Below are 57,671 nucleotides of genomic sequence, written 5' to 3'. Positions count from 1 at the left end.
AAATTGATGGCCAATATATTATTCCAATTCTACGAGAGCGTATAGATAAGATTAATCAAGAATATATAGAAAAAGCTAAAATTCTTGAGTTAAGTACAACAGATAAGTTTTTCTGTATTTAAAATAAATTATTTTTGATAAGAACCGTTTGCTTAGGCAGGCGGTTTTTTTGTCCCTTTATAGGAAAGTGCTCGTTTTGGATGAAAGGGATGAAAATAACCCGCTAAAAAAGTGGGCATAGAAACCAGACGGTTTTGATTTTAGAAAATATAGAAACCTTCTTCACCAAAATCGTCATCATCCATGTCACGGACTTCATCCGAAGTCATTCCTTCTGGAGGATTTTTTATATATTGTTCCCGGAGTTCCTTTGCAAGTTCAGTTTCTGTAATACGTTTGATCGTAACCGCCTCCATTCAAGTTTAGATAGATTGATTGTATCATGAGAACGAGGACTGTAGAAGCGAAGAAATAGAAGCAGGGGAACGACAGCGGTATTTCCGCATAGCCTTTTCGTATAATTCATGCAAAGGAACGGGCTTGTGGTTAAAGTAGAGTTCTAAAAAGAGCATAGTCTTGCCGCAACGAGAGCATTTTAAAGGGTCATATCCAAACGAATGGAGGATAGAATCCCTCCAGCGGTTGAAAGAGAGATAGATTTTATGCCGCCGTATCCTTGCCTTTTTACGCTGTCACTGGCATAATGGCGGCAGAACGAAACGTATCCCAAGGAGGGAAAGAGATATATGCTAACATTTGAAAAGGTGTTTGAGATTTTTGGAGCGTATCTGGAAGAAGATCTGGAGATTGAGGTGCTGCAAAGCAGGCGTGGCTATATCCGCCTGCAGTGGGCGGGGCAAGCGCCATACTGCGATGACACTTCCCTCTACCTGACCCCGGAAAGCCTGTTTGATGCGCTGTTAGAGGACTTTAAAATCCATGAAGGAATCAAGCGAACCAGAGGACGGCGGGAGCTGACAGAGGAAGATGAAAAAGTGGTGTTATCCCTCTGCCAGCCCTATCTGGAGAAACGCCGGAAGGAGAAAAACGTATGAGATTGTTGTTAAAAATTGCAGCTGCGCCGGTCATTGTGGCGCTGGCCATGTTCGTATGGATTTGTAGCAGCCTGCTGTACTGTTCTGCTTTTATTTTTGGTATTGTCAGTACCGTGATTGCCCTGCTGGGGCTGGCAGTGCTTGTGACCTACTCCCCGAAAAACGGACTGATTCTCTGGGGGATTGCTTTCCTGGTAAGTCCGGTGGGACTGCCGATGGCGGCGGCCTGGGTGCTGGGAAAGGTGCAGGACTTGCGGTATTGGATTCAGGACGGGATTTGTGGGTAAGGGATATGCAAAAAAACAGAAGCACGGGAGCGAATGATGCCCTCGTGCTTCTGTTTTACGCTTTCACGTATTTTTGATTTTTACTGTTTGGCTTATCGGGAATGGTTATTTTAAGCTGACCTGATTCTAATAGTGGCTTTAAGATCTTTTTGCGAAAATGTTCTCTGCTGGAAATAGCAAGGTAGGCTTGCATTTCATTTCTTGTCCTTGGTTCGGAACAAAATTCAACCAACTTTTTCATGCGTCCATCTTGCGCTGTAACTTGCCCTCTATCTTGCGCTGTGTCAGAGCGCAAGTTGTAATTCACGTTTTTCAGAACAGCCCGGAAATCCGACGGCGTAGAGAAAAACTCCAGTTTTAATTGTTCTGTGTAACCTGGTAGCTTTGCAGTTTCACTGAGAATCTTTTTCAGTCCGCTTCCCCGGCGTTCCATGTACTTCATACGGTGGAACAGATCGGCAATTACCGGGTTGCGGCGCACGGAGCTTACTGCACTGATGTCACATTCCTGAATCGGTTTTCCCTCAAACATTCCACCGGAAGACTGGATTTCCAGACGGTCATCATTGTATTTCGCTGCCCAGGACGATGTAGTCACGATGGATCAGGGCATTGACCAGGGCTTCGGTTACGGCACGGTCGCTGTAATCCGGCTTGTCTACCCGATAGCGGGCCTCTTTTACGAAGCGGACTTTGGAGTTGTTGCGCACAAAATCACTGCCATTTTGCAGCAGATAAATAAGATTGCCTTCAAACTCTTTATCGTTTAAGGCATCATCAAAAATAGAGCCTTTTTCAAGACCGTTCCAGCGTGTGCAAAACACTCTTGAATTATAAACAATGTGTTGGACAGCCAGCAGCTTTCCAGTATTGGTCAGGAATCCGTCCTTATCAGCCAGTCCAAAGGAAACATAGTCGGCTGGTTCAAAGCGAAGTCCGGTGCGTTCCAGATAGGTAGCTTCCAATAAGGTAAAACTGTAATCGGCCTTTTTTGCGTCTGTTACCAGTGCGCCAAAAGAGCGGTTTGTGCCTTTTAAAATCAGTTCGTTGACTACATGATCCGGGGCGGCGATACTCTCATTTTCAACACGGACATAGGCTTCCCTTAGGCGGTGGATCTTTTCGCCGCGGCGCCGGCGAATCATTTCCTGGCGGTACTGATGGATAACCGTATGCCGGTCATGGACGGACTGGTAGCCACGCAGGCTATTCGCGGGCTGGATCGGCCCGATGCGGCCGATGTACCTATCCTTGCCATGACGGCCAACGCTTTTTTTGAGGAGGATAGACGGCAGGCTTTCGCAGCGGGAATGAATGGATATATTGCGAAGCCCATTGACGTTTCAGTTTTGACTCAGGAGTTAAAGCGACTGGTAAACAGCAAAATTATATGATGTTTATCCGATCAGAGCTTTAGGATTTCTATTTTTGGGGGTTTCAGAACAAAGTGTGCGCTTTGCGCACACTCGCGCCGGAGCGCGGTTGCGTTAGAAGCCATTTTCCTTTGCGCGGGGTGTGCCTCCATAGCGGAGTGTTCTTTTTTACCACATATAACTTGAGTTTCCGCAAACTGTAATTAAAAAATAAATATATCTATCCAAAGTGCCAATCCGTCGATTTTTGAAAGAATCATGAATGACAGTTTCCTGAGTAGAGGTACTCTAATAAGCCCCGCCGGAATCGGACTTTGCGGTACTTGTGACTGGTTCACCGAAAAATGGACTGATTCTCTGGGTGATCGCTTTTCTGGTAAGCCCGGTGGGATTGCCAATGGCGGCAGCATGGATACTTGGGAAAGTGCAGGATTTGCGATATTGAATTCAGAATATGATACATAAATAAAGAAAATTAGGAATTATTTCAAATAATGCTCTGAATTTTCATATTACCTAGTTCCTGTTGCTATAATATACTTTTGGTTTTGGGTATTTGGTTTAGTATATCAACATTTTTGTACGTACTGGTTGTTTTACTTGTGGGGTGACTTGTTGGTTGTCTTGTTGGTGCTTAGCCACAAAGGACGATTTCCTAATATTCGTGTCGAAATGCGACAGTTATGCTGAAATAATCGTGTACTTTAGTGCAAAAATCAAAGCTGATGCCGTTGAAGTATACATGAATATGTGATATGCTATGGTCAGTACCTTTAAGGAGGGCTGATTATGTATAGAAAAATTATGAGCTTCTTAGAAGCGTGGAAAGAAAGCAACCACCGTAAACCACTTATTTTGCAGGGAGCAAGGCAGGTAGGCAAAACCTATTCCATACTGGAATTTGGGCGTACTCATTATGAGAATGTAGCGTACTTCAATTTTGAAACAAATCCAAAGCTGAACGAAACCTTTGATGAGAACATCAGCCCGGATTATCTGATCCCCATTCTTTCGCATATTGCAGGGCAAACAATAGTCAAGGAAAAAACGCTGATTGTGTTTGACGAAGTGCAGCTTTGCGAAAGAGCATTGACAAGTCTGAAATACTTTTGTGAGGACGCACCAGATTACCATATCATCGTGGCAGGCAGTTTACTCGGTGTGGCGGTCAACAGAGCCAAGTTCTCATTTCCTGTAGGCAAGGTGGATATGAAAACACTTTATCCTATGGATATGGAGGAATTTATGCTGGCTTTGGGCGAAGATGCTATGGTAAAGCAGATCAAGGATTGCTTTGCCGACAACTCTCCTATGCCCTCTGCCTTACATGATGCGGCAATGCAGCTTTACCGCCAGTATCTTATCATCGGCGGTATGCCAGAGTGTGTGATGCAGTTTGCCCAAACCAAGGATTATATCCTCGTCCGTCATACGCAGGATACCATTCTTGCAAGCTATCTGAATGATATGAGCAAGTATAACAACCTCAATGAAATCAAGAAAACAAGACTTGCTTATGACAACATTACCGTTCAGCTTTCCAAGAAAAACACTCGTTTTCAATATAAGCTGATTAAAAAAGGCGGCAGAGCTTCCGAGTTTGAAAATGCTATCGAATGGCTTTGTTTGTCTGGCATTGTGTCACAGGTTTACAAGGCAGAGCAAATCAAGAAACCACTTGAAAACTACCGTGATATTGATACGTTCAAAATCTATGTTTCAGACTTGGGTTTGCTCTGTGCCAAAAAGGACTTAGCAGCAAACGATATTCTCTATATGGTTGAAGAACTTAATGATTTCAAGGGTGGTATGACTGAAAACTATGTCAATGTGCAACTCACTATAAACGGATACAACACCTATTATTGGGAGTCCAATCGTGGAGCAGAAATTGATTTTGTCATTCAGCGTGAAGGACAGCTTATCCCTATTGAGGTAAAGAGCGCCGACAACACCAGAGCCAAGAGTTTGAAAGTGTATATGGAAACTTATAAGCCAGCCTATGCGATTAAGCTCTCAGCTAAAAACTTTGGCTTTGAGGATAATAAAAAAATTGTTCCGCTCTATGCCACATTTTGCATCTAAAATTCAATATGGCAACCGTAACGCTCACAGAGATGTGGGCGTTAATTTTTTGCAATTTACTTTCGTATGGACTTATGTCAATACATTGGACAAAAAAAGTTGAAAGATTATGCTGCCCTCCTTAGTTCCTCATCTTCCTTTTGCTGAGGGGTCATGTAATCAATGGCGCTATGAATCCTTTTACGGTTATACCAGGACTCAATATATTCAAAGATTGCCCTCTGGGACTCCTTGATATCCTGATAAGTATGCAGATAGATTTCTTCTTTCTTAATACAGAATGAAATGATTCTATGCAGGCATTATCGTAGGGATTCCCCTTCCTGCTAAAGGAATGGAGCATTTCTTTTTCACTTAAATATCTCTCGAATGCCTGACTGGTATACTGGCTCCCCAAATCACTGTGAAGGATAATACCTTTTGTCTCTTATAGGCATAGCCGATGATTTTCCGGCTGCACAAGTCCATGACGCTTGCCAGATACGTCCACCCCTCCTCCTTGAACTCCTTTAGGGTAACGGTCTCGGTTTCGGATACTTTGACCGGAGTCAGTTGTTTTACCCAACTGCTGAGAGTGCTCCGATTTATGCCATATTCACGTTCCAGTTTTGGATACGAGGTTTCTCCGGTATTATACAGATCCACAATCTGCTGCTTGAATTCCGGAGTGTAAGATTTTTGGTTTTTAGCCATGTTGAACATCTCCTTTGCTCTTTCGCTTGTTATTATAGGTCGTTCAACTTTTCGTGTCCATATTTATATACTAACACCAAGATTTTCATTGGAAGTACTACAAACAGCTTTTGCAGGAGAATCATCTTCCGGATATTCGCTGGCATGATTTGCGAAGCACCTTTTGTACCATACTATTAAAGAATGACTTTAATCCCAAGGCAGTATCGAAACTGATGGGACATGCCAAAGAGCTGATTGCGATGGATGTATACGGCGATAACCGGGGTATCATTGCCGACTGTGTGGATGAGCTTCAGCCGTTTATAAATGAGGTTATACCAGATCCGGAGGAGGAGATGGCGTTTGTCACCGAAAACATTGATGTGATGATTTCGGCGGAAGATTACCTTATATAAAGTGAATAGAAATGGGAAAATATTGCCACAAAAAAAAGAACAAATGTTCCGCATTGCAGCTATACATTTCGAGCAGTCCATGTTATAATTTGACTTGTCAGCAGGAAAGCAAGCGCGACCGTAGGGAGTATTTGCTTTCACCTGACAAGTAGGCGAGGAACAGTATGTTCCGAGTGATGCAAAGGACTGCGAAGCAGTCTTTGTATCGTTTCGTGAACTTTAGGAAGACTATTTTCGCCAGGCATGATCTAGTGTTATGGTGTTTCACATAACCGGGGTTAGTGACTTTTACCAGGTCACCAAGGAGGGAAAAAGACGATATGGAAAATCAAGGACATTCGCAAGCCGCTCCGCTGCTTGCTCATGAAACTGGCATGAAAAGCGATGCTGGTTTCAAACTGCATTCCGAATACCAGCCCACCGGCGATCAGCCCCAGGCGATCGATGCCCTTGTCCAAGGTTTCCGGGAAGGCAACCGATTTGAAACTTTGCTGGGCGTCACCGGCTCCGGCAAGACGTTTACCATGGCCAATGTCATCCAGCAGCTGCAAAAGCCGACCCTGGTGCTGGCCCATAACAAGACCCTGGCCGCTCAGCTCTACGGCGAATTCAAAGAGTTCTTCCCGGAGAATGCGGTGGAGTATTTCGTCTCCTATTACGACTACTACCAGCCGGAGGCCTACGTCCCTTCGACGGATACCTATATAGCAAAAGACTCTGCGGTCAACGATGAGATTGACCGGCTGCGCCACTCGGCTACGGCGGCCCTGTCGGAGCGGAAGGACGTGATCATCGTTTCCTCCGTGTCCTGCATTTACGGATTGGGCAGCCCGATCGACTACCAGAATATGGTGATCTCTCTGCGGCCCGGCATGCAGAAGGACCGGGACGAAGTCCTGCGAAAGCTGATTGATATCCAGTATGCCCGCAACGATATGGATCTGCACCGCGGCACCTTCCGGGTGCGCGGGGATGTGATCGAGATCGTTACGGCCCGTACCGGCGAATCCGCGATCCGGATTGAATTCTTTGGAGATGAGGTGGACCGGATCACAGAGATTGATACGCTGACCGGAGAGATTAAGGCCAGGCTGGGCCATATCTCCATTTTCCCTGCCTCCCACTATGTGGTGTCCAAGGAGCAGATGGCGAAGGCGACGGAAGCTATCGAAGAGGAGCTGAAAGTACAGATCGACAAGTTCCGCGGCGAGGATAAGCTTTTGGAAGCCCAGAGGATTTCAGAGCGCACCAACTTTGACGTGGAGATGATGCGGGAGACCGGTTTTTGCTCCGGCATTGAAAACTATTCGCGCCACCTGGCGGGGCTGCCGGCCGGCGCCACGCCCCATACGCTGCTGGACTATTTTCCGGAAGATTTTCTGCTGATCGTGGACGAGTCCCACATCACGGTGCCCCAGGTGCGCGGCATGTATTCCGGCGACCAGTCCAGAAAGAGAACGCTGGTGGATTTCGGTTTCCGTCTGCCGTCGGCTCTGGACAACCGCCCGCTCAATTTTCAGGAATTTGAAAGCAAGCTGAATCAGGTGATGTTTGTATCGGCCACGCCGAATGTGTACGAGAAAGAGCATGAACAGCTGCGGACGGAACAGATTATCCGGCCCACCGGCCTCTTGGATCCGCGGATCGAGGTTCGTCCGGTGGCGGGACAGGTGGACGACTTGGTCTCCGAGGTCAACAAGGAGGTGGAGGGAGGCCACAAGGTGCTGATTACCACCTTGACCAAGCGGATGGCCGAGGATCTGACCGATTATATGCGGGAGGTGGGAATCCGCGTGCGGTACCTCCACTCGGATATCGATACCTTGGAGCGGAGCGAGATTATCCGGGATATGCGTCTGAACGTATTCGACGTGCTGGTCGGCATCAACCTCCTTCGGGAAGGGTTGGATATCCCGGAGATCACGCTGGTGGCGATTTTGGACGCGGACAAGGAAGGCTTTCTCCGTTCGGAAACTTCGTTGATTCAGACGGTCGGACGGGCGGCCCGGAACTCGGAAGGGCATGTAATCATGTACGCGGATACGATTACCGATTCCATGCGCGTAGCCATTGAGGAGACGAACCGCCGCCGGGCGATCCAGGAGGCATACAATGAAGAGCACGGCATCACGCCGCAGACGATCCAGAAAGCAGTGCGGGATCTGATCCGGATCACCAAAGAGGTGGAGAATACCAAGTCGAAGAAGCTGGATAAAGATCCGGAATCCATGGACGAAAAGGAACTGAAAGCGATGATTGCTCAGATCAGCAAGAAGATGCACCAGGCTGCGGTGGAGCTCAACTTCGAGGAGGCTGCCAATCTCCGGGATCAGATGCTGGAACTGAAACAGTATTTAAAATAATAGAAAGAATGTTCGCTGATAAAGGGACTGGGGGCATGCGGCAAAGCTTGGCGGCAGGCTTCCCGGTTCTTTGAATTATGCGGTAAAACAGATGCTTTTTCTGCTTTACTTTTTCGACGGCATGTGATATTATAACCGCGGGTCAATGGAAACATTTGTTCTCTTTTTGGGCGGCTGGATCAGAGGCGCCGGCGGAGCTCCCGCCGGGAGAAGCGTTGAGGCGCATGGTTTCCGGCAAAAAGAGAATACTGGTAGATAAGGGAAATTTGTCCTTGAAATACGGAGGTCACTATCTCATGAGAGAGAGGCAATTTATTAAAATTCGCGGTGCGAATGAACATAATCTGAAAAATTTATCCGTGGACATTCCGCGGAATGAACTGGTGGTGCTGACCGGGCTTTCCGGGTCGGGGAAGTCTTCCCTGGCTTTTGACACGATTTACGCGGAAGGCCAGAGGCGCTATATGGAATCCCTGTCCTCCTATGCCAGGCAGTTTTTGGGGCAGATGGAAAAGCCGGACGTGGAGAGCATCGAAGGGCTCTCTCCGGCGATCTCGATTGATCAGAAATCCACAAACCGGAACCCGCGTTCCACCGTGGGAACCGTGACAGAGATCTACGATTATCTCAGGCTTCTCTACGCCAGGATCGGCGTGCCCCACTGTCCGAAATGCGGGCGGGAGATCAAAAAGCAGACCGTGGACCAGATGGTGGATCAGGTGATGACTCTGCCGGAGGGCAGCAGGATTCAGGTGCTGGCGCCGGTTGTCCGCGGGCGGAAGGGCGAGCATGTGAAGGTCCTGGAGGCCGCCAGGAAAAGCGGATATGTCCGGGTTCGGATCGACGGAAACCTGTATGAGCTTTCCGAGAGCATCCAGTTGGAAAAGAATATCAAACACAATATTGAAATCGTGATTGACCGTCTGATCGTGCGCCCCGGCATTGAAAACCGGCTGACCGATTCCATGGAGAATGCGCTGCATCTGACCGACGGCATTTTGATGGTGGATGTGTTCGGCGGGGAGGTGCTGCATTTCAGCCAGAATTTTGCCTGCCCGGACTGCGGGATCAGTATTGACGCGGTGGAGCCGAGAAGCTTTTCCTTTAACAATCCGTTTGGCGCGTGCCCGGATTGCTATGGCCTGGGGTACAAGATGGAATTTGACATGGATCTGGTAATCCCGGATCAGAGCCTCAGTATTATGGACGGGGCGATCTCCGTCCACGGCTGGGGATCGGCGGGCAGCGAGGGAAGTTACTCCCACGCGCTGCTGTCCAGCATGGCAAAGCGTTACGGGTTCAGCCTTTCCACCCCCTACCGGGACTATCCGCCGGAGGTGAAAAAGCTGATCGAGCAGGGAACCGGCGGAGAACGGATTCCGGTTCGGTATAAAGGAGAAAAGGGAGAGACCACGTACCAGGTTGCCTTTGAGGGGCTGATCAAAAATCTGGAGCGGCGCTACAGAGAGACCGGCCAGGACGCCCTGAAAGCAGAGTATGAGACCTTTATGCGGATTACACCCTGCAACACCTGCCATGGCCATCGTTTGAAGCAGTCCTCCCTGGCCGTGACGGTCGGAGATAAAAATATTTATGAGCTGACATCCATGCCGCTGACGAAGATCCGGGAGTGCCTGAATGAACTGCAGCTTTCAGACATGGAGCAGGCGATCAGCGGACCAATTTTAAAAGAGGTACACGCCCGCCTCGGCTTTTTGATCGACGTGGGGCTGGATTACCTGACCTTGTCCCGGATGGCAGGGACTCTTTCCGGCGGCGAGGCCCAGAGAATCCGCCTGGCGACCCAGATCGGTTCCGGATTGGTGGGCGTTGCCTATATCCTGGATGAGCCCAGCATCGGCCTGCATCAGCGGGACAACGACAAGCTGCTGAAAACCCTGGTGCACCTGCGGGATCTGGGGAACAGCGTGATTGTGGTGGAGCACGACGAGGATACGATGCGGGCTGCGGATCACATTGTGGATATCGGACCGGGAGCCGGGGAGCACGGCGGCCGGGTGGTGGCCCAGGGAACGGCGGAGGAGATCATGAATACGCCGGGCTCTGTCACCGGGGACTATCTATCCGGGCGGAAAAAAATTCCGGTGCCGGAGGAGAGAAGGAAACCTACGGGGTTCCTAAAGATCCGCGGCGCGGCGGAAAACAACCTGAAAAATATCGACGTGGATATTCCTCTGGGGATTATGACCTGCGTCACCGGCGTGTCTGGATCGGGAAAAAGTTCTCTGATCAATGAAATTCTCTATAAGACGCTGGCGAAAAAAGTGAACCGGGCCAGAACCGTGCCGGGAAAGCACGCCGGAATCGACGGAATCGAGAATATCGACAAGGTCATTGATATCGATCAGTCGCCGATCGGCAGAACGCCCCGGTCCAACCCGGCCACCTATACCGGAGTGTTTGATCTGATCCGCGACCTGTTCGCCAGCACGCCAGACGCAAAGGCCAGGGGTTACCAGAAAGGCCGGTTCAGTTTTAATGTAAAAGGCGGGCGATGCGAGGCGTGCAGCGGAGACGGCATTCTGAAAATTGAGATGCACTTCCTGCCGGATGTCTATGTGCCCTGCGAAGTTTGCGGAGGAAAGCGGTATAACCGGGAGACTCTGGAAGTAAAATATAAAGGAAAAAGTATCTATGATGTGCTGAACATGACGGTGGAAGAAGCGCTGACCTTCTTCGAGCACGTGCCTAGCATCCGCAGAAAGATTGAGATGCTCCACTATGTCGGTCTTTCCTATGTCAAGCTGGGTCAGCCCTCCACGGAACTCTCCGGCGGGGAAGCTCAGCGGGTGAAGCTGGCCACGGAGCTCTGTAAGAGAGGCACCGGGAAGACGCTGTATATTCTGGATGAGCCGACCACCGGCCTTCATTTCGCGGATGTCCACAAGCTGGTGGAAATTCTGCGGCGCTTGTCCGATGGAGGAAACACCGTGGTCGTGATTGAGCACAATCTGGATGTGATTAAAACAGCGGATTACCTGATCGACATGGGACCCGAAGGCGGGGACGGCGGCGGCACCGTCGTGGCCTGCGGGACGCCGGAGGAGCTGGCTCAGGTGGAATCTTCCTATACGGGACAGTACGTAAAAAAATATCTGTAAAAGAGCGGGCGGCGGCTGAAAAACTCTGGGTTTTGGTGAATCAGGAGATTTTTTCAGCCGCCCATCTGACTTTTACCGGAAAAGTCATCGGTTAAGAAAAAATTTATTTGTACCTGCCGGGAATCTGTGATATAAGAGTAAGGTATGACCAATCCTGATCGGGCGCGTTCCGCTTTTGCGGAGCAGTTGAATGCACGCGTCCCCCGGAGGGATAAGATATGCGTGCTGGATTTCAGCCCGAAAGGCGGAATCGGAGGAGAGTAAATGAGCGAAGAAAAAAAAGAAGATCTGGATCTCACCGAGGATCAAGGCGGGGAGACCTTACATAGCGACGAGAAGAAAGAAAATCCGGTTTCCGCTCCCAAGGAGGACCGGCCGGATGAGTATGAGGAAGTGTGCAGTGTCTGCCGCCGTCCGGAGAGCAAGGCAGGGAAGCTGATTCATATGCCTGGGGGCCTGATGATCTGCAACGACTGCATGCAGAAAGCCTTCGACATGTTTAACCAGCAGGGCGGTATGAACGGGTTAAACCTTCAAAATATGCCCTTTGACCTGAAGATGATTGATCTGAACAACCTGGGCGGGGTAGAGATCCCTCAAAAACAGAAGGTGAAAAAGAAAAAGCCCAAGGAAGAAGGCGAAAAACCTTCGTTTACCGTGAAGGATATCCCGGCGCCCCACCGCCTGAAAGCCATGCTGGACGAATACGTCGTCGGACAGGAGAAGGCGAAAAAGACGCTGGCCGTGGCGGTTTACAACCACTATAAACGGATTGCCTCTGATATGGGGGACGGAGTGGAGATTGAAAAATCCAATGTTTTGATGATCGGACCGACCGGAAGCGGAAAAACTTATCTGGTCCGGACCCTGGCGAAACTGCTGAAAGTGCCGTTAGCCATTGCCGACGCGACTTCTCTGACTGAGGCGGGATATATCGGCGACGACATCGAGAGCGTGCTCTCGAAGCTTCTGGCCGCTGCGGAAAACGATGTGGACCGGGCGGAGCACGGGATCGTATTCATCGATGAGATCGATAAGATTGCAAAGAAAAAAAATACCAATACCAGGGACGTCAGCGGAGAATCGGTGCAGCAGGAGCTTTTAAAGATGTTGGAAGGCACCAAGATGGAAGTTCCGGTGGGCTCCGGCAGCAAGAATGCGATGGTTCCGATGACCACCATGGACACCAGGAACATCCTGTTTATCTGCGGCGGCGCGTTTCCCGATCTGGAAGATATCATCAAGGAACGGCTGAACCAGCAGTCCGCCATTGGTTTCCGGGCGTTGCTTAAGGATCAGTACGATCAGGATAAGAATATTTTGTCCAAGGTTCAGATGGAGGATCTGCGGAAATTCGGCATGATCCCGGAATTTTTAGGGCGGCTTCCGATCGTGGTGACCCTGGAGACCTTGACGAAGGAATTTTTGGTGAAGATTCTCAGGGAGCCGAAGAACGCGATTTTAAAGCAGTATGAGAAGCTGCTGGCTATGGACGAAGTGCAGCTGATTTTCGACGACGGCGCGCTGGAAGTGATTGCGGACCGGGCCATGGAGAAGGGAACGGGCGCACGGGCGCTGCGGGCGATATTAGAGGAATACATGCTGGATATCATGTATGAGATTCCAAAAGATTCCAATATCGGCCGTGTGACGATTACCAGGGAGTATCTGGAAAATACCGGCGGCCCCAGGATTGAGCTGCGGGGACAGATTGTGGTGTAATGGTAAGAATGTACTGAGTAAAGCAGGCTCAAAGCCGGTTCTTTGGAATCGGCTTTGAGCCTGCTTTTTTGAACCGGTGAAAACGCCTTGGTTGGATCAAAAAGAGGCGGCCGCTCCGGTAGATTTTTCTCTACTTTTGCAGCCGCTTCAAAGATATTGGTTTAGCCCCAAACAGGGAAGATGATATTTGCCACTAAGGAAGTGATCAGGCACAGGGCAATCAGCAGGGGAATCGTAATCTTCATGATCTTGAAGGGGTTGTATTCACCGGCTGCATATGCCAGAGCACAGGTGGTGGATCCGGTCGGGAAACAGAACGAGAAACCGGAAGCCACGGTGATGCAGACAATCAGTCCGCGAGGATCCATTCCGCCGGCAACTGCCATGGCGGCCACCAGAGGAGTCAATACGGACTTTACTCCGGAGTTGGAGAGGAAGGTGGTCATGACTGCGGTAAAGGTGCAGACAATCAGCATGATCATGAAGCTGTTGTCGGTCCAGCTGATCAGAGTCAGCAGGAAGTTGCCGATTACGTCGGCGGCGCCGGAGCTGGTCAGAGCAGCGGTCACGCCCAGGATACCGGCCAGCATCCAGACCGTATCGGAGGCAACGGCCAGAGTCAGTTCTTTGGCGTTCATGACGCCGACAACGCCCATGGCAACCACGCAGGCGGCAGGGAAGATCCACATAATCTTGCCGAAGAAAGAAATTTTGTTCAGAACCAGAACCACGATGACCAGGATAAAGCAGGCATAAACGAAATTCTGCTTCCACTGGGGTAGAGTACTGGCTTTCATTTCTTTTTCCTGTACATTGGAGAGGGTCAGTTCTTTCTTAGGGAACAGCTTCCAGATGAACAGGCAGACAGGAATCATCAAAATAGCGGGTACAATCTTAACCGAGAGAGTGTTGCCAAATACCAGCAGCTGCTCTGCGGATACGATACTCTCCATATAAGCGTTGGTGGAGAAGTCGATCGTAGCGCCCATACCGATGGGTATAGTGCCTTCCCAAACCACATTGAACATCAACAAAGGCATGATGATACGGGACGGGGTGACTTCGCCGGTGTCGGGAAGAGCATCCAGGAAACCGATGATCAGAGCCATGGCCACGATACCAGGCATGATCAGCAGCATGACAAAGTAGATGGCAAACAGGACGACTATCAGAGCAAAATCCTTTTTCCCGCTCATGGCGCTTAGCATTCCTTTTAGCCGGAGCGCCAGGTTGGTCTTTTGCAGGGCCGTACTCAAGGCAAACATGGAAGCAACCATCACGATGGTCTGGTTGCTGAGACCGCTGAATGCTTCTGGAATCGTCAGTACGCCGGTGAGAACCAGCAATACGCAGCAGAGCATGGTGACCAGGCCAAAGGGAAATTTCCCGCTTAAGAATAGTACAGCCATCAATACAGTAATCAGAATGGTTATTGTTGTAGGTGACATACCTTTTCCTCCATGATGTTAGTATTAAATCTTTTTCAGGTCATATGCAATCATCATATCAATCAGATCGTTGGTAGGGCTTTCAAACATGTGAAGATCATAATCGATATCCATCGCCTGAGGACTTTCCGCAGTATGAGGCGTCCATTCCGGGAGGCCTTCGCCGTTGGGATTGCCGGTTTTGATGAAATTGGCCCAGTAGCCGGCCAGCTGATTGGAGAGATCCCAGTCGCGGCCGGTGTAAGGCCTCTTGCTCTTGGTCAGCGTCTGGAACACGTACTGATGTTCCGCGCTGTGGTGGGCATTCTCAGCGGTGGGAGGCACCAACGTCAGATAATAGCGGTACGCCGGAGTCTTGCCCTGGGCCAACTGGTTTTCACACCAGGCCACATCGGCTGCCTGGGTTCCGCCGGTCATCATGACGAATTTGTTGAACATACGAAGCGCGTACGCCTTGTCCGTTTCGTAGTGGATGGCTTTTAAGAATGCTTCCTGGTAACCTGGACCAAAGAGAAAATCAGCGGCTTGTTTCACTTCTTCCAGCGGAGGCAGCTCAGTCAGCTTGCGTTCCATCTCATCTGCGGTGCAGCCGATCATCGTAGGGATATCGGGATATTTGCCGCCGGCAAAAAGATCGTTCCAGCTTTCAGGGAACACATAGCCGTCCGTAACCGGGCAGAACATCATCATGGGATCAACCGCGTGATGTTTTTTGTATTCTTTGACGCCTTCCTGTAAGGCTTCCTCAGAGGCATTTCTGGCATCCGCAATGGTCGCGTATCCCATTTCCTGCAGGATGGCCGCGCCGGAGGCTGCCGCCTGCTCCAGCGTGGTGGTCATGCCGCCGCGGGTGCGCTCCAGGCCGCCGCTGGACTGCATAATCGCTCCGTGAATCAGCCCCTCGGCCAGGGGTGAGGCAATCATGGTGGTCACCTTCATGCCGCCGCCGGACTGTCCGAATACGGTTACTTGATCCGGGTCGCCGCCGAATGCCGCAATGTTGTTTTTAACCCACTTCAGCGCGGCGATCAGGTCCAGGACGCCGTAGTTGCCGGAGGCGTGATAGCCGCTTTCCGCAGTCAGCTCCGGGTGAGCCAGATAGCCGAAGATTCCCAGCCGGTGGTTCAGCGTGACGATGACGCATCCTCTCTTGGCAAAGCCTTCGCCGTCGTAACAATTCAGATGTCCGTAGCCCTGCGAATATCCTCCGCCGTGGAAATATACGCCGACCGGAAGCTTTTCCCCGGCGCTGTTTGCGGGAGTCCATACATTGAGGTACAGGCAGTCTTCGCTGCGGGGCCATTCTACACAGTAGAATTCATTTCCGATCAGATCGCCGCCGCCCTCGGAAGCCCGCCGTTCCTGGTAACAAATGTTCCCGTATTTGTAGCACTGCCGGACGCCCTCCCAGGGTTCTACCGGCTGCGGCGCTTTCCAGCGTAGCTCACCTACAGGCGGCGCGGCATAAGGGATGCCGCGGAATACGCTGACAGCCTGATTCCATCCGGTAAGTCCCTCCACAGTGCCGGCATCTGTTTTCACTTGAAGTAATGCCATATTGCTCTCCTTTCTTGCAGTAAATCTAAAAATAATATAAACCAAATGAAAAAGAAATGAAAATACAAAACAAAGTAGTCATATAAGGAAAAAGTATAACATCATAGCCACTTTTAATTGACCAGCCGGCCACTTTTTCTCCATCTCCCGCTGAAGTAGTAAACCGTCCCGATAAAAAACGGCACCCACCCGGCAAACGCATTTCCGTACCAGAATCCATACACTCCCATATCGAACACCAGCCCAAGCAGCATGGCTAGCCCGATGCGGGCGATAATGCCGTCCAAGAGGGCAACCGCCAGGTTCAGCTTGGAGTTGCCGGAGCCGTTGATCAGGGAGAACATGGAAGGGCGGATGATGCCTCCGATAAAGGAGACGACCGCAACCGGAACATAGGTAACCGCCATGTCAAGGGCCAGCGTATCGCTGGTAAAGATTCCGAAGACAGCCCTGGGCCAGCAGACGGTGCAGAGGATAAAGATAGCGCCGAAGATCCCGTTGATCACAAAAGATGTCAGGATTACCTTGGTCACACGCCCGTACTTTTTCGCGCCGATACACTGGGCCACCATAGAAGCGCCCGCCGTGGTGAAACCGTGGACAATGGTGTTATTCACCATTTCCAGCTTGTGGCCCATGCCGGATACGGCGGAAGCGATGACGCCGTAGGAGTTGACCCAAGAATTTACATAGACGCGGGAAATGCTGACGGCGGCCGACTGGATGGACATCGGGACACCCAGTGAAATCAACGGTTTCAGCATATCCAGTGAAATCCGGAAGCTTTTTAGTTTAAAATCAAACATAAATTCTTTCCGCTTCCGATAGAGAATCACCAGCGCGCACACAAAGCTGACCGCTTGTCCGATTACGGTGGCGAGAGCCGCGCCGAAGACGCCGAGGTCGAACACAGCGATAAAGAGCAGATCCAAAACCGCATTCAGCACTGACGCGATGGCGATGAACAGGAACGGGTGCCTGGAATCCCCCATGCCCCGCAGGATGGCGCTGACCAGATTATACCCGTAGATAAAAACCAGGCCGGCCATGCAGGTCACTACATAGTCCATGGTGTAATCCCAGGATTCCACGGGAGTTTTCACCCATTGAAGAATCGAATTGCGCAGAAGCAGGCATACGACGGTCATAACCAGCGCGCAGCCGCCGAGGAAGGAGAAGAGCGTACCAATCATCTTGCTGACTTTATCTGGGCGGTTTGCTCCCACGTACTGCGAAATAATAATCTGCGCGGCGTTGGAAAAACCCATGGCCACAAAAGTCAGCACCATCAGCACATCGCCGCCGATGGAGACGGCCGACAACCCCGCGCTCTCCAGATAACGGCCGACCACAATCATGTCCACCATATTGTAAGCGGCCTGCAAGATGCCGGACAATACCAGCGGTAGGGCAAAGATGAGGAGCTGCCTGGGAACGCTTCCCACGGTCAGATCCTTGATCAGGGTTTTCTCTTTGGATGATACGCTGTTCTCTTTTTCCATGATTGGCTCAACCTTCTAATTCTTTTGCTTTTTCAATGATTTCCGTCTGGTTCGCCAGGGAAATCATGCGCCGCTCATCTCCGGCGATTTCCAGTACATTGTACTGGCCTGCTTCATAGGGTTTCCAGGTTTCTCTGCCGGGATAGTTCGGATTTCCGGACTTCATGAAGTTGGCCCAGTAATCCGCCAGCTCATTGGACAGTTCAAAGTCGCGGCCGGAGTAAGGGCGGTAGGAACGGTTTAATGTCTGGAACACATAGTGGTGCTCCACCGAGTGATGGGCGCAGTCCGCGCCGGGCGGAACATAGGTAAAATAGGCGAGATAGCAGGGCTTGCGTCCAAAGCGGGCGTTCACCTCGGCAAAAGCCAGGTTCTGGTAGGTGGTTTCCCGCGGCTCTCCGTTTGTGGAAGTCAGCATGTAATCTAGTTCCGGGTATTTGCCCTGGCGGTACAGATCGGTAACCGGCTCAGGGAAGAGCTCGCCGTCGTCCACCGGGGAGAAACGCATATAGCCGCCGCTTCCCCTCATCGGGGTTTCCTTGTCGTTCAGCTGGATCATTTTGAAGCGGCTGTAGGCATCCAGGACCTCGTCGGAGGAACATTTTCTGGCCTCTGCAATATTGCTCACGCCCAGAACCTTTAAAAACTCAGTGCCTGCTTCCTTGGCATGGTCCAGAGATTCGGACCAGTAGGAATATACGGGGCGGATGCCGCCGCCGGACTGCATGATCGCCTTATGGATCAGACCTTTTGAGGCCGGAAGCGCGCACATATTGTCTACGCTGGAAGCGCCGCCGCTCTGGCCGAAGAGAGTGACATTTTCCGGGTCTCCGCCGAAAGCTGCTATGTTATTCCGAATCCATTTTAAAGCGGCCAGCTGATCTTTGACCCCATAGTTGCCGGGGGTAGAGACGCTTTCTGCCTCCAATTCGGGATGGACCAGGTAGCCGAATACATTCAAACGATAAGCGATGGAAACCATGATGACGCCGCGCTTGCAGAACCCTTCTCCGTCATAACAGTTTAAATAGCTGTAGCCGGTCTGATGGCCACCGCCGTGGATGTAGACGGCCACCGGAAGCTTTTCGCCGGGGTCTTTGGCCGGTGTCCAGATGTTCAGGTAAAGGCAGTCCTCGCTTCTTTTATAATTACCCACGTAAAACTCGGTGGCCACAATGCCGCCGCCTTCGGAGACAAAGGGCTCCTGCATGGCGAGAGGGCCGAACTTATAGCAGGGGCGGACGCCTTCCCAGGGCTCCACCGGCTGCGGATCCTTCCAGCGCAGCTCGCCGACTGGCGGCGCGGCAAAGGGAACGCCGCGGAATACGGAAAACATTTGATTGGCGGCGGGCAGTCCTTCCAATATGCCGCCGTCGACTTTTGCCTGTAATAATGCCATAATGCAATCTCCTTTTCTTTCTGCAAATCTGGTATACTACATAATTATAGAGTTGCCGTTGGTGGATGTAAAAGACAAATTTCCTTGGTGATATAACTGTTTCTTATATAATGACGGTAAATGATATTTGTGAAAATGTTTCTCCTTCTATAAAATGAAGATAGAACAAAATAAAAGAGAAAGAAAGGAATTTTTCATTATGGCACTTTTGAAAGTGAAAATTGATTCTGGTGTGGTGGAAGGTCTGACAGGGTGGAACCAGGCGGTCGGCTTGTTCCGCGGGATTCCTTATGCAAAAGCGCCGGTGGGAGAACTGCGCTGGAAGGCTCCTCAGCCGGTGGAACCCTGGGAAGGGGTATATCAGGCATATAATTTCGGCAATATCAGCTACCAGGAGCGCCGGGCTTCCGAGGGCGGCGGAGATTTGATCGGCAATGAATTTTATTGCGTGGACTGGCCCAGGGATGAAGATTGCCTGTACTTAAACGTATGGACCCCGGCAAACAGCGCCGATGAAAAGCTCCCGGTCGGCGTTTACCTGCACGGCGGAGGCTATGCCCAGGGCTACGGCCACCTGAACTGCTACGACGGCGAGGGATTTGCCAAGAGAGGCATTGTCACCGTGACTCTGAATCACCGCCTGGGAATTTTTGGCTACCTGGCGCACCCGGAGCTAACGGCAGAGGACGAGCATCATACCTCCGGAAATTATGGTGTGCTGGATATTATCGAAGCATTGAAGTGGGTGAAGCGCAACATTGCGGCCTTTGGCGGCGATCCTGAAAAGATCACGGTGTTCGGCCAGTCCGGCGGCGGGGACAAAGTGACCACCATGCTGGTGACTCCTTTGACCGACGGCATCGTAACCGGCGCGATCATGCAGTCCGGCGGCGGCCTGAACCTGGTTCGCGGAGAGACCACGCTCGCCGGTGCGGAACAGTCCGGCGCCGCCCTGATTCAGGGGATGGGTTACGCTTCCATTGAGGAAGCTCGGAAAGCCACCCAGGAGGAGCTGATGGAAGGCGTCCGCAGATACGCAGGCGATGCTCCCATGGCGGCCATGCGGCTTTTTGGCCCTAACGCGGACGGCTATATTTTCCCCAGGCATTGGGGGAGGATGATCCAGGACGGCGAGTTCAAGGATATCCCCACTATGATCGGCTGTACCTCCCAGGAATTTGTCAATGACGTTTTTGTCAACGGCGGCACGATGGAGCTTCCGTCCAGAGAAAAAGCGCTGGCGGACGGCGAGGCGCAGATCGGTGACGGCGAAGCCTTCCTGAAGGCGATCCGCTATGATGAGGACCCGGAGTATGCGGCAGAGATGTATGCGACCTGCGTCGGCATGACCGGTTCCACCTATGCCGGCGACATCGCTTTCTGCGAGAGCCAGGTTGCCAATGGCCACAAGCCTTCTTTCCAATATTACCTGACCCTGGTGCCGCCCTCGGCGAAGACGGCTCACCACAGCGCCGAGCACCAGTACGTATTCCAAACCCTGACCAAGAGCAAGAGGCCCTACGCCGGCCGCGACTGGGATCTGTCCAATCAGCTGGCCGATTACTGGGCCAACTTTATCAAAAACGGCGACCCCAACGGGGAAGGGCTTCCGGAATGGACGCCTTACACCGCCGATTGCAAGCAGGCGATGGATATCGATTATGACCTGCACATGATCGACCAGCAGACCAACGAGCTGATCGACCGGATGGTGGAGAAGGATCTGAAAAAGGAATAAGGCAGGGGAGGAACCCAATCATGAATACTGATTTGCAAGTAAAAACCGAGTCCGGCGTGATCGCCGGCAAGCTTTCCGATGACGGCCAGGTCCGGATGTTTTTCGGCGTGCCCTACGCGAAGCCCCCGGTGGGCGATCTGCGCTGGCGCGCCCCTCAGCCCGCGGAGCCCTGGGACGGAGTCCGGGACGCCCGGTTTCGGGCCAACACCAATATGCACAAGCGCCCGTCCATGAAATCCTTTTATGGAAAAGAATTTGACCAGCAGGAGTATCCCCGCAGCGAAGACTGCCTGTATTTAAACATCTGGGCGCCGAAGGATGCCTCGAAAAAGAACTGTCCGATCGCCCTGTATTTCCACGGCGGCGATTCCCACGCCAATAAGGCGATATTTGACGGCGAGGGCTTTGTGAAAAACGGCGTGATTTTGATCACGGTGGGCTTTCGCTGCGGCGCCTTTGCCGGGCTGTGCCACCCGGAGCTTTCCAGAGAGTTTGAGGAGGAAAACGGACACTACACTTCCGGCAACTACGGCCTGTTGGATCAGGTGGCGGCTGTCAAGTGGGCCCGCCGGAACGCCGAAGCGTTTGGCGGGGATCCGGGGCGGGTTTCCGTATTCGGCCAGTCTGCGGGCGGCACGGCGGTACAGCGCCTGATTTCCACACCCCTCTTAAAAGGAGAACTGTTCGGCGCTGTGATGCAGAGCGCCGGAGGAATGGATCCCCGTTATATGATGGTGGAGTCCACCTTGGAGGACAGCGAAAAATATGGAGAGAAGCTCCTGGAAAAACTGGGTGTTTCCAGCATTGAGGAGGCACGCAAGGTTCCCGCCGAGACGATCCTCGCTGCCTTTGCAGCAGGGCCGGATGAAAATATGGCGTATTTCTCTCCGAAACCGGACGGCTACAGTTTGCTGTACAGTCCGGATGAGACCGGATACCGCGGCGCTTGGCTGACGGATGTCCATGTGATGATGGGCACTACCAAACATGAGGGCTTTGCCTACAGCTATGGAACGGTGACGGAGGAAACGCTTCGCGACTATCTGAAGAGAAGTTACCGGGAAGACTGGGAAGGCTATTGGAATGCGGCCCAGGTCAACGGAGACGCGGCGGCGGAGAAGATTCGCCGTCAGGACAGCGGAGACGTCAAAATGGCAACCTGTTATTCCTTTGTGCAGCGTCAGAACGAGCTGGGGCGCCCGGCGCCCTATGTCTATCTCTTTACCAAGGAAGCCCCTGGGCCGGAGGGTGCCGGCGCGTTCCACAGCGGCGAACACGCCTATGTATTCCAGAGTATGGACAAGGTTGCGTGGCGGCCCTACAACGAGGGCGACCGCGTGCTCTCCCAGGTGATGAGCCGGTATTGGGCGAATTTCTTTCACACCGGGGACCCGAATGGAGAGGGCTTGCCTGTGTGGGAGAAGACGGAAGATATGAAAAACGATCCCTGGGTGATGGAGCTTGGCTGCCGGCTCGGCATGGTTCGTCCTCCGGAAACCAAGGTTTCCCGTTTTGTGAAGGATTTTGTGCTGGATTTTTACCCCAAACGGCAGGGATAAGCAGCCCTGGCAAGAAAAGACGGATTGGGAATTTCATTTCTATGGGAAAACGATAGTTGAGCAAAGAAGGGATTTATCTATGACACATGAAGGCTATTATTTTAATCCGGTTATCGCCGGTTTTCTCCCGGACACGGCGGCGGCCTGTCTGGATCACTATCAGGTGGAACTGCTTTGGCCGGTGGAGCAGTCGGGGGGAGAATATTATCTGTCTGCCCAGGATACGGAGCGTTTCTTGACGATGCTGCCGCAGCAAAAGGCAATGGATGCTCTGCCCGGCGGGACGGACGCGGAGCGCTGCTCCATCCAGGCCGTCTTCGGCGCACTGGGATGCCGCATGGAAATGACCGGGGACGTCTTGCAGGTATTGCTTTCTCAGGAGGGAGAATTCCTCCCGGCGGAGCAGGTGAAACAAGGGATTTTACAGAAAAAGGGGGCGCAGGGAGATTATTTCGGCACGTATTGGCATACCCCCATGGAGCGCTATGCTCCGTACCGGGTATACCTGCCGGCTTCCTACCGGCCGGAGGGAAAAAACCGGCTGCTGATGTGCCTTCACGGCGGGGGCGGAAGCCCGGATACGCCGTTTCACAATTCGCAGGATCAGGTGAAAGACTATGCAGAGCGGGACGGCTACATCCTGATCGCTCCCGACGGATCCACCAATAATTCCACCTATGGCTGCGCCGTCCCTCCCAATGGGATGCTGGGAGCCCGGTCCGACGCCAAAGATCCGGCCAACCCGGAAAATCTGAGCGAGGAGGAACTTCGTTCGGTACAGATGGGGGAGCTGGGGCTGGATCAGGTGCTGGCCCTGGCGCGCCGCGATTACGCGGTGGATGAGGCGAATCTTTATCTGATGGGAAATTCCATGGGAGGTATGGGAACCTTGTATTATGCTTCCCGCCATCCAGGGCTGTTCCGAAAGATCTCTCCCCAGGGGGCCATACCGGATATGCAGTTTTTTGACTGTTCCGGACTGAGACAGCAGCCGACTTTCTTTGTCGGAGGCGATATGGATTCCCATGGCGTCCAGTATCTGCGGGAGGGATGCCGCGTCTTAAAAGAACATGACGTTCCGGTGATTTACCGGGAAGTTTCCGGAGGAACCCACAGCTTGGCCTGGGTGGATGTGCTGGATGAGATCTTTGAATTTTTCAAATAATGTTTCTCTCCGGTATTTTCTGTCATAGGACAAAAGTCCTGCCCGATATATTAGTGGTAAGAATTTAATCGGAGGCGGCGTGTGGATCGGGAAATGCTGATGCTGTGCCTGTTGTTTTCCACTGCGGGGGATGCAGCGGAAGAATGCCGCAGGAATGCGTTGAAGCAAATGCTGTCCTTGGAGCTGAGAGAGGAGCTGCTGCGGCGGATGGAAGAGCAGGCTCTTTTGTTGGTGGAGGAACAGTGCCGAAGGTCGCGGCAGGAGCTTCGGCGCCTGTCGGAGGAGCAGATTCGTCTGCTCCTCGGCGCGCCGCCAAAGTGACAAGGAGCAGGAGCAGATGACAGAGCAGGAGCAGATTTGCCGGGAACAGATTTTGTCGGAAGATTATTTGGATTTTATCGTCGAAAATAACATTCTATCTCCCCAGGTTTTCGCCGATTATGGGGATCACTGTACGGAAATCGTGAATAATGTCTACGGAGTGGCTCATCTGGAACGCGGACGGGCCCCTTTTTACAATGTGGGGATTTACGGGTATCAGACAATTCCCAGCCTGTTTTCCCTGGCGGACACAACGAGTATGGAAGTCTCCGGAATTTTGAGAGCCCAAAACCGCCCGATCCCCGATCTGCGAGGGGATGGGGTTCTGATTGGGATTATTGATACCGGGATTGATTACTCTCACCCTATCTTTCGCATGGGAAGCGGGGAGAGCCGAATTTTGGGAATCTGGGACCAGACCGATCAGAGCGGGGAACCGCCGGCGGGGATTTTGTACGGGACGGAATTCCGAAGGGTTCAGATCAATGAGGCTCTGCGCCTGCCGGATCCCAGGGTGGTGGTCCCCACCGTCGATGAGAGTGGGCATGGAACATTCCTTGCCGGGATTGCGGCGGGAGGGGAAATGCCGGACGGCAGTTTTATTGGGGCCGCGCCGAATGCGGAGCTGGCAGTGGTAAAACTGAAACCGGCCAAGCAGAACCTGAGAGAATTTTTTTACACGCCGCCTGAGGCCGAGGTCTATCAGGAAACCGATATTATGATGGGCGTGCGCTATCTATTGAATTTACAGGAAGAGTTTCGGATTCCGATGGTGATTTTGGTCGGACTGCAGACCAACCGGGGAGGCCATGACGGATTCACCCCGCTGGAGGAGCTTTTGAGCCGTCCGGTGGACTTAAAAGGTCTGGTTCCTGTCGTGGCAACGGGGAATGACGGGAACCGGGGACATCATTTCTTTGGTTCGGTCCGGTCGGAGGAAACCTATCAGGATGTGGAAATCCGGGTACCGTCCGGTGTGGAAGGCTTCTGGCTGGATCTTTGGGCTCAGTCCCCGGAACTTTATTCTGTGGGATTCGTCTCTCCGGGAGGAGAGGAGATTCCCCGCATTCCCCCTCGGACCGGGAGCAGCGAAAATTTAGGGTTCGTGTTGGAGGAGACCACGGTTTCGGTCAATTACCGGATTGTGACGGCCCGTTCCGGAAGCCAGTTGATCTCCATGGGGTTTCGGAGGCCGACTCCGGGAATCTGGATCGTGCGCATCTACAGTACTTATGCGGTCAGCGGCCAATTTCATATGTGGCTTCCGGTGGAGGGGCAAACCAAAACCGGCATCCAATTTTTAGAGCCAAACCCCAATATCACCCTGACGATCCCCTCCACTTCCAGCGAGGCCATGGCGGTCAGCGCTTACAATCACAAATCGGACAGTATTTATATTCATTCCGGGCGGGGATTCACCCGGTTCGGCGCGATCAAACCGGATCTTGCTGCGCCCGGCGTGTCCGTCTACGGTCCGGCGCCCGGCGGGCGGTTTACAACCATGACCGGAACCAGTGTCGCGGCGGCCCATGTGGCCGGGGCAGCCGCCGATATTTTGAGCTGGGGGATTTACCGGGGCAATGATCCGACAATGGACAGCAATACGGTCCGGGCCTATCTGATTCGGGGCGCCCGCAGAAAAAACGTCTACACTTATCCTAACCGGGAATGGGGATTCGGGGCGCTGGATTTATATGGTGTTTTTGAATTGCTAAAATTAACTTGACAAATGCCCTCTGCTGTACTATTGTATTATCAAACTAGAACAAAAGAATCCGAGGGGGATTCGGTGAGGAGGGCAACATGTCGATGATTCGGCTTGCGCATATTTCAAAAACCTATGCGGGGACTCACAAGGCCGTGGATAATCTGGACTGGGAGATTGAGGAGGGAACGATCACCGGTTTTATCGGGCCCAACGGTGCGGGGAAAACCACTACGCTGAAGATGATTACCGGGATTCTGGAACCGGATGAAGACGGTTCCATCGAAATCAATGGGATTGACATCGGAAAAAATCCGGTGGAAGCAAAAAGGCAGTTCGGCTTTGTCTCCGACAGCCCGGATAACTTCCTCCGCCTGAAAGGGATAGAATATTTGAATTTTATGGCGGATCTGTACGATGTGCCGACCAAGGAGCGGAAGGAGCGGATTGCGTCTTTTGCCTCCCGGTTTGAGATGGAGAACGCGCTGAAGGACAGGATTCTCAGCTACTCCCACGGTATGCGCCAGAAAATCATGGTGATGGGGGCCCTGCTCCACAATCCTTCGGTCTGGATTTTGGATGAACCGTTGACTGGCTTGGATCCCAAGTCGGCCTTTGCGCTGAAAGAAATGATGAAAGAGCACGCAGCCGCCGGAAAGAGCGTTTTATTTTCCACTCACGTTTTGGAGGTGGCGGAGAAGCTGTGCGACCGGATCGCTGTGATTAACAAGGGGAAAATCGTGTACCGCGGCACGCTGGACGACCTGAGAAAACAATTCCGGGAAGGAGAATCTCTGGAAGAAATCTTCCTGAGCATGACGAAAGATGCGTAAGTACAGAAAGCTGACCTGGATCTTGCTGAAATGCGGCATGGGAAATGCAATGTCCACGGGCAGCACGGGAAAGAAAAAGAAATCTCGAAAGCTTTCCGGCGCAGCGCTCTGGCTTTTGATGCTGGTCTGCCTGCTTCCTTTGGCATATATGATGTTCCAGGCGGGACAGAGCGGATATGAGATGCTGGCTCCGCTGGGGCAGGAAGGCCTGCTCTTGGAGATGGCCTGCTTTACGGGCGGAATGGCGACTCTGATTTTAGGGCTGCCTTATATTCTCAGCGTGTTTTATATGTCCGGGGATGTGCAGACACTCCTGCCGCTGCCCCTAAAGCCGGTTCAGATCGTAGGAGCGAAGTTTACGGTTGTCTGGGTATACGAGACCGCGACCACCGCATTCCTGCTTCTTCCGCTGCTGATCGGGTATGGAACTGCGGCCGGGGCGGGTATTTCCTTCTGGATTGCCAGCCTGGCCGGCTTATTGCTGCTTCCGGTGGTTCCCATGGCCTATGCGGCGCTGATTTCCATGATCTTCATGCGGATCGGCAAGGGAGCGAAAAATAAGAGCCTGCTGACGACCCTGGGGACGGTTTTCATTCTGATTATATCCATGTGCGTCGGCATGTTCAGCAGCCAGCTGGAGAACATGGATCAGGAAGGGCTCGTGAATCTGCTGACGGCGGGAAAGAATTCCCTGGTCGGATTCCTCAGCAAGCTGTTCCCAAATCTTCGGTTCCTGGTGAAGGCGATGACCGGGGAGGGCCTGGCGCACCTGCCTCTTTTCTTTGCCGTTACGGCGGTGATTTTGGTTGTGTTTTTGTTCGTCGCAGGCAAACTATATTTCGGCGGCGTTCTCAGCATGAGCGAGACGACCTCCAAACGCCAGAAAATCACGGCGTCCGAGAGCGAAAAGCTGGTGAGGCGCCGCAGTGCGATGTCCACGTATGTGAAAAAGGAACTCCATCTCCTGTTCCGGACGCCGATCTATCTTTTGAACTGTGTTTTAATCCTGTTGATCTGGCCGGCGCTGTTCTTGGTCCCGGTTGTCATCAGTATGTTTGCCCAGTTTGATTCGGTTTCGGAAGGCTTTGCGGCGATGAAGGGAATGCTGGGAGCGCTTTCGTCCGCAGGTGCGGATCCCCAGGCCGCGGCTGTGGCCGCGCTGGTGGTGGTGGCCGGCTCCTATGGCATCACCCTGTTTGTCGGCAGCATGAATCTCGTCTGCGCCACGGCGATCTCGCGGGAAGGAAGCGGCTTTATCGCAATGAAGTATCTCCCCATGTCCTACCGGGATCAGGTGAAAGCAAAGCTGCTCTCCGGCTTGCTGCCGGGCTTTGTGGGGACCACCGGCTATCTGCTGATTTTGCTGGCAATCGGCGTGTATTGGGGCGTTCCCCTCTGGGCGGCTGCCCTGGGAATTTTGATCAGCCTGGTGGTGAACTTTGGAATGAACTGTTTCCAGCTCTGGAGGGATGTCTGCCGCCCGAAATTGGTCTGGGCCAATGAACAGCAGGCGGTCAAGCAGAATTTCAACAGTATGCTGAGTATGCTGGTGCTTTGGGTGCTCGGCGGATTGATCGGAGTGCTGTTTGGCTGGCTGTACTGGAAATTCGAGGTTCCGATCGGCGCCCTGGCCGGTATTTTCACCGCAGCGCTGGCGGCGCTGGACGTTCTGATCTATCGGATCTTGCTGCGCTCTGCAGACCGCAGGATTGCAGAATATGAATAAAAACGCATAGACTTTACTGAAACGTCAGACAAAGTATAAGCGGCTCTGGGTTCATTTTATGCCCTAGAGTCGCTTTTTGTATACAGAAAAATCCGTTATGGCTCCTCTCGCTTGGTTGGAGGAGACCCGGTACAATCACGCCCGAACGATGTAATTTCCCTGCCGCTATCTCTAATTTTTCATGAAAACAGAGCCAGAGGAATTCAGCAACAAAAATATCCAGTAAAAAAGTGGTGGAAAAATAAGCATCTTTCCATTAAAATAAAGAATAAAAGAGGAGAAGATGCGATGAAAAATGGAAAAACAATAATTCTATTGAGTATTATGTTCCTTCTCATCGGGACCTGCACGCCTGTATGCGGACAAAGACCTATGTTTCTCGTTGCATTTTATGAAGAAGCACCCTACCAATTTGTCGGTGAAAACGGTGTTGCCGCCGGACTTTTGATTGATTTGTTTGACCAGGTGGCCGAACGCGCCGGGTACCGGGCGGAGTATCATCGCTATGCGACCTTAAATGCCTGCGTGGAAGCGTTGGAGCAGGGGGAGGCTGACCTGGTGCTGGGGATGCCGTCCTCCAGCGGTCATCAAATGCCTGAGACGGCGGAGCTGTATGCGTCCAAGCTGGTGATCGCGGCCTCGTCCTCCTTTGCAGAGTCCGGCAGGACGAACCGGGGATACCGGGTCGGCTATAATTACCAAACAACCGAGGACACGATTATATACAGTTTGATTGCAGACCGCTATATCGTTTCCGACCGTGTCTCCAGCCTGATGGAGTATCTGAGGGAGGGACAGATCGATGCAGCAATTTTGGACAAAGCAGTGTTGGACTATGCGCAGGAAAATTCCGGTCAGACCATGGATTTTGTGGTGACGAACCAGCACCTGGATACGGTTCAGTACACCATTGCCTGCCGGCCAAAGGACAATTCCTTGCTTCGGACTTTGAACACCGCCATTCTGGATCTGCGCATCGGCGGAGACTATCCGGAAACCATCTCTCGATGGATTGCGGAGGAAAGGGAGCGAGACTGGCTGACTGTGCTGAAATGGGTATCCGCGGCTACGGCTATCCTGATCGGCGGCTTTCTGATCTACTCTGTGATCGGATACCGCGTCCGAAGACTTTTGCAGGAACAAATACTGGAAAAAACCCAGGAGTTGACGGATACGAATAGCCAGCTAAAACGTCAGATGGAACAGCTCCAATTTGAAGGAAAGTTGAGAAGCCGGCTGATTGAAAATGCAAAGAACGGGATGATCATGATCGATGGCAGCAGCAGGATCCTGCTGATGAATTACAGTGCAAAGCGAATGGCTGGATTTCCCCCCGTGGGGGAGAACTGTACGGTTGATATGCTCCCCTGCTTCCGGGAGGTGCTGGCGCAGGTGCAGGATGATCTTTCTGAGCCAGGTTTCCGAGTGGACAACAAACAGGTAGCTGTGCAGGCCGCGGATGGGCTGTGCAGCTACTACCGGCTGAATATCCACCAGATTGTGGAGTCCGGGCAGGTCAGCGGCGCACTGATCACTCTGGAAAATATCACCCGTGAGCAGCGAATGATGCAGGAGAGCCTGGAGGCAGAGAAGAACCGTGTGCTGAACCAAATTATTGCCGGCATCGCCCATGAGATCAAAAACCCGCTGATGGCGATACACACCTACGCCAGCCTGATCCACCAGAAACACGGGGATGCCAACTTTCTGCATTCTTTTGGCGAGTTTGTCCCCAAGGAGGCGGATCGGATCAATCATCTGATTGAGTCGCTGGTGAGCTATGCACGGCCGATTAAAGGAATCAGGACTGAGATTGACCTGTGCGCGCTGGTGCGGGAATGCACCTACCTTTCCCAGGTTGCCCAAAGGAAGATACAGGTCTCTGTGAATCTTCAAGCCGCATCGATCTATGCGAATCCGGATCAGATCAAACAGGTACTGATCAATCTGATGCTCAACGGGATTGAATCTATGGAGGAAAAAGCGGTAAAACAGCCGGATCAAAAGGAATCGCTGCGCCTGACCGTGTCGGTGGAGCGGCGGGGAGATATTGTGTTTATACAGGTGGAGGATACCGGCATGGGGATGACAGAGACCATGAGACAGCGCTGTACGGAGCTCTTTTACACGACAAAGGAACGAGGGTCAGGGCTTGGATTGGCTCTGTCGGAGCAATTTATCCTGGAGAACGGCGGCCAGATGGAAATCAGCAGCACAAGAGGGGAATATACCCGGATTACCATTCGGTTTCCCGCTGCCGGTGGACAGGAGAGGAGGAAGGAGAGAGAGGATGTATGAAGCCTAAAATTTTAATTGTGGATGACGAGCCAAGTATCTGTCAGGCTCTGACTTTTGCCTTGGAGGATTCGTATCAGGTCTGTATCGCCGGGGATGCAGAACAGGGAAAAGAGGCGGTACAGCAGTGCAGGCCGGATCTGGTTCTGCTGGATCTGCAGATCGGCAAGGTCAGCGGGATCGATGTTCTCAAATGGATCCGAGAGAGGGATGAGACCATACCGGTGATTATGATGACTGCCTACGGGTCCATTCGTTCTTCTGTGGAGGCGATGCGGTGCGGCGCATTCACTTATTTGACCAAGCCTCTGGATATCGAGGAGCTGCAGATCTATATGGAAAACGCGCTGGCTGTACGCAGTCTCAGCCATCAGGTGATCCGCCTGAACCATGAGATTGATAATATGCGCAGCAGCCAATACGGCGGCATTATCGGCGCCTCGATGGAGATGCAGAACGTTTTCGAGTTGATTCGGAAGGTAAAGGATCTGGACACTTCGGTCACCATTGTGGGGGAGAGCGGAACTGGCAAAGAGCTGGTGGCGCGGGCCATTCATGACATGGGCAGGAGGAAAAGTCAGCCGTTCGTGGCGATCAACTGCGCCGCTATCCCTGAAGGATTGCTGGAAGGAGAACTATTCGGCCACAAGCGGGGAGCTTTTACCGGAGCGGTGGCGGATCAACGAGGGAAACTGGAGGCGGCCCAGGGCGGAATCTTATTTTTGGACGAGATCGGCGATATGTCTTTGAACCTGCAGAGCAAACTTCTGCGCGTGCTTCAGGAGCGGGAATACACTCCTTTAGGCAGCAATGAAGTTCGGAAACTGGATATCTGTGTGGTGGCGGCCACCAATCGTGACCTGACTGCCATGATCCGCGAGGGGGACTTCCGCGCCGATTTGTACTATCGGTTGAATGTGGTGGAGATTAACCTGCCGCCGCTTAGGGACAGAAAGCAGGATATCCCTCTGTTGAGCGATTATTTTATTCAACGCTATAACAAGGAGAAGGGATTACATATTCAAGGAATGGATGAGCAGGCCAGGCATTTACTTTTGGCCTACGATTATCCTGGAAACGTCCGGGAACTGGCCAATGTGTTGGAGTATGCGGCGATCATGTGTGATCAGAACTTCATCTCAGAGAAAGACTTGCCGCCCCGGCTACGTCAGAATGTAGACGAGCTGCCGGCAGGAGAGGGAACGGCGGAGAAGCTTTTGACCTCTCTGACGTTGGCGGAACTGGAGAAAGAGGCTATTTTAGCCTGCTATGATGCCTTTGGCGGGAAGCAGAAGCTGATCGCAAGCCATCTGGGCATCAGCGAAAGAGGATTGCGGAATAAATTGAATGAATATCGAATCGGCGTCAAGGGAGGCGGAGTCTAAGGAGAAGCCCTGACGGAAAGCGGCATTTTTTTCTGAAACCGGAAAAAAATGCCGCTTTTTTTATAATAAAAGGATGAAAAACCACGAAAACAGGGAAAAATAACTTGGCATCATATTTGCTTTTATAAGAGGTATGGAGGATCCTCAAAAAAAGAAAAGGAGAAACAAGATGAAAAAAGGAATTGCGATGTTACTTTGCCTGTTGATGATCACAGGATCTCTTACGGCCTGCAGCTCTTCGGAACCGAAGGAGACGACCCAGGCTGCCACAGTTGGAGCAGAGACCACAGGAACGGCGGAGACAGGCGGCGCCTATAAGGATACACTTATCGTCGGCATGTCCGCGGCTCCCCAGACCGCGGACGCACAGGCCGCTACCAATGTGCCGGGGAAAATCATCACGAAGATGATCCATATGTCCCTGATTTTCCTGAATACGGAAACCGGCGAGTTGCAGCCCGGAGTGGCCGAGTCCTGGGAGCAGACCGGAGAGGCGACCTATGTCTTCCATTTGCGCCAAGGCATGAAGTTCCACAACGGAGAAGATGTGAAGGCCAGCGACGTGCTGTACACCTTTGCCCGCGGTGCTGATAACGCAGGTACGAAGTCTGTACTGGGCCAGATTTCTGAGTTGAAGGCATTGGACGAGTATACCGTGGAGTTGAGCCTGAAGGAAGTGGATGTGGATTATCCGACCAAAATTGTGGACCCACTTTATTCCATTCTCTCTGAAAAAGCTTGTACAGAGGATCCGGAAAACGGCGGAACCATCGGCTGCGGCCCTTATGTTCTGGACGATTTTGTTTTGAATGACTATGTCACCATGCATAAATTTGAGGAGTACTGGGATGCAGAAAATCTGAAAACCAACCAATTCCGGTTCCGCTATATTCCGGAGAATTCTGCCCGCTTGATTGCTCTTCAGAATAAAGAGATCGACGTGTGTATGAATCCTGCCACCGTCGAGGTCTCCTACATCGCCGATGATCCCTCGTTGGTGCTGAATCAGATGAACAGTTCCCGTGTGTTCTATCTTTCCTTTAATACAGGCAGCGAGATCGGCCAGAATCAGGCGCTTCGCCAGGCGGTCGCCTGTGCAGTCAACAAAGAAGATATCATCACTGTGGCTGCCGAGGGGGCGGGCGCCCCGGCCAAGACCTTATGGTCTCAAGGACTTTTGGGATTCTATGACGGTTTCGAAGGGTTCAGTTATGACCTGGAGAAAGCAAAAGCTCTCATGGCTGAAGCCGGATACGCAGACGGCCTGACTATGGAGATCGCCTGTGACAGCGCCAATATTTCCGCCGTCGAGGTAATCCAAAGCCAGCTAAGGGAAATCGGAATCGAGCTGACGATCAACGAGATGGATTCCGCAGGGCTGACCAGCTATATCGGGCAGAAATCCACCACCCTGCTTTATAATGCCCGCAGCTACGGCGCCACCGTAGAGGGGCCGCGCAAGGTGTTTGTGACAGGCCTGGCCTCCAACGATGCTTTCTACTCCAATCCCCGTGTGGATGAGCTGTTCGCTGCCGGCGGCCTGATCACCGATGTGGCGGAGAGAGAGGCCATGTATAAGGAGGTCCAGGAGATCCTGGCCGAGGAAGTTCCCTATATTCCTCTGTACTATGGTGTAACTTACTGGGGCAATGTGCAGGGCTTTGACGGCATGATGACCCAATCGGGCGGCATCTTCTTCTATGCTTATTCCTATGTAACCGAGTGACCCCCTCTGAAAAGATGTGGAATCGGACTGCTCAGCCCGTCAGGGCTGCGCGGTCCGGGACAAAGGAGGACATATGTATCGATATACACTAAAGCGATTGTTGATGATCATTCCTGTTATCATCGGCGTGTCGCTTATCATTTTCGTCGCCATGGACCTGGCTCCGGGAAACGCTGTGGATTACCTGGCTCCGGAAGATGCAACGGAAGAGGACCTTAAGCTGCTGGAACAGCAGCTGGGTCTGGATCAGCCTCTCTTGATCCGTTATGTGAAGTATATGGGCGGGCTGGTGCAGGGAGACCTGGGTGTCTCCTATATCTCCAATCAGGATGTGATGGGGACCTATATGGATCGTCTCCCCAACACGATCGCCCTGGCCGCTGCCTCTATTGTGGTGGCTGTGGGACTGTCCATTCCTCTCGGAATCATATCGGCGGTACATAATGGATCGATCCGGGATAATCTGGCTATGGTTTTCGCATTGCTGGGGCTGTCGATGCCGAATTTCTGGGTGGGACTTTTGCTGATTATTTATCTGTCCAATGGGCTTGGATGGTTTCCTTCCGGCGGCTTTAACGATGGACTCCTCAGCCTGGTCTTGCCGGCCATTACCGCGGGAACGGGCTTTATGGCCGTAATCACTCGGACCACCCGGTCCTCCATGCTGGATGTGCTGAATCAGGACTATCTGAGGACCGCCCGGGCCAAAGGAGTCAATGAGAAGACTGTGGTGAAAAAACATGCTTTGAAGAATGCGCTGATCCCGATCATTACCATCAGCGGAACCCAGCTGGGAGCCCTGCTGGGCGGATCGGTTCTGACGGAAACCGTTTTTTCGTGGCCCGGCGTAGGGCGCCTGATCATTGACTCCGTCAATTCCAGGGACACGCCCATGGTTACCGGCAGCATTATCATGACGACGATTATCATTAGCCTCCTTCTGCTGGCCGTCGACTTGCTGTACGCGGTGGTGGATCCCAGGCTGAGGTCCCGGTACGGAGCGAAAGGAAGGTGAGTGGGATGAAGACTGTCGTTGCCACGGAGAAAGTGAGAAAAAAACGGACCCGGTTCGGAGAGGTGATGCACCGTCTGAGCAAGAATAAAGGCGCTATGGCGGGACTGGCGATTATCGCAATTCTGGTATTGATCGCCGTGTTTGCCGATGTATTGTTCGACTATGAAAACCAGGTGATTGCCATGAATATTTCCGACCGCCTCCAGGGGCCAAGCTGGGAGCACCCTTTTGGAACCGACGAAAAAGGGCGGGATATGTTTATCCGCATCCTGTATGGATCCCGCTATTCCCTGGCCATCGGTGCGGTGGCTGTGTTGATTGCGCTGGCCGCTGGTATGGTGCTGGGGGCTGTCGCAGGCTACTACGGCGGAGCCATCGAGGAAATCATCATGCGTGTGACCGATATTTTCGCGTCGGTTCCCTATATGCTCATGGCCATTGTGGTGATCTCGGTTCTGGGGAGCAGCACGCTTAACCTGATGATTGCGGTGGGCGTCACCAGCATACCGGCTTTTGTCCGGATCACCCGCGCCTCCGTGCTGACGGTGCGGAACCAGGAATATTTGGAGGCAGCCAAAGCAATCGGGCGCACCAATAAGGCGATTATTCTTTTCCATATACTGCCGAACTGCCTGTCGCCTATCATTGTGCAGGTAACACTGCGCATTGCGTCGGCCATCATCTCGGCATCGGGGCTGAGTTTCCTGGGGCTGGGCGTTCCCAAGCCGTCGCCGGAATGGGGGAGCCTGCTGTCTGCCGGCCGTGGTTTTATCCGGGATTCCGGATATCTGACCCTGTTCCCTGGACTTGTGATCATGATCACTGTCATGGCTTTTAACCTGCTGGGGGATGGGCTTCGTGACGCGCTGGATCCGAAGTTAAAGGAACGAAAAGGGGGATGATTGGATGAGCAGACAGGAAATGAGCAAGCCGGAGCCGTTGGTTTTGGACGTACAGGATTTGGTAGTGCATTTTGAGCTGGAGGAGGAAACGGTTTACGCCGTAAACGGAGTTAATTTGCAGCTGAAAAAGGGAGAAGCCATCGGGCTGGTAGGGGAGACGGGAGCCGGCAAAACGACTACGGCCCTGGCTGTTCTCCGGCTGGTCCCGTCTCCTCCCGGCGTTGTCAAATCTGGTTCCATCCATGTGAATGAATACGATATGATGAAGGTTTCTGTGCAGCAGTTGGAGAAGATCCGCGGGCAAGAGGTATCGATGATTTTCCAGGATCCCATGACCTCCTTAAACCCTGTGTTTACGGTGGGAGAGCAGATTGCCGAAAGTATTCTGATCCACGAGGATGTGAACCGGGAACAGGCCATGGAGAAAGCAAAGAAAATGCTGGAGCTGGTGGGAATCCCCAGCAGCCGGGCCGGCGAGTATCCCCACCAGTTCAGCGGAGGTATGAGGCAGCGGGTAGTGATTGCCATCGCGCTGGCCTGTAATCCGAAACTTTTGATCGCTGATGAACCTACGACCGCTTTGGATGTGACCATACAGGCGCAGGTGCTGGAACTGATGCAGCAGCTGCGGGAGAGGTGCGGAACGGCGTTGATCATGATCACCCATGACCTGGGAATCGTGGCGGAGAGTTGTGACAAGGTGGCTGTCATGTATGGCGGTAAGATCGTGGAATGCGGAACGTTGGAGGAGGTGTTTCACCATACAAAGCATCCGTATACCGAAGGGTTATTCAATTCCCTGCCAAATATCCGCGATCGGAAGAGCGATTTGAAACCGATCCAGGGGCAGATGCCGGATCCCAGTATCTTGTCCAAGGGCTGTTCTTTTGCGCCGCGCTGCCCTTATGCGGCTAAGAAATGTGAGCAGACGCCCGTCTCAGAACATCATTTCAGTGAGACGCATCAGGTGCTGTGCAGCGCCTATGATGAAGCGGGGTTCCACATTGTGAGGAGGGAAGGAAATGGCTGACAATATTTTGGAGGTCCGGAATCTAAAAAAATATTTTCGGACCCAGAGTGGGATGCTCCATGCAGTAGACGACCTGTCCTTTACCATAGAGCGGGGAAAAACCCTGGGTATCGTGGGGGAGTCCGGATGCGGAAAATCCACCACAGGCCGATGTATTCTGCGGCTGATTGAGCCTACTTCCGGCGAAGTCATTTTTGACGGCGTAGACATCAACAAGCTGTCGAACCGCGAGATGAGAAAAAAGCGGAAGGACATGCAGATCATTTTCCAGGATCCCTTTTCCTCCCTGAATCCGCGGAAAAGCGTCAGTCAGACCATTGCCGAGCCGATCATCGCCAACGGATTGATCCGGGAGAGGGATCAGGTGGACCGTCGGGTCAAAGAGCTGATGGACGTGGTGGGACTGGCGGAACGTTTGATCAACGCCTATCCCCACGAGCTGGACGGCGGCCGCCGTCAGAGAATTGGCATTGCCAGGGCCCTGGCAATGGATCCCAAGTTTATCGTCTGTGACGAGCCGGTTTCCGCCTTGGATGTCTCCATCCAGGCGCAGATCCTGAATTTGTTGAAACAGCTCCAGCGCGACTTGGGACTGACCTATATTTTCATCACTCATGATCTTTCTGTAGTTAATTATTTCTCTGATGACATCGCGGTGATGTACCTGGGAGAGATGGTGGAAAAGGCTCCGGCAAAAGAGCTGTTTGAAAATCCGCTGCACCCTTACACCAAGGCGCTGCTCTCGGCGATTCCGATTCCGGATCTCAGGGAAAAACGCCCCCGCATTCTGCTGAAAGGGGAGATAACTTCCCCCATCAACCCGCCGGATCAATGCCGTTTTTATAAGCGCTGCCTGGAAACCTGCGCCGGCTGCGAGGGCTGTGCTCCAAAGCTGCGCGAGGTAAATTCCGGCCACTTTGTGGCTTGCCATCGGGCAAAGTGAATTTTAACAAAGGAGCAATCAATATGCTTACAGCCAATGTTTATGACAGTTATATCCGAATTTTAGAGGAGGAGCTCCAGGCAGCAACCGGCTGCACCGAGCCCATCGCCATTGCCTACTGCGCGGCAAAGCTCCGCGCTGTGCTAAAAAACGCGCCGGAGAGAGTAGTGGCTGAGGTTTCCGGAAACATCCTGAAAAATGTGAAAAGCGTTATCGTGCCCAACACCGGCGGACGCAGAGGTATCCCGGCTGCCGTTGCCGCCGGGATAGTGGCTGGGGATGCCGACAGGATCCTGCAGGTGATCTCGGAAATTCCTGAGGAAAAAAAGCCGGAGATCGCGGTTTATGAACAGAACACTCCAATAGAAGTTCGCTGCTCCGACACGCCGCGTCTTCTGGATATCCGCCTGACCGGCTGGTTCGGAACAGATCAGGCGGTGGTACATATTGCCAACAACCACAGCAACATCGTATACATCGAGTACAACGGCTGCGTCTTAGCGGAGAAGCCGCTGCAGGATTCCCCGGAGGACAGTCTGGAAGATAAAAGTCTCCTGAATGTGAAAGACATTTTAGAATTTGCCGCGACCGTGGATCTGGACCGTGTATCAGTATTGCTGGAACGTCAAATTGCCTTCAATTCGGCGATCGCTGGAGAAGGCCTGAAAGGCGACTGGGGCGCCGGGATTGGAAGGATCCTGCTGGAGGAGAGAGGAACTGATATCCAGAATGAGGCCAAGGCTTATGCCGCGGCCGGGTCCGATGCCAGGATGAGCGGCTGTGAGATGCCCGTGGTCATCGTCAGCGGATCGGGCAATCAGGGGATCACTGCTTCCCTGCCGGTAATTCGCTACTCCCTGCATCTAAAGGCCGGGAAGGAGAAATTGTACCGAGCCCTGCTGATCTCCAACTTGATTACGATCCACCAAAAAACAGGGATCGGACGCCTGTCGGCCTATTGCGGTGCTGTCAGCGCCGGCGTCGGCTCCGGAGCGGCCATCGCTTATCTCAAGGGTGGAGACTACAAAGCGATTGCCCACACGGTGGTCAATGCAGTGGCAATTCTGTCCGGAACGATCTGCGACGGCGCAAAGCCTTCCTGTGCGGCAAAGATCGCCTCTGCGGTGGACGCCGGTATTCTAGGATATCAAATGTACTGCCATCATAAGCAGTTCCTGGACGGAGACGGCATTGTGAAAAAAGGTGTGGAGAACACCATCGCCAATGTCGGCACACTGGCGCGGGAGGGGATGAAGCAGACGGACCGGACCATCCTCGACATTATGACAGGAGGAGCAAGCTGACATGAAGACGGTACTCAACTGCGAACGGCTGAACCGGGTGCTGGCGCAGATGGAGCGGATGGGTCTCTCACAAATGATCCTTTCTTCCCCCTACACCATTGATTATCTGACCGGGGTATGGATTAAGCCTTTTGAGCGGATGTATGTTTTGTACCTTCGGACCGGTGAGATTCCCGTGCTGTTTTACGGGAGCGTAAACGGGAGCATCACTGTTCAGGGAGCGGAGACGGTTTCATGCGGCCCGATGGACCGTCCGGTCCGGATGCTGGCGGACCGGCTTTCGCCGGGAACGGTGGGGGTCGACCGGGAATGGTCCGCCCGTTTTCTGCTTCCGCTGATGGAATATCGCCCGGATGTGCGGCTGGTTCAGGGGGCGGAGGCTGTCGAGCTGGTCCGTATGGTGAAAGATCCGGAGGAGCAGGAGCGGATGCGTCAGGCATCCCGGATGGACGACGGTGTGTTTGAGCGCGCCTTCCAATCGATCACAGGGGAGGAGACAGAACTTCAGCTGTCCAACCGGATGGGACACTTTTTCGAGGAGGCCATTGGAACCCATATGGGTGTGTCCATGGTTGCCTTTGGAGCAAACGCAGCCAATCCGCACCATGCTCCGGGGCATGAGAAGCCGGCGCGCGGCGGTTGTATTCTCATCGATTCAGGCAAAGCGCTGAATAAATATATGAGTGACATGACCCGCACGGTCTTTTTCCAGGAGGTAAGTCAAAGGCACAGAGAACTGTATCAGATCGTGCGGGAAGCCAATCAGGCCGGGATTGAGACAATCCGTCCGGGGATCGACGCGGTCGAAGTGGACCGGGCGGCCCGAAAGGTGATTGAGGAGGCGGGTTATGGTCCCTTCTTCGTTCATCGCGTGGGCCATGGCATCGGCAGGGAGGGGCACGAGTACCCATCCATCGGCGGCTTCGCGGGCGTTACTTTGGAGCCGGGAATGTGTTTTACCGTGGAGCCTGGGATTTATCTTTCCGGAGAGGTAGGAATCCGGATCGAGGATGTAGTCTTGGTGACAAAGACCGGTGTGGAGGTCCTGAACCATTATAGGAAGGACCTGCAGGTAATTGGATAGAAAGAGAAATAAGAGCAAGAAGGAAAGGGAGAACAAATGAGTTGGACGAAACAAGACCGTATAAAAGCAGTTCTGTCCGGGGAGGCGGCGGACCGCCCTCCGGTTACGGCGTACAGACACTTTCCCGGCATGGAATATGAGCCGAAAAAGATTGCACAGGCGATGGTACAATTCCAGGAGGAGTACGATTGGGACTGGATGAAAATCAATTCCAGTGCGGTATACTACTATGAGCCCTGGGGCAACCGGTACGACTATGAAAATTACAATGCCAGCCATGTTCCTACTAAGCTGGACTGTGCGATTCACTCTCCGGCGGACATGGAAAAAATTGAGGAACTTCCGGGCGATACGGATTCCTTTGGCCGTCAGCTGGAAGCACTCCGGCTGATACGAGGACAGGTAGGTCCGGAGCTTCCATTATTCCAGTCGGTGTACGCCCCCATTGCTGTGCTTTTGAATCTGTGCGGCGACAGAAGTCCGGGGCGTTACCGTGAGTCGCCCAGGCAGGAGTGTGTGCTGCTGGACTACTTTCAGGAGCACAAAGAGGCGACCCATCGGGCACTGGAAAACATCGCCCGGACGCTGGCAAGCTATACGGAGCTTTGCGTGAAGTCCGGAGCGGACGGCATTTTCTTTGCCGAGATGGGATTGGCTAGGGAAGGCTATTTGACCTTGGAGGAGTGGAAGGAATTCACCGTCCCTTACGACAAAATGGTGCTGGAGGCCGCCGGAGAAAAACCGGCCATCCTTCATACCTGCGGGATCTATGGGAATCCGGAGCGTTTTACAGATTACCCGATTCAAGGGCTTCACTGGGCGGAGAGCGCGCCCGGCAACCCTCCGATCACCGGCTCCGAGACATGGCTTGGCGGCATAGCCGCCATGGGCGGTGTAGATGAGCGGCTCTTCGGTACCGGGGCGGCGGATCGGATTGCCGCGATGGCCGGACGTTCTGTGGCAGAAAACAGGCACCGTCCCTTCCTGCTGGCCCCGGAATGTACCGTGGACGCCGCCTCTCTATCGGAGGAGCTGAAAGCTCTGAGGGCGGCTGCGGAGGGCTGAATCATGAAGACAGCGGCCCAAAGATTTTTGGATTACATATCCTATGATACGGGGTCCGATATCACCTCCGAGACCTTTCCCTCCACCGCAAAACAGAAAGTATTTGCAGCCCATCTGGTGCAGGAAATGAAGGAACTGGGAATAGCGGATGCCCACATGGATGAGTACGGCTACGTTTACGGATCTGTCCCGTCCAACTGCGAAAGAAAACTGCCGGTCATCGGGCTGATATCCCATATGGACACGGTCAGCGATCCTCCCAGTGCAGGCATACGCCCCCGAATCATCCGGGATTATGACGGAGGGGATGTGGTGTTGAATCAGGAAAAGGAAATCGTGCTGAGGACAGCGGATTATCCCAGTCTTTCCACCTATCAGGGCCAGGATCTGATCGTGGGGGACGGAACCACAATTCTGGGAGGGGACGACAAGGCGGGCATCGCCGCGATTTTAACCGGTGTGGAGCAGGTGTTGGCAGACGGCGCACCTCATGGGGCCTTTTGTATTGCTTTTACGCCGGATGAGGAGATTAGCCGCGGGACGAAGTATTTTGACGTGGAAAAATTTGGGGCGGACTTTGCTTTTACCCTGGACGGGGGTAAGCTGGGAGACTATCAGTATGAAAGTTTTAATGGAGCCCAGGCAGAGGTGGTCATCCGCGGCCGAATGTGTCATCTGGGGCGAGGGAAGAGCCGCGGACTCCGGAACTCCATCCGGATCGCCATGGAATTCCAGTCCATGCTCCCTGTGTTCGAGGATCCGGCCAATACCGAGAAGCATGAAGGTTACTACCATCTGGACCGCTTTGACGGGCGGGTGTCCTTAACGAGGCTGCTGTACCGGATCAATGATCACAGCCGGGAAAAATTTGAGCAAAAAAAGGCTTTGCTCCGGGAAATCGCCGGATTTTTGAATCAGAAATATGGGGATCCGGTGGTTCAGGTCAGCTGTGAGGATATATGCTACAATATGTACGACCGGCTGAAGGACAAGGGTTATATTCTGGATCGGGTCCGGCGGGCGCTGCACTCGATTGGAGTAATGCCCAACGAGCGGCCGGTGAGGGGATCCACCGACGGGGCCAAGCTGTCCTATATGGGGCTGCCTTGTCCAAACCTGTGTATGGGAAGCGAGAACGCCCACAGCATCTATGAGTTTTCCTCCGTCCAGGCGCTGGCGGGCGTCAGCCGCATGGTCTGTGCCCTGCTTACCGACCTGACGCCGCCGGAGGAGCAGGAGAAGCAAATGTAAATGGGAGGGGATCCGCGGCGAAGCCGAGGAAAAAAGACAAAAGAAACCATAGCATACCGGGAAGCATCTGGTATGCTATGGTTTCCTTGATAAGGAGGAGCAAAAAATACCTTATCGCGCGGAGCGCGGCTATGCGGAACAGATTAGAAATGAAAGCGAAGTTTAGCCAATCAGGCCGTGAATGTCAGTAAATTCGTCCTGGAAGCTGTCCGCCACGTTCCGGCAGGTCAGCTTGCCTGCGTACGTGTTGATCCCGGAGAAGATCACCGGGTTCTTCCGGCAGGCGTTTTCCAGTCCGGCGCCGGCGATGCTCAGGCCATAGCGCAGCGTGGCGTTGGTCAGGGCTGCGGTGGAGGTGCGGGGAACCGCTCCGGGCATATTGCCGACGCAGTAGTGAACTACGCCGTCCACAACGAAAGTCGGATTGTCGTGATACGTCACTTTGGTGGTCTCACAGCACCCGCCCTGATCCACGGCTACGTCCACGATCACGCTGCCGGGCTTCATCTCGGACAGATAAGCTTTCTTGATCAGTTTGGGAGCCGCCTTGCCGGGGATCAGGACAGAGCCGATGACCAGGTCGGCCTTTCCCATCTGGCGGCGGATCTCGGCGTCCGTGCTGTAAAGAGTCTGAATCCGGGAACCGAAAATGTCGTCCAGATAGGCCAGGCGGGCGATATTGATATCGGTGACCGTTACATTGGCGCCCATGCCTACGGCGATTTTACAGGCGTTGGTTCCCACTGTGCCGGCGCCCAGGACCAATACGTTTGCTTTGGCTGTGCCGGGCACGCCGGAGAGCAGGATGCCGGATCCGCCGAAAGGCTTCTCAAGGCATTTTGCGCCTTCTTGGATGCTGAGACGCCCGGCAATCTGGCTCATTGGCGCCAGCAGCGGGAGACTGCCGTCCCTCTCGGTCAGCGTCTCGTAGGCGACCGCCTTGACACCGGATTTTAGGAGCGCATTGGTCAGCGGCCGGTCGGCGGCCAGATGGAGATACGTATACAAAATCTGGTCCTGGTGAAAATACGGATATTCCTCCGCCAACGGCTCTTTCACCTTGACCATCATGTCGGAACAATCCCAGACTTCTTTCGCGGAGGGGAGGATTCGGGCTCCGGCCGCGGCATAATCCTCGTCGGTAAAACCAGAACCGGCCCCGGCGCCGGTTTCCACCGATACCACATGCCCGTGCGCGGCATAAGCGGCCACATTATCGGGAGTCAGGCCAACGCGGAATTCTTTGCTCTTGATTTCTTTGACACATCCTACTTTCATGGTTACCCCTCCTGGCTTTCTTTTATGTTTTGGATAATAATATTCATTTATTTTCGTTTATGGAAAATATTATCCATTTCTTGCGGCTTATAATAGCACAATAGAAAGGGAAATGCAATAGCAATTTTAGAAAAAAATAAAAATAATCAAAATGATTCAAAAATATAGATTTTAACAAGAACGTTATCTAATAATCAAACGGAAAGAATTCCGATCTTTCGTTGCAGTTTTTATGTTCTTCATGTTATACTAATTTTCATGGCAAGCAGCCGGAAAGCGAGAAATAGAGACATGAAGGTACTGAGGGAAGCACTGAAAAAAGACGCCTTGACTAAAACCGGAAGACAGATTGCGGAGTTTGTTTTGGATCATTTTTCCGAAGCCTGTTTTATGACCTCCACGGATATTGCCGTTAAATTAAATGTCAGCGAATCCTCCGTAATCCGTTTTTCCCGTTCTCTCGGCTACAGCGGTTTCATGGATTTTCAAAAGGAGCTGAGGAAAAGTTACCAGGAGGAAGTGGTCAAGCTTTCCAGTAATATCACGATCCCTTCCGAGCGGCTGATCCGGAGCATGGAGAAGCGGGAAGAGACGGATGTGGTGGAAGACCATTACCGGATTACGCTGGACAACTTGCAGTCTGTTTTGCAGAACAATCCGCAGGTTACCTTTGAGAAAGCGGCGCAGCGGATTGTGGATAGCAGGAGAAAATATATTGTGGCGTCCCGCGCCAATACCTGTGTGGCAGATTATATGCTGCTTTTATTAAAGCATATGCTGCCGGATGTGACGGCCACCAATTATGGGGCGGTCAATGTCATTGACCATATGTGCGATATCACCGGAGAGGACTGCGTGATCCTTTTCAGTTTTCCCCGCTATTCGGAGATCGACCGGGCGGCGGTGGAGATGGCTTATGAGGCCGGCGCGCCGGTGATTGTCTTTACCGACAAGTCCAGCGCGAAGCTGGCTCAGTATGCCGATATCTTATTGTTGATGGATGTGGACAGCAATACATTTTTCAATTCTTATGTAGGGGTTCAATTCGCCATGGAGCTTCTCTGCGCAAAGATCAGCGCAAAGATCGGCTGCTCCAATGAGGACAAGCTGAAAAAAATTGACCGGTTCATCGGGGGTCTGGGAATCTATTAGGCGACTGAAAAACAGAATAGAAGAGGTTTTTAAAGGTTTCAAACGTGCAGGCAGGTCCGGCGGTTGAAACCTTTTTTGTTTCACAGGGAATTCCTTTGGAATTCCCTGTGAAACAAAAAACGCTCCGCTGTGGAGGCGCACTCCGCGCAAAGGAAAATGGCTGCTGACGCAGCCGCGCTCCGGCGCGGGTGTGCGCAAAGCGCACACTTTGTTCATTGGAAAAACGCCTGCTAACACAGAAAACACTTTGAATTACAGGGGATTTTTCGAGTAAATCAAATGTAAGATGTTAACGGTGAAAAAAATAACAAAAAATAATGTCTTATCAAAAATAAACAAAAAATATTTTTGAATTTGTTCTTTTTTGATATTGAAACTAGACATATTTATCAGATAAGATTGGGACATAGCAAGAAGAGATGAAAATATCGATAAAACATTTGAAAGGTACATACAAAATATCGGAAAGAAGAAAATAGACAATTTTACATAGATCGGCAATATGAGGAACGGACAACAGCACACATACACGAAATAACCGAAAAGGTTAAATGATAAAGAAACAAGGAGGGAAATTTATTGAAGAAGAGATGGAGTATCGTGTTGTGTATGGTGATGATTCTATGTAGTATGTCAGCCTGCGGAAAATCAGATGCCAATGCAACGACTGCAGGCGAAAGCGTCTCCCAAGCGTCCCAGGCGGCGGAATCAACAGCTGCCGGCAACCAGGGGAGCGGCGCGACTCTGACGGCAGGCATCTCAGGAACACCGGATTTGGATCCTGCGATTGCAACTTCCACGTCCAGCCTGATTGCCATGGTGAACTTGTATGATACCTTAGTCTATCCCACCGCGGACGTCGTGGAACCCCGCGTGGCGGAAAAATGGGAGATCAGTGAAGATGGATTGACCTATACGTTCCACCTGAAAAAAGGAATTTTGTTCCACGATGGCTCCGAGCTTTTGGCCAGCGACGTGGCGTTTTCCATGAACCGGCTGCTCACAATCGGAGAAGGAATGGCCTATCTCTTTACGGATTCCGTGGATCAGGCCGAGGCGACCGACGACTATACGGTGGTCTTCCATCTGAAACAGCCCTTCGGACCGTTTTTGGATTCGCTGGTCCGCCTCTATATCGTCAATGAAGAAGTGGTGATGGCCAATAAAAAGGACGGCGTCTACGGGGAAGCCGGCGACTATGGAAAAGCCTATATGGTATCCCACGATGCCGGTTCCGGCGCATATCAGGCGGTTGAGCTGGTTCAGCAGGATTACTTCTTAGCAGAAAAATACGAGAACTGGTTTATGGGATGGTCGAATACGCAGGCCCCGGAGTCCTTTAAACTGATGGAGATTACCGAAGCGGCCACGGTCCGCACCATGGTGAGCAGCGGCGAGCTGGATATCACAGACCAGTGGCAGAGCACCGAAACCCTGACCGCCCTGAGCAAAATCGACGGGGTAAAAATCGGAGAATTCTCCTCTTATAAAATGTACAACTTGTATTACAACACCCAGCTGGCTCCGATGGATGATCCGAATTTCAGAAAAGCTATGAGCTGCCTGGTCGACTACGATATGATCTGCAAGAGTATTTTCGTCGATTCGGTCAGAGCTTCCAGCCCGGTGGTTTCCAGTGTCCAGGGAGCTTCGGAGTCCTTCCAGTATTCCTACAGCCTGGATCAGGCGAAGGAATATCTGGCGGCATCCAAATACGCAGATACCTATCAAGACTATACCGTAGAAATTCTCTGTAATTCCGATGTGGCAGATCTGGAAAAAATCGCGCTGATGATTCAGTCGGCCGCGTCTGAAATCGGACTGAACATTGAGATTTCCAAAGCGCCGTGGGTCTCCATTGTGGACCGCGTCGGACACAAAGACACGACTCCCCACATGTTGATGATCTGTTCCAACCCGATGTATAACGACGCCGGATGCTACCTGGAATCCCGCTATCATTCCAAGAATATCGGCACCTGGGAGCAGGGCGAATGGCTGAACAGCAAAGAACTGGATCAGATGATCGAGGAAGCGATGCGAATTGTGGAGCCGGAAAAACGGTATCAGGCATATGGAGCGATCCAGGATAAAATTGTAAAAGACCTCTGTCCGACCGCTTACCTCTGCGAGTTCACAGAGCGGATTGCCTACCAGGCCAACAATGTGAAGTGGCCGGCGATGGAAAATACCGCAGGCGGAGAAATCCCCAATGCCTTGGACGGCTACATGTATGTATTTGCCGATATGGCGTTTACCAAGTGATCCACCATCTACGGATGGAGAATATCATCATTATAAGGAGGTACATCTATGTACGAATACGAATTGCCCAATGCCTGTCTAAAGCTGCTGCGCGACATGTTCCATCTGCAGCCCGGCGAGTCCATCGCCATCACCTGCGATACGGAGTCCAGCATGGAAATCGTAGAAGCAACGGCGCAGGCTGCCGTAATTCTGGGAGCGAAACCCTTGGTCTTTAAGATTGCGGCTCCCGCAGGCGGCAAGGCCGGCGATAAGGATATGCCCATGGAGGCTCTGATCAATGGAATCAAGGCGTGTGATGCGTGGGTCGAGTATAACACCAAACTGATTTTCTACTCCACCGTATACGATAAGATTATTGAAGATCCCAATAACCGCCCCCGCTACATGAACCAGAACGGCGTCCATCCGGAGCTGCTGGTCCGCAATATCGGCAAGGTAGACAATATTCTGCTGAATAAATTTATCATGGCGATGACGGATGCGACGATCAATGCGAAACATATGCGCGTGACGGCTCCCAATGGCATGGATATTGAGTTTGACAACGAGCCCGGCAGAGAATTCTTGGTAGCCGACGGATTCGTAGGCAAAGGCGAGATCAAAATGTTCCCCGGCCAGATTGCCTGGGCGCCGAACTTCGAGAGCATCAACGGCACGATTATTGTGGACGGAACCCTGTCTCCGCCTTTAGGCGCAGTCAAGAGCCCGGTGAAATTTACGATTGAAAAAGGCGAGATCGTGAAGATTGAAGGCGGAGCCGACGCGGCGGCCTTCGAAGAGTGGCTTCGCGCATTCAACGATCCGCAGATGTTCCGGGTAGCCCATCTGGCCTATGGCTTTGGCCCGAATGCAAAACTGTCCGGCGATATCGTCGAGGATGAGCGTGTTTGGGGCTGCACCGAGTGGGGCTTCGGCAATGTGGGCGGCTGCCTGGTATCCGATATCGGCGAGCTGGGCATTCCCGGCGCCTGCCACTCCGACGGCATCTGCCTGAACTGCAGCGTATGGCTGGACGGCGTACAGGTTCTGGATAAGGGCGTAGTGGTAGGGCCGACTCCGGAAATCGTACAGCTGGCGAGAGATCTTGGAAAGTGATTGGTGATTGACTGAAAAGTAGGGGGGAAGGATCTTGGTTTTCCGTGGAAAAAATCTGTGGATGCGGGTCCTTCCCCCAATTTTACTCAGGAAGCCTTCGGGCAGAGACCCATGGGAAGAGGGTATGGTAGTTGGAAGTAAACGATTTTTTAAAGATACCGTCTTTGGGGCAGAGCTATATCACAGCAGGTCATGACGGCATTTTTAATATTATTAAGAAGATAGAGGTAATTGAGGAACCCTATCCGGCCATTCGCGATTTTTTGGTTCCGGGCAGTTTTTTTCTGACCACTTTCTGGTGCATGCGGAGTGATAAAGAAAACCGGATCCAGATGGTGAGGGAAATGATCGAATGCCGCTGCGCCGGGCTGGGAATCATGCCCGCGCCGAATCTGGGAGGCACGATTGATGAAGAAATCATTGCCCTGGGAAACCAGCACGGATTTCCGGTTATTTACATCCCGGAGGGAACCGGATGGGGAAATATTATCTCGGAATATGGTCTATTGGCTCACAATCTTTTTTCCCCTGCCGCCAATCAGCAGATGACGGATGTTCTGAATCTATTCACAGAATTCCATGCGGAGGAGGATATCGGCAATTTTTGCCGCAATATGAGCCGTCTCTTGGGCGTCCCTTTGATCGTCAGCACGGACACGGTTTACAGCAGTGACCAGCAGGATATGAACGTGGCCATGATCATGGCGAAAGTTCAGTCTGTCTGCCAGCGAAATATAAAGTCTTTTGTCTCCCCCATCACCATCCGGATCGACGACAATCACTCCGTAGTGGTGCATTTTGGGAAAAAGGCTCTGGTAATCGCCTATACGGTTAGCCGGATGCTGGACAGCGAGACTTTTCAACTGTTCTATAAAATCGCACCGGCAATGGCGAAAGAACTGGATAAGTATTGTACCAATCCCTACAGCATCAGAGGAAAACACTTCATCGGCGACCTGGGGGATAAGCCTATGCACTATGTGCTTTTAAAAAGGAAAAACCTCCGGCAGATCGAGCGGGAGCTGGGACATCCTTATATTATATATGAAAGAAATGATTACCTGAACTACTGTATCATTTTAATTCCCGATGAGTTTAAGAAAGGGAGCGAGGTGTATCCGCTCTACCGGGAAATGATGGATCAGACCCAGCCGGAACTTTTTGTTTTTTCTCAGGTCAGCATGGAGAAAAGGAAACTGATCGCGAAGCTGGAGTCGATCAAGTATATGGTAAGTACGCTGGCTTATCTGGAAGGGATGTATTCGGTGGACGAACTCCCCCTTCTCTATATTTTAGCCTTCGCGCCCCTGGAATACCGGAAGCATCTGTTCGGGGAAAGCGGGACCAGCGAGCTGTGGGGGGATGACAAAGGCTTTTTGGAAACGCTGCGCATGTATATTCTCATTCGAAACGTCATGGATGTGGGAAATCTTCAGGGAATCCATCCCAATTCAGTGAAGTACCGCCTGAAAAAGATGCTGTCCCGGTTCGGGTACCGGGAGGAGGATATGTTGGGAGATCTTTCCTATATCGAATTGCTGATGCAGCTGGAGGTTATGGCAACGGAAAATTAAAGAACGCTGCGCATCAAAAAATATTTCTATCATGTAGTTTAGGAGGAAATGAGATATGAGTCTGAGACAAGAGTTGAATGCAATGGTGGAAGCGCGGATGGAAGACATGGCGGCCGATATGATGGAGATGAGCCGGATTCCCGCCGTTAATCCCAGGATGAACGGCGCCGGAGAGTATGCCAGAATGCAGTGGCTGCAAGCGTATTTGAAAAAATACGGCATTCCCTTCGATGTGATCGAAGTCCCGGACGATGCGGTCAAGGAAGGCGTCCGCCTCAACTTAGTGGTGAAGCTTTTGGGCACGGAAGATCCGGAAAAAACGCTCTGGATCATCGCTCATGTGGATACGGTTAACTCCGGCGACCTGGAGAACTGGAATACCGATCCTTTCCAGCCGGAACGGATCGGGGGAAGGATTTACGGCCTCGGCGTGGAGGATAACAGCCAGGCGGTCATCACCGCGCTGCACACCTGCCGCCTTGTCATGGAGAATAAGCTGCAAACGAAATGCAGTCTGGGTTTTATCTTTGCCAGCGATGAGGAGACGGGCAGCGCCTACGGGCTCCATGCCCTCTTAGACCACGGGGTGTTCTCCCCGCGGGATGAAGCGATCGTTCCGGATGCCGGAAGCGCGGATGGTTCTTTCGTAGAAATCGCGGAAAAATCCCAGGTATGGCTGAAATTCACGGTCACCGGAAAGCAGGCTCACGCCTCCATGCCTCAGCTGGGAATCAATGCAGCTTCCATCGGCATGCACCTGGGGGTGGAGCTGGAGGATATGCTGAAACGGGAATTTAACCAGGAAGATCCGCTTTTTAACCCTCCGTACTCCACGTTTGAGCTGACGCAGAAATTCGTCAATGTAGACAGCCCCAATGTGATGCCGGGCAAGGACGTCTTTGTCATGGATCTGAGAATCCTGCCTTGCTACACGGTGGATCAGGTGATGGAACGGATCTATGCCGTGACAAAGCGGTATGAGGAAGAGCGAAAGGGAGTGACGGTTCAGGTGGAATTTATCACCCGCGTGGATGCTCCGGCGCCGACACCTTCGGATTCCGATATCGTAACCCGTCTGGTGGCCTCCATCCGGGAAAACGGGGTGGCAGCTTATTACGGAGGCATCGGTGGAGGTACCTGCGGCGCCATTCTTCGGGCCCACAATATTCCGGCGGCCGTGTGGTCCACACTGGATGAGCTGGCCCATCAGCCCAATGAGTACGTGGTGGTGGAGAATCTTGTGAAGGATACCAAGGTTTACCTGTCAACGATCCTGAAATACTGTTAAGGATCGGCGGAAACTTTCTCCCGTTCTTGCCCGGAAACCGTCCCCTGTTTTCGGTCCGGACTGGGAAGTGGATGAATGCCGTCTGCATTTACGCTGATTCCTTAAAAACGTGTAGATGCAGGCGGCATTTTCTTTTAGAGGCAGGAGAAAGAAATCGCCTGCCTGTTTATGGAAGGAGGAAACTGCCTGCGATGTTAAAATACATCATAAAACGACTGCTCCTGGGGGTTTTGGTCTTGTTCGGAACCTCAATTTTGATCTTTGCCATCGCCCGCGTCGTTCCCGGCGATGTGGCCACGATCGCTCTGGGGAGCCGCGCCACCGACAGCGCGAAAGAAGCGCTGCGGGAGGAACTATATCTCAACGACGCCCTTCCGGTTCAGTATGTGAAATGGCTCCGCGACGTCCTGCACGGAAATTTCGGGAATTCCTTTATCACGAAGCGCCCGGTCAGCGACGACGTGAGGCAGTTTCTGCCTGCGACGGCGGAGCTGGCGCTGGTCTCCGGGATCTTTATGATTATCGGCACTTTTGGTCTGGGCCTATTGGCAGGCAGATATAAGAACACCTGGGTGGACGGGGTCATCCGCGTGTTGTCCTACGTGGGAATTGCACTGCCGGCTTTCGTGGTGGGGACGTTTTTGCTGCTTCTTTTCGGCTATGCGCTTCCGATTTTGCCGGTGTTGGGGCGTCTTTCCACCGGGGTGACGGCGCCCCCGGATATCACGGGCCTTTATATCATCGACGGGATCATCACCGGTAACTTTTCCGTGGCCTGGGACGCCTTCCTTCATCTGCTGCTTCCGGCCTTTGCACTGGCATTGGGACCGCTGGTGCAGGACGCCCGCGTGCTGCGCTCGTCCCTGGTCGACAATTCCCACAAGGAATATATGCTGGTTTCCACGGGATACGGTCTTCCCGGCAGCCTGCTGACCAGAAAATACCTCCTGAAGCCTTCGGCTACCTCCGCGATCACCGTCATGGGAATGGATTTCGCCTCACTGCTGGGGCAGGCGTTTCTGGTGGAAAAGATCTTTAACTGGCCGGGCATTTCCCGTTATGGGATCAACGCCATGCTGAACAAAGATCTGAACGCGATCTGCGCCGTGGTCTTAATTATCGGTTTATTATTTTTCATTGTCAATCTGGCGGTGGATCTGATCATCTCCGCCCTGGATCCGAGAATGAGGATAGGAGGGAGCAAATAGAACGATGCAGGAAAACGAACTGAAAAAAAAGAAAAAGGGAATTTTCTCCCCGTCCACAGTGGAAAACCTGAAAATTTACCGCTATAAATTCAGCCGGAACAAACTGTCGGTGGTGGGATTTGTCTTAGTCTGTATCTCTGTCTTTTTTGCTTTGTTTGCCCCATATATCGTCCCTCATCCAGAGCACATCGGAGCTTTCGTGGACTACGCCAATGCGGGTCAGGCTCCGGGAGCCGCTTATTGGTTTGGCTCGGACAACATGGGCAGAGATATCTTCTCCCGTGTCATCTACAGTTTCCGCGGCGCGCTTTTGATGAGTATTGTGGTTTTGGTGATCGCCGTGCCGGTGGGAACGATTCTCGGTCTGATCGCCGGGTATCATCACGGGACTTGGGCGGATACGATCATTATGAGAATCACCGACGTGTTCCTGTCGGTCCCGGCCCTGATTTTGGCTCTGTGTATCGCTTCTATATTAAAGCCCAGTATGATGAACTCCATGCTGGCGGTGACGATCATGTGGTGGCCCTGGTATACCCGGCTGGTCTATGGCCAGGCGTCGTCGGTATCCGGGGAGTATTTCGTGAAAAACGCGGAGCTGGTGGGAGCGTCTAAGCTTCACATTATGCTGAAAGAAATCCTGCCGAATTGCCTGTCCCCGATTTTGACCAAGATGGCCTTGGATGTCGGCTGGGTGATCCTGATGGGAGCGTCCCTTAGTTTCGTGGGGCTGGGCGAGCAGCCTCCGACTCCTGCGTTCGGGCAGATGATCTCCGACGGCGCTGGCTATATGCCGGATCTGTGGTGGATGACGATTTTCCCTGCGATCGGAGTGGCGTTTATGATTCTTGGCTTCAATTTCCTCGGCGACGGGATTCGGGATATGTTTGACAAAGGAGGGCACTGATATTGGATGGCAGAGTATTGAACATCGAAGATCTTTCGATTTGGTACAAAACGTATCGAGGCCACTCCAAAGTGGTGGATCACATTGACCTTTTTGTGGACCGGGGCGAGAAAGTCGGTCTGGTCGGGGAATCCGGCTGCGGAAAGACAACGACGATGAAGACCATCCTGCGTGTCATTGACCCGTCCATTATTGATATTCCCAACGGAAAAATCGAATTCAACGGGAAATCGGTTTTAGGGATGAACAAAGAGGAATTGCTGGAGTTAAGGCGAAAAGGGGCCTCCATGATTTCCCAGTCCCCCATGTCGGCCTTGAATCCGGTGTTCACGATTGGCCAGCAGTTGATGGACATCATCAAATATTCCGGCCAGTATCCAGGCGCTTCCAAGCAGCAGATGGTGGAAGTGGCAAAGGAAGCGATCACCAGCGTCATGCTTTCCGACCCGGAGCGGATTATGGAAAGCTATCCCCATCAGCTGTCGGGCGGGATGCGGCAGCGTATCTGTATCGCCTCTTCCCTGGTGACCACACGGGATCTTTTAATCGCGGATGAGCCCTGCACCGCCCTGGATGTGACGATCCAGGATCAGATTCACCGGATGCTGCGGGAACTGGTGGAGGAAAAGGGGCGTTCCCTGATCATGATCACCCACTCTCTGGGCGTGGCCAGGGAACTGGTGGACCGGATTTATATTATGTACGGCGGCAATATCGTGGAGAGATGCCGGACCAAAGATCTGTTCCGGAATCCGTCCCACCCTTATACGATTGGTCTGATGGAATGCGTTCCAAGACTTTCAGGGGGCGGGTTGTCCGCCGGAATCTACGGCTATGTGCCGGACTATGTCAATCCTCCGGAGGGCTGCCGGTTTTGTCCGCGCTGTAAGTTTGCGACGGAACAATGCAGGACGATGCGGCCGCCCCATGTGGAGATCGAGCCGGACCATTTTGTAAGCTGCTTTCAATACGCGAAGACGGCGGGGGAAGGAGGCGCGGCAGGCCATGAGTAAAGACATTTTAACGGCGAAAGACCTGAAACAATACTTTCCTGTTGGAAAAGACCGTTTTGTGCGGGCAGTGGACGGCGTGAATTTTACGATCCAGGAAGGCGAGGTCATGGGACTGGTGGGAGAGTCCGGTTCCGGAAAGAGTACGATCGCCTATACGGTGATGGGGATGTATCAGCAGACCGGGGGCGAGATCATTTTTAACGGAAAGACCATCACCCCGAAGACAAAAGGCCGCTCCAAAGAGTTCCGCCGGGAGGTCCAGATCGTATTCCAGGATCCGGGTTCTTCCCTGAATCCCTATCAGGACGTGAAGCAGATTTTAAGCCTTCCTCTGAAAGTACACAACATTGTCCCGAAAAATGAGATTGAGGATAAGATCCTGGAAATCCTGGAGATGGTGGAGCTGCCGCCGGACTTTATGTACAAATCGCCAGGCTCCATCGGAGGAGGAGAGCGCCAGCTGGTATCCATTGCGCGGGCGCTGTGCAGCAACCCGAAATTTATTATATTGGATGAGCCGACCTCATCTTTGGATGTGTCCATCCAGGCAAAGATTTTGAATATGCTGATGAAGCTCCATGAAGAGCAGAAGCTGACCTACCTCTTTATCACCCATGATATGGGGGTCATGCGGAATGTTTCGACAAAGATTGCGATTATGTATCTGGGAAAGATTTGTGAGATCGCGCCGACCAAGACATTTTACGAAGCGCCCCTTCACCCGTACACCCAGATGCTGCTGTCCGCGATTCCCGTGATATCCGAGGAGGAGGAGGCTTTAAAGCCGAAGCGGATCCGCTGTGAAGGCGAGATTCCATCCCCAGTCAATCTTCCGAAGGGGTGCAGTTTCCATACCCGCTGCATGTTTAAAAAGGAAATTTGCATGAGGGAAGACCCGGTCATGAAGGAAGTAGAGCCGGGACATTTCGTCCGTTGTCATTTGTGTGATCCGGACGCTCCGGCAGGGGAAAAAAAGCCAGGATTGTAGGAACAAAAGAGGCTGCCGTGAAAATGGTCTTTCATTTTGCGGCAGCCCCGTCTTTATCTTTTCCCTTTTCCAAATTGGCCGAGAACGGCCAGAAAACAGCCGAGGAAGATGCAGAGATCTCCCAGATTAAAAATCACGTTGCGGATGGGCTTTCGATGGAATTTCAGGTAATCCACCACATAGCCCCTTTTCCAGTGGTCAAAAATGTTGCTGGCGGCCCCACCTAAAATTAGGGCTCCGCCTATCTTTTCCAGACTGCCGCCGTATCCTTTCTTAAACAGCACCGGCAGATACCAGATCAGGGTCAAAAAACCGGCGCAGGATGACAAGACGGCGGCAAGCTTTGGTTTCTTGTCCATGAGGTTCATCATCATGCCTTTGTTGTGGCTGCGGCAGAGGGTGATTTTTCCACCGGCGATATCTTTGGGAAGCTGGCCTTCTGGCTGTGCTTCGATGCCGGCCTTTAACGCCAGATCCAGCGCAAAGATCCCGGCAAGCAGTAACAGTTCGATCATATGGCAATCCTCCTTGATCAACAATCGAAAATAGCCTTGTTTCTCTAATATTTTAACATAAATCAGAAGAGAACGCCATGCTTTATCGACAAAAGGCCAGAAAAGTGTTATGCTGATTAAGATTTCTTAATGGATGCCCGGAAAAAGGGCAGGATCAAGGAAAGGAGTTTTTATGCAGGAAAAAAAATACCGCATGGGACAATTGGTTCTGGGAGTCGTTTTGATGCTGTTTTTCATTTCGTTTTCCGTCACCGTGACGCTGAATTTCCGCCCTCTCTATCATTGGGATATGAAGGCGATGAACCTGTCCGCCGTCTCCGGTCTGACAGAGGAGCAGATTCTCCGCAATTACGATACACTGATCGACTATAATAATATCTGGGGGCCGGACACGCTGGAATTCCCGGATTTGGCCATGTCGGAAAGCGGCCGGATTCACTTTGAAGAGGTGAAACGGGTTTTTTCCGTATTTGAATGGATGGTTCCGGTGACTTTAGTGTTGGGGGTTGCCGGAATCTGGTGCTTCCATCAAAAAAAGCAGTTCCTCTACCTAAAATACACGGCGCTGCTCTCAATCCTGGTTCCCGCTGCAATCGGTATTGCGATGGCTGTGAGCTGGGATACGGTTTTTGTTACCTTTCATAAAATTGTATTTAGGAATAATTTATGGATTTTCGACGCCCGGACGGATCCGGTTATCACAATTTTGCCCGATACATTTTTTCTTCATTGCGCAATCCTGATTATAGCCGGTGTATTGATTGGCAGCGGTATATGCTGTATCTTGTATTTGAAAAAAAGAAAAGAGACAGAAATAGTAGTTTAAACAGAAAAAAGCTGGCAAAATTTCCGGTTGCAGACTCGGTTTTCCCCCAGAAAAAGACAGAAACAAAACAAAGTGGTCGAAAATTGTCGACAAAAAATAATGGAAAAACAACATTAGGTTTGGTATGATGTTCTGGGAGAACAAAGGAGGAAAGAGCATGAACCGGGAAATTGAAATCGAACGGCTGGAAAGGGAAAATAAACGGCTGCGAGATACTATCCGGCAGTTAAATCAGACTTTGAACCGCATGATTGAAAAGTGTGTCATGCAGGAAAGGATAGAAGAGAGGAAGCAGTAGACTTTCCTGGAACTTTTGAGAGTCGGAGATTTGTTTGTTGGTGGTAAAAAGCGTCAGGGTGAATTACGCCCTGACGCTTTTTACTTGGATGACGGGAACTTTGAAAAACAGTTGCTTCCTGTAAAAAATTCCGATATACTGAACACACAGGCTGTTAATGCAAGCGAAAGTGTGGACGTGTATGGCGGTAAAGAAAAACTGGGTGGACCGAGGGATCATTTTGGCAGCGATCCTCCTTTTTGCCATTTTGTTTGGCGAGAGTCTGGCGGCAGGCTCCCCTCTCCCGGATTTGCCGGGCGGCGGTTCTCTGGAAAAGTGGGAGCAGCCCTGGCGCCAAATGACGGACAGCGGTGAGAAAAGGATTACGGATTATCCTTACTATCCGGAAACGGAAGAAAAGGCCCTAACTGTGTACAATCAAGTGCCCAAGATCGGGGACGGGGAGTGGATGGTCCTGCGGAATGCGTATCAAACAGTGCGCGTGGCGGTGGATGGAGAAACGGTTTTTCAATATGAAGGAGGCTTCGTCGGCAGCCGGCGGCCGATCACAGGATCTTTTCTCTGTATGGTTCCGTTAAAAGCCGAATACAGCGGGAAAACCATTTCCGTGGAGTTGACCAGCCCGGACGGAGCCGCGCTTCAGGTGGCTTCTCCGATTCGAATGGGAACGGCGGCGGAGATTCGTTTCACTGTCTTTCAGAGCAATCGCGGCGTGCTTTTATTTTCCGTTGCGATGGTGATTTTGATGCTGATATCCTTTGGGATATATCTCTTTTCCCGGCGCTATGAAAACCGCCGGGATTATCAGAGCTTTCTCTTTTTGGGGATTTTTATTCTGCTTGCTATGATTTGGGTGCTGACGGATTCCACATTGGGATTTTTACTGTCAGTGAATCCAGCCTTTATCTTCTTGGTATCTATGGTATGTTTTCAATTACTCCCGGTCCCTTTTTTACCTGTGGTTTGGCAGAACTGCGGGTGGGACGGCCGGACGCTCCGGCTGCTGCAGCGCCTGTTTTGGGCAAATTGCGCGGCGCAGGGGCTTCTCTACTTTTTCGATGTATTCAGCTATCCCAGGATGCTGCCTGTCACCCATATTCTGTTGGTGCTGACCATTTTCTATCTGCTCTGGCGGCTGGTCAAGGATGTGAAAGAGAAAGCTTCGGCCAGCGCCAAAAATCTGCTGGGGATTGTGGGGATTTTTTCCGTG

The 57,671-nt window shown here is 52.3% G+C and carries 47 protein-coding genes and 4 pseudogenes (2 of these 51 cut by a window edge); 41 read left to right on the top strand and 10 right to left on the bottom strand.

Annotation, left to right across the window (positions count from 1 at the left end; all coding sequences use genetic code 11):
* Nucleotides 1-122 carry the 3' end of a DUF2326 domain-containing protein gene (locus MUB23_RS17325; protein WP_244802004.1) on the top strand. It extends 1,582 nt beyond the left edge of the window, so only the last 122 of its 1,704 coding nucleotides appear in the window; its start codon lies off the left edge, out of view; it ends in the stop codon at nt 120-122.
* 318 nt (nt 123-440) lie between these two features.
* Here the strand turns inward: MUB23_RS17325 and MUB23_RS20170 are convergent.
* Nucleotides 441-668: pseudogene (locus MUB23_RS20170) on the bottom strand (IS91 family transposase); the annotation flags it as partial.
* Between the two features lie 78 nt (nt 669-746).
* Between MUB23_RS20170 and MUB23_RS17320 the strand changes: the two are divergent.
* Together MUB23_RS17320 and MUB23_RS17315 are read left to right on the top strand one after the other, a co-directional pair.
* Nucleotides 747-1,055, top strand: a complete 309-nt coding sequence (locus MUB23_RS17320; protein WP_244802003.1) for a hypothetical protein — start codon at nt 747-749, stop codon at nt 1,053-1,055.
* Nucleotides 1,052-1,342, top strand: coding sequence for a CD1845 family protein (locus MUB23_RS17315; protein ID WP_244802002.1), 291 nt, complete (start codon nt 1,052-1,054; stop codon nt 1,340-1,342). Before MUB23_RS17320 ends, MUB23_RS17315 begins: the two co-directional genes overlap by 4 nt.
* Before the next feature lie 55 nt (nt 1,343-1,397).
* Here the strand turns inward: MUB23_RS17315 and MUB23_RS20080 are convergent.
* A pseudogene (locus MUB23_RS20080) lies at nt 1,398-2,448 on the bottom strand (ATP-binding protein); the annotation flags it as partial.
* 54 nt (nt 2,449-2,502) lie between these two features.
* Between MUB23_RS20080 and MUB23_RS17305 the strand changes: the two are divergent.
* The 3 genes and pseudogenes from MUB23_RS17305 to MUB23_RS17295 all read left to right on the top strand — a co-directional run bounded on the left by MUB23_RS17305 (nt 2,503) and on the right by MUB23_RS17295 (nt 4,800).
* A complete protein-coding gene (locus tag MUB23_RS17305; RefSeq protein WP_244802001.1) occupies nt 2,503-2,736 on the top strand; it encodes a response regulator in 234 nt (77 codons plus the stop codon).
* 295 nt (nt 2,737-3,031) lie between these two features.
* Nucleotides 3,032-3,160 (top strand): annotated as a pseudogene (locus tag MUB23_RS17300) (CD1845 family protein); the annotation flags it as partial.
* A 344-nt stretch (nt 3,161-3,504) separates the two neighbouring features.
* Nucleotides 3,505-4,800 carry an ATP-binding protein gene (locus MUB23_RS17295; RefSeq protein ID WP_244802000.1) on the top strand — a complete coding sequence of 432 codons (1,296 nt, stop codon included), beginning with the start codon at nt 3,505-3,507 and terminating at the stop codon, nt 4,798-4,800.
* Between the two features lie 107 nt (nt 4,801-4,907).
* On the opposite strand, the gene MUB23_RS20075 is transcribed toward MUB23_RS17295, so the two are convergent.
* Both MUB23_RS20075 and MUB23_RS17285 read right to left on the bottom strand, forming a co-directional pair.
* Nucleotides 4,908-5,015 carry an IS3 family transposase gene (locus tag MUB23_RS20075; protein ID WP_244802097.1) on the bottom strand — a complete coding sequence of 36 codons (108 nt, stop codon included), beginning with the start codon at nt 5,013-5,015 and terminating at the stop codon, nt 4,908-4,910.
* Between the two features lie 139 nt (nt 5,016-5,154).
* The gene (locus tag MUB23_RS17285) at nt 5,155-5,493 is read right to left on the bottom strand and encodes a transposase (RefSeq protein WP_244801999.1); all 339 of its coding nucleotides are present in this window, start codon (nt 5,491-5,493) and stop codon (nt 5,155-5,157) included.
* Nucleotides 5,494-5,603: 110 nt separating this feature from the next.
* Here MUB23_RS17285 and MUB23_RS20165 point away from each other — a divergent pair.
* The 5 genes and pseudogenes from MUB23_RS20165 to clpX form a co-directional block, all read left to right on the top strand.
* Nucleotides 5,604-5,675: pseudogene (locus MUB23_RS20165) on the top strand (hypothetical protein); the annotation flags it as partial.
* Nucleotides 5,676-5,708: 33 nt separating this feature from the next.
* Nucleotides 5,709-5,891 (top strand): hypothetical protein, encoded by a 183-nt coding sequence (locus MUB23_RS20160; protein ID WP_244802096.1) that lies wholly within the window; start codon nt 5,709-5,711, stop codon nt 5,889-5,891.
* 374 nt (nt 5,892-6,265) lie between these two features.
* A complete protein-coding gene (gene uvrB, locus MUB23_RS17270) occupies nt 6,266-8,254 on the top strand; it encodes an excinuclease ABC subunit UvrB (protein WP_244802095.1) in 1,989 nt (662 codons plus the stop codon).
* Nucleotides 8,255-8,550: 296 nt separating this feature from the next.
* A complete protein-coding gene (uvrA, locus tag MUB23_RS17265) occupies nt 8,551-11,376 on the top strand; it encodes an excinuclease ABC subunit UvrA (protein WP_244801998.1) in 2,826 nt (941 codons plus the stop codon).
* Between the two features lie 264 nt (nt 11,377-11,640).
* Nucleotides 11,641-13,098: an ATP-dependent Clp protease ATP-binding subunit ClpX gene (gene clpX, locus MUB23_RS17260; protein WP_244801997.1), complete on the top strand. Its 1,458-nt coding sequence runs from the start codon at nt 11,641-11,643 to the stop codon at nt 13,096-13,098.
* A 161-nt stretch (nt 13,099-13,259) separates the two neighbouring features.
* On the opposite strand, the gene MUB23_RS17255 is transcribed toward clpX, so the two are convergent.
* From MUB23_RS17255 to MUB23_RS17240, 4 genes are all read right to left on the bottom strand, one after another.
* A complete protein-coding gene (locus MUB23_RS17255; RefSeq protein WP_244801996.1) occupies nt 13,260-14,546 on the bottom strand; it encodes an SLC13 family permease in 1,287 nt (428 codons plus the stop codon).
* Between the two features lie 24 nt (nt 14,547-14,570).
* Entirely contained in the window at nt 14,571-16,103 is a 1,533-nt protein-coding gene (locus MUB23_RS17250; RefSeq protein WP_244801995.1) for a carboxylesterase/lipase family protein, read from the bottom strand.
* A gap of 113 nt (nt 16,104-16,216) precedes the next feature.
* A complete protein-coding gene (locus tag MUB23_RS17245; protein ID WP_244801994.1) occupies nt 16,217-17,605 on the bottom strand; it encodes an MATE family efflux transporter in 1,389 nt (462 codons plus the stop codon).
* Between the two features lie 7 nt (nt 17,606-17,612).
* Nucleotides 17,613-19,004, bottom strand: a complete 1,392-nt coding sequence (locus MUB23_RS17240; RefSeq protein WP_244801993.1) for a carboxylesterase/lipase family protein — start codon at nt 19,002-19,004, stop codon at nt 17,613-17,615.
* A 199-nt stretch (nt 19,005-19,203) separates the two neighbouring features.
* Here MUB23_RS17240 and MUB23_RS17235 point away from each other — a divergent pair, with 199 nt between their 5' ends.
* The 18 genes from MUB23_RS17235 to pepT all read left to right on the top strand — a co-directional run bounded on the left by MUB23_RS17235 (nt 19,204) and on the right by pepT (nt 42,051).
* A complete protein-coding gene (locus MUB23_RS17235) occupies nt 19,204-20,742 on the top strand; it encodes a carboxylesterase/lipase family protein (protein ID WP_244801992.1) in 1,539 nt (512 codons plus the stop codon).
* A gap of 20 nt (nt 20,743-20,762) precedes the next feature.
* Nucleotides 20,763-22,301, top strand: coding sequence for a carboxylesterase/lipase family protein (locus MUB23_RS17230; protein ID WP_244801991.1), 1,539 nt, complete (start codon nt 20,763-20,765; stop codon nt 22,299-22,301).
* A gap of 79 nt (nt 22,302-22,380) precedes the next feature.
* Nucleotides 22,381-23,466: an alpha/beta hydrolase-fold protein gene (locus tag MUB23_RS17225; RefSeq protein WP_244801990.1), complete on the top strand. Its 1,086-nt coding sequence runs from the start codon at nt 22,381-22,383 to the stop codon at nt 23,464-23,466.
* Nucleotides 23,467-23,547: 81 nt separating this feature from the next.
* Entirely contained in the window at nt 23,548-23,787 is a 240-nt protein-coding gene (locus MUB23_RS17220) for a hypothetical protein (protein WP_244801989.1), read from the top strand.
* A gap of 16 nt (nt 23,788-23,803) precedes the next feature.
* Complete coding sequence (locus MUB23_RS17215; RefSeq protein WP_244801988.1) at nt 23,804-25,513, top strand: S8 family peptidase; 1,710 nt, start codon at nt 23,804-23,806, stop codon at nt 25,511-25,513.
* 77 nt (nt 25,514-25,590) lie between these two features.
* Nucleotides 25,591-26,325, top strand: a complete 735-nt coding sequence (locus tag MUB23_RS17210) for an ABC transporter ATP-binding protein (protein WP_330641926.1) — start codon at nt 25,591-25,593, stop codon at nt 26,323-26,325.
* Complete coding sequence (locus MUB23_RS17205) at nt 26,318-28,051, top strand: putative ABC transporter permease subunit (protein WP_244801987.1); 1,734 nt, start codon at nt 26,318-26,320, stop codon at nt 28,049-28,051. Before MUB23_RS17210 ends, MUB23_RS17205 begins: the two co-directional genes overlap by 8 nt.
* A 288-nt stretch (nt 28,052-28,339) precedes the next feature.
* Nucleotides 28,340-30,349 (top strand): ATP-binding protein, encoded by a 2,010-nt coding sequence (locus MUB23_RS17200; protein ID WP_244801986.1) that lies wholly within the window; start codon nt 28,340-28,342, stop codon nt 30,347-30,349.
* Nucleotides 30,346-31,731: a sigma-54-dependent transcriptional regulator gene (locus tag MUB23_RS17195; protein ID WP_244801985.1), complete on the top strand. Its 1,386-nt coding sequence runs from the start codon at nt 30,346-30,348 to the stop codon at nt 31,729-31,731. Before MUB23_RS17200 ends, MUB23_RS17195 begins: the two co-directional genes overlap by 4 nt.
* Nucleotides 31,732-31,900: 169 nt before the next feature.
* Complete coding sequence (locus tag MUB23_RS17190; RefSeq protein WP_244801984.1) at nt 31,901-33,457, top strand: ABC transporter substrate-binding protein; 1,557 nt, start codon at nt 31,901-31,903, stop codon at nt 33,455-33,457.
* A 73-nt stretch (nt 33,458-33,530) separates the two neighbouring features.
* Complete coding sequence (locus tag MUB23_RS17185; RefSeq protein WP_244801983.1) at nt 33,531-34,472, top strand: ABC transporter permease; 942 nt, start codon at nt 33,531-33,533, stop codon at nt 34,470-34,472.
* Nucleotides 34,473-34,477: 5 nt separating this feature from the next.
* Nucleotides 34,478-35,374, top strand: coding sequence for an ABC transporter permease (locus MUB23_RS17180; RefSeq protein ID WP_244801982.1), 897 nt, complete (start codon nt 34,478-34,480; stop codon nt 35,372-35,374).
* Nucleotides 35,375-35,378: 4 nt separating this feature from the next.
* Nucleotides 35,379-36,404: an ABC transporter ATP-binding protein gene (locus MUB23_RS17175; protein WP_244801981.1), complete on the top strand. Its 1,026-nt coding sequence runs from the start codon at nt 35,379-35,381 to the stop codon at nt 36,402-36,404.
* Nucleotides 36,397-37,347, top strand: a complete 951-nt coding sequence (locus MUB23_RS17170) for an ABC transporter ATP-binding protein (RefSeq protein WP_244801980.1) — start codon at nt 36,397-36,399, stop codon at nt 37,345-37,347. The genes MUB23_RS17175 and MUB23_RS17170 overlap by 8 nt, the downstream gene beginning before the upstream one ends.
* A gap of 23 nt (nt 37,348-37,370) precedes the next feature.
* Complete coding sequence (locus tag MUB23_RS17165; RefSeq protein ID WP_244801979.1) at nt 37,371-38,651, top strand: L-cysteine desulfidase family protein; 1,281 nt, start codon at nt 37,371-37,373, stop codon at nt 38,649-38,651.
* Nucleotide 38,652: 1 nt separating this feature from the next.
* Entirely contained in the window at nt 38,653-39,735 is a 1,083-nt protein-coding gene (locus tag MUB23_RS17160) for a M24 family metallopeptidase (protein WP_244801978.1), read from the top strand.
* 36 nt (nt 39,736-39,771) lie between these two features.
* On the top strand, nt 39,772-40,800 hold the full coding sequence (locus tag MUB23_RS17155) for a uroporphyrinogen decarboxylase family protein (RefSeq protein WP_244801977.1): 1,029 nt from the start codon (nt 39,772-39,774) through the stop codon (nt 40,798-40,800).
* A 3-nt stretch (nt 40,801-40,803) separates the two neighbouring features.
* Nucleotides 40,804-42,051 (top strand): peptidase T, encoded by a 1,248-nt coding sequence (pepT, locus tag MUB23_RS17150; RefSeq protein ID WP_244801976.1) that lies wholly within the window; start codon nt 40,804-40,806, stop codon nt 42,049-42,051.
* Nucleotides 42,052-42,213: 162 nt separating this feature from the next.
* Here the strand turns inward: pepT and ald are convergent, their stop codons facing one another.
* Entirely contained in the window at nt 42,214-43,329 is a 1,116-nt protein-coding gene (gene ald, locus MUB23_RS17145; protein ID WP_244801975.1) for an alanine dehydrogenase, read from the bottom strand.
* A gap of 291 nt (nt 43,330-43,620) precedes the next feature.
* On the opposite strand from ald, the gene MUB23_RS17140 reads away from it, so the two are divergent.
* The 9 genes from MUB23_RS17140 (at nt 43,621) to MUB23_RS17100 (ending at nt 54,822) form a co-directional block, all read left to right on the top strand.
* Entirely contained in the window at nt 43,621-44,481 is an 861-nt protein-coding gene (locus tag MUB23_RS17140) for a MurR/RpiR family transcriptional regulator (RefSeq protein WP_244801974.1), read from the top strand.
* Nucleotides 44,482-45,060: 579 nt separating this feature from the next.
* Complete coding sequence (locus MUB23_RS17135) at nt 45,061-46,746, top strand: ABC transporter substrate-binding protein (protein ID WP_244801973.1); 1,686 nt, start codon at nt 45,061-45,063, stop codon at nt 46,744-46,746.
* A gap of 48 nt (nt 46,747-46,794) precedes the next feature.
* Nucleotides 46,795-47,844, top strand: coding sequence for an aminopeptidase (locus MUB23_RS17130; protein ID WP_244801972.1), 1,050 nt, complete (start codon nt 46,795-46,797; stop codon nt 47,842-47,844).
* Between the two features lie 131 nt (nt 47,845-47,975).
* Complete coding sequence (locus tag MUB23_RS17125; RefSeq protein WP_244801971.1) at nt 47,976-49,418, top strand: PucR family transcriptional regulator; 1,443 nt, start codon at nt 47,976-47,978, stop codon at nt 49,416-49,418.
* Between the two features lie 55 nt (nt 49,419-49,473).
* Complete coding sequence (locus MUB23_RS17120) at nt 49,474-50,706, top strand: M20 family metallo-hydrolase (RefSeq protein ID WP_244801970.1); 1,233 nt, start codon at nt 49,474-49,476, stop codon at nt 50,704-50,706.
* Nucleotides 50,707-50,897: 191 nt separating this feature from the next.
* The gene (locus MUB23_RS17115) at nt 50,898-51,914 is read left to right on the top strand and encodes an ABC transporter permease (RefSeq protein ID WP_244801969.1); all 1,017 of its coding nucleotides are present in this window, start codon (nt 50,898-50,900) and stop codon (nt 51,912-51,914) included.
* Nucleotides 51,915-51,918: 4 nt separating this feature from the next.
* Nucleotides 51,919-52,821, top strand: a complete 903-nt coding sequence (locus MUB23_RS17110; RefSeq protein ID WP_244801968.1) for an ABC transporter permease — start codon at nt 51,919-51,921, stop codon at nt 52,819-52,821.
* 2 nt (nt 52,822-52,823) lie between these two features.
* A complete protein-coding gene (locus tag MUB23_RS17105; protein WP_244801967.1) occupies nt 52,824-53,834 on the top strand; it encodes an ABC transporter ATP-binding protein in 1,011 nt (336 codons plus the stop codon).
* On the top strand, nt 53,827-54,822 hold the full coding sequence (locus tag MUB23_RS17100; protein WP_244801966.1) for an ABC transporter ATP-binding protein: 996 nt from the start codon (nt 53,827-53,829) through the stop codon (nt 54,820-54,822). Before MUB23_RS17105 ends, MUB23_RS17100 begins: the two co-directional genes overlap by 8 nt.
* A gap of 53 nt (nt 54,823-54,875) precedes the next feature.
* Here MUB23_RS17100 and MUB23_RS17095 read toward each other — a convergent pair whose 3' ends face one another.
* Complete coding sequence (locus MUB23_RS17095; RefSeq protein WP_244801965.1) at nt 54,876-55,337, bottom strand: signal peptidase II; 462 nt, start codon at nt 55,335-55,337, stop codon at nt 54,876-54,878.
* Nucleotides 55,338-55,509: 172 nt separating this feature from the next.
* Here MUB23_RS17095 and MUB23_RS17090 point away from each other — a divergent pair, with 172 nt between their 5' ends.
* The 3 genes from MUB23_RS17090 to MUB23_RS17080 form a co-directional block, all read left to right on the top strand.
* Nucleotides 55,510-56,163, top strand: coding sequence for a TIGR01906 family membrane protein (locus MUB23_RS17090; protein ID WP_244801964.1), 654 nt, complete (start codon nt 55,510-55,512; stop codon nt 56,161-56,163).
* A gap of 157 nt (nt 56,164-56,320) precedes the next feature.
* On the top strand, nt 56,321-56,461 hold the full coding sequence (locus tag MUB23_RS17085; protein ID WP_244801963.1) for a hypothetical protein: 141 nt from the start codon (nt 56,321-56,323) through the stop codon (nt 56,459-56,461).
* A 181-nt stretch (nt 56,462-56,642) separates the two neighbouring features.
* Nucleotides 56,643-57,671 carry the 5' portion of a GGDEF domain-containing protein gene (locus tag MUB23_RS17080; RefSeq protein WP_244801962.1) on the top strand. Its footprint extends 657 nt past the window's final position, so only the first 1,029 of its 1,686 coding nucleotides appear in the window; it begins with the start codon at nt 56,643-56,645; its stop codon lies beyond the right edge, outside the window.

Source organism: Cuneatibacter sp. NSJ-177 (genome assembly GCF_022867805.1).
Classification (GTDB): domain Bacteria; phylum Bacillota; class Clostridia; order Lachnospirales; family Lachnospiraceae; genus Pseudolachnospira.
Note: the sequence above shows the minus strand (reverse complement) of the source record. Positions and strands in the feature narration are given on the sequence as shown.

Coding starts and splice junctions, on each gene's coding strand:
- MUB23_RS17180 (WP_244801982.1), top strand. CDS start 34,478: ATGAAGACTGTCGTTGCCACGGAGAAAGTGAGAAAAAAACGGACCCGG.
- MUB23_RS17320 (WP_244802003.1), top strand. CDS start 747: ATGCTAACATTTGAAAAGGTGTTTGAGATTTTTGGAGCGTATCTGGAA.
- MUB23_RS17195 (WP_244801985.1), top strand. CDS start 30,346: ATGAAGCCTAAAATTTTAATTGTGGATGACGAGCCAAGTATCTGTCAG.
- MUB23_RS17155 (WP_244801977.1), top strand. CDS start 39,772: ATGAGTTGGACGAAACAAGACCGTATAAAAGCAGTTCTGTCCGGGGAG.
- MUB23_RS17315 (WP_244802002.1), top strand. CDS start 1,052: ATGAGATTGTTGTTAAAAATTGCAGCTGCGCCGGTCATTGTGGCGCTG.
- MUB23_RS17165 (WP_244801979.1), top strand. CDS start 37,371: ATGCTTACAGCCAATGTTTATGACAGTTATATCCGAATTTTAGAGGAG.
- MUB23_RS17245 (WP_244801994.1), bottom strand. CDS start 17,605: ATGGAAAAAGAGAACAGCGTATCATCCAAAGAGAAAACCCTGATCAAG.
- MUB23_RS17185 (WP_244801983.1), top strand. CDS start 33,531: ATGTATCGATATACACTAAAGCGATTGTTGATGATCATTCCTGTTATC.
- ald (WP_244801975.1), bottom strand. CDS start 43,329: ATGAAAGTAGGATGTGTCAAAGAAATCAAGAGCAAAGAATTCCGCGTT.
- clpX (WP_244801997.1), top strand. CDS start 11,641: ATGAGCGAAGAAAAAAAAGAAGATCTGGATCTCACCGAGGATCAAGGC.
- MUB23_RS17100 (WP_244801966.1), top strand. CDS start 53,827: ATGAGTAAAGACATTTTAACGGCGAAAGACCTGAAACAATACTTTCCT.
- MUB23_RS17250 (WP_244801995.1), bottom strand. CDS start 16,103: ATGGCATTACTTCAAGTGAAAACAGATGCCGGCACTGTGGAGGGACTT.
- MUB23_RS17200 (WP_244801986.1), top strand. CDS start 28,340: ATGAAAAATGGAAAAACAATAATTCTATTGAGTATTATGTTCCTTCTC.
- MUB23_RS17090 (WP_244801964.1), top strand. CDS start 55,510: ATGCAGGAAAAAAAATACCGCATGGGACAATTGGTTCTGGGAGTCGTT.
- MUB23_RS17215 (WP_244801988.1), top strand. CDS start 23,804: ATGACAGAGCAGGAGCAGATTTGCCGGGAACAGATTTTGTCGGAAGAT.
- uvrA (WP_244801998.1), top strand. CDS start 8,551: ATGAGAGAGAGGCAATTTATTAAAATTCGCGGTGCGAATGAACATAAT.
- MUB23_RS17085 (WP_244801963.1), top strand. CDS start 56,321: ATGAACCGGGAAATTGAAATCGAACGGCTGGAAAGGGAAAATAAACGG.
- MUB23_RS17305 (WP_244802001.1), top strand. CDS start 2,503: ATGGATAACCGTATGCCGGTCATGGACGGACTGGTAGCCACGCAGGCT.
- MUB23_RS17285 (WP_244801999.1), bottom strand. CDS start 5,493: ATGGCTAAAAACCAAAAATCTTACACTCCGGAATTCAAGCAGCAGATT.
- MUB23_RS17140 (WP_244801974.1), top strand. CDS start 43,621: ATGAAGGTACTGAGGGAAGCACTGAAAAAAGACGCCTTGACTAAAACC.
- MUB23_RS17120 (WP_244801970.1), top strand. CDS start 49,474: ATGAGTCTGAGACAAGAGTTGAATGCAATGGTGGAAGCGCGGATGGAA.
- MUB23_RS17240 (WP_244801993.1), bottom strand. CDS start 19,004: ATGGCATTATTACAGGCAAAAGTCGACGGCGGCATATTGGAAGGACTG.
- MUB23_RS17235 (WP_244801992.1), top strand. CDS start 19,204: ATGGCACTTTTGAAAGTGAAAATTGATTCTGGTGTGGTGGAAGGTCTG.
- MUB23_RS17170 (WP_244801980.1), top strand. CDS start 36,397: ATGGCTGACAATATTTTGGAGGTCCGGAATCTAAAAAAATATTTTCGG.
- MUB23_RS17095 (WP_244801965.1), bottom strand. CDS start 55,337: ATGATCGAACTGTTACTGCTTGCCGGGATCTTTGCGCTGGATCTGGCG.
- MUB23_RS17230 (WP_244801991.1), top strand. CDS start 20,763: ATGAATACTGATTTGCAAGTAAAAACCGAGTCCGGCGTGATCGCCGGC.
- MUB23_RS17175 (WP_244801981.1), top strand. CDS start 35,379: ATGAGCAGACAGGAAATGAGCAAGCCGGAGCCGTTGGTTTTGGACGTA.
- uvrB (WP_244802095.1), top strand. CDS start 6,266: ATGAAAAGCGATGCTGGTTTCAAACTGCATTCCGAATACCAGCCCACC.
- MUB23_RS17210 (WP_330641926.1), top strand. CDS start 25,591: ATGTCGATGATTCGGCTTGCGCATATTTCAAAAACCTATGCGGGGACT.
- MUB23_RS17190 (WP_244801984.1), top strand. CDS start 31,901: ATGAAAAAAGGAATTGCGATGTTACTTTGCCTGTTGATGATCACAGGA.
- MUB23_RS20160 (WP_244802096.1), top strand. CDS start 5,709: ATGGGACATGCCAAAGAGCTGATTGCGATGGATGTATACGGCGATAAC.
- MUB23_RS17225 (WP_244801990.1), top strand. CDS start 22,381: ATGACACATGAAGGCTATTATTTTAATCCGGTTATCGCCGGTTTTCTC.
- MUB23_RS17255 (WP_244801996.1), bottom strand. CDS start 14,546: ATGTCACCTACAACAATAACCATTCTGATTACTGTATTGATGGCTGTA.
- MUB23_RS17295 (WP_244802000.1), top strand. CDS start 3,505: ATGTATAGAAAAATTATGAGCTTCTTAGAAGCGTGGAAAGAAAGCAAC.
- MUB23_RS17205 (WP_244801987.1), top strand. CDS start 26,318: ATGCGTAAGTACAGAAAGCTGACCTGGATCTTGCTGAAATGCGGCATG.
- MUB23_RS17160 (WP_244801978.1), top strand. CDS start 38,653: ATGAAGACGGTACTCAACTGCGAACGGCTGAACCGGGTGCTGGCGCAG.
- MUB23_RS17130 (WP_244801972.1), top strand. CDS start 46,795: ATGTACGAATACGAATTGCCCAATGCCTGTCTAAAGCTGCTGCGCGAC.
- MUB23_RS17115 (WP_244801969.1), top strand. CDS start 50,898: ATGTTAAAATACATCATAAAACGACTGCTCCTGGGGGTTTTGGTCTTG.
- pepT (WP_244801976.1), top strand. CDS start 40,804: ATGAAGACAGCGGCCCAAAGATTTTTGGATTACATATCCTATGATACG.
- MUB23_RS17110 (WP_244801968.1), top strand. CDS start 51,919: ATGCAGGAAAACGAACTGAAAAAAAAGAAAAAGGGAATTTTCTCCCCG.